Raw genomic sequence first — 56,460 nt, forward strand, 5'->3', positions numbered from 1 at the left:
CGGCGAATGATCGCGTGAATACGCGCCACAAGTTCATCGCGGTGGAATGGCTTGGTCAGATAGTCATCCGCCCCAAATCCAAATCCCTTAAGCTTACTTTCCGTGTCATCCGCACCAGACAGAATCAGAATAGGTGTATCCACCCGGGCAATCCGCAGCTGCCGCAGAACCTCATGTCCGTTCATGTCCGGCAACCCAAGATCCAGAAGCACCAGATCGTAGTCATATAGTTTCGCCAGATCGATACCCTCTTCGCCCAGGTCCGTGGCATAAACGTTCAGGTTCGCATGGGTCAGCATCATCTCAATGCTTTTTGAGGTGGTTGGATCATCCTCGACCAGAAGCACACGCATAAATAAAGTCCTCGTATCAGGGCATCGTTGGAATTAACCGTGAACAATAAAGGTTAACCCCGGGTTACTGACTCGAGAAAAATTTAGCACTTACCACCTATGGTTGTCGATACTTTTGGATTGCTGTCGCTTTAAGTGCGTCAATTCCGTATTGTGAGACCGCCGAAACCCACTCACTAAATTCCTCTTCGCTCAGCCCATAACGGCGCAACGCATCATCCTGGCTGATTAATCCATACGCCACGCCGCGCACCACGGCCGCTTTGCGTGATGCGACCCATCGTCGTGTGTTTTCGGGCGGTAAATCCGCCTGCGTCATGACTTGTCCATTCGACAAAGTCACACAGCGCGGTCTTTCGACTTTCTTAAGATACATGGCCTTTTTCCTCGTCTATGGCGCCATGCTCGGACAAACCACTTAACGAGACCTGAAACCGCCTCTTGAGAGTAGTTACGATTTTCTTATATATCTTCTCGACTTCTTCTGGAGATTCCCATGGCCCTTGATGCCGATACCCCGCTCAACTCTCTTGGCTTTGCCAAACCCCCGTCTCAAACGCGTGTTGTGGTCGCCATGTCGGGCGGCGTGGACAGCTCTGTCGTAGCGGCCAAACTGGCGGATGAAGGTTATGATGTGGTTGGCGTCACCCTGCAGCTTTATGACCACGGCGCGGCTCTGGCCAAAAAGGGCGCCTGCTGTGCAGGGATCGATATTCATGACGCCCGCCGCGTGGCCGAAGAAAAGGGCTTTCCGCACTATGTGCTGGATTATGAAAATATCTTTCAGGACGCCGTGATTGACGAATTCGCAGACAGCTATCTGGCCGGGGCCACACCGGTGCCCTGCATCCGCTGCAACGAGCGTGTGAAATTCAAGGACTTGCTGGAAACCGCCCGCGATCTCGACGCGGATTGCATGGCCACCGGCCACTATATTCAACGCAAGACCGGGGCCAATGGGCCCGAACTGCACAGCGCGGCGGATGCCACGCGCGATCAATCTTACTTCCTGTTTTCCACCACCCCGGAACAGCTTGACTACCTGCGCTTTCCGCTTGGCCATCTGCCGTCCAAAGACGCCACCCGCGCGCTGGCCGCCGAATACGGTTTGGCCGTGGCAGACAAGCCCGACAGTCAGGACATCTGCTTTGTGCCCAACGGTGATTATGCCAGCGTGATTGAAAAGCTGCGCCCCGGTTCGGCAGAACCCGGTGACATCGTGCATGCGGACGGGCGCGTTCTGGGCACACATCAGGGCGTCATTCACTATACCATCGGGCAACGGCGCGGTCTTGGTATCGGTGGTCTGGCAGACCCACTTTATGTGGTCAAACTGGACGTAGATACTAAACAGGTTGTTGTCGGACCCAAAGAGCTGCTGTCCACCCGTGTCATTCCGGTGCGCGAAATTAACTGGCTGGGCGATGAGCCGCTGCAGTCACGCGATGAATGGCACCTGATGGTCAAAGTCCGCTCAACCCGCCCGCCGCGCGACGCGATTTTGCGCCCCACAGGTCCCGACACAGCCGAAGTTGAACTGCTTACCCCCGAAGAAGGTGTTTCGCCGGGGCAGGCTTGCGTGTTTTATGATCCGGACAGCACCCGCATTTTCGGCGGCGGCTGGATTTGGCGCGGCGCTTAATCACGCTGATTTCCGTGCAGCTTCGTGCTAAGCTGATCCCCGCTTAGACCCGAGGATCAGACCATGAAGAACATGTGCCAAAGCTGCGGTATGCCGCTCAGCCAGGACCCCGCGGGTGGCGGCACCGAGGCTGATGGATCAAAATCCACGACATATTGCTCATATTGCTATGATAACGGCGCGTTTCTAATGCCGGAAATTTCGGCGCAAGGCATGCAGGTCTTTTGCAAAAACAAGCTGATCGAAATGGGCCAGCCGCGCAATTTGGCGTGGCTCTATACCCGAGGCATTCCCCGTCTGAAACGCTGGCGCAGCTAAACCATGTCTGTGGCGGTGTTGAGCAAAACATAAGTCCCCACGCCAATCATCACCCAGGGCGCCAGGCGTTCCAGCCATCCGACCAACCGTGCGTTTTCACCCGCACCACGCGCCATGAAGCTACCGCTGACCAGCAAAATTACCCCGGCTCCTAACGCGCCGGCCATACCACCCAACCGATAGACCGGGGCAGCGTCCGCCAGCAACGGTGTTATCACCGAAAGACTGTCTGCCGAAACGCTCAGAAACGTCAGCAATATAGCAACCAAAGTCGACGCCTCACGCCGCGATCCGCTTTCGTCGCCCCCGCGCCTGATCAATTCGCGCAGACCCAGAAAAACCGGCACAACCCCAAGCCACCCGGCCTGCGTGGGAAAGCCAAGCTCCATGCCTTCCGCCAGAACCAGCGCCACCACAAGCACCACAAACTGCGCCCCGGCAAAGCCCAGCATCACCCGACGTCCGGGCAACCGCACCAACATTGCGACCATCAATGCAAGATTGTCCAGATTAGTCAGCACCAACGCCAAAGACACTGACAGCGCAAAAAGCACCACACTCATTCAGCGCGCTCCAGCCTGTCCAGCCCGTCCAGTACGGCCCGCGCGGCACGCAGCCCCGGTGCTTCGCCACCCCGTCCCAACCGGTCCATGGTCACGTTCATCGCTTCGGACTGAGCGCCCGGATTGCCAATCACATCCAGTAAAACCGGGGCAATCCGGTCAGCCCGGCAATCCGCACCAATCAGCTCGGGCACATCTCTTGTTTCGCTGACCAGATTAACCAGCGTTACAGTGTCGACTTTCAACATCATCGCAATGATCTGACGGCTCAACCAGTTCATGTCGTAGGCTATGACCATCGGTGTGCCCGCTGCCGCCAGCTCCAGCGAAACTGTACCAGACGCAGCCAACGCGGTATGTGCAGCCCGGAATGCGGCGCGCTTTTCGCGCTGTGCTTCTTGTTCGCCACGTCCGCGCGGGTCCAGCACCGTCACGTTGCCCGGCCAGTCCTTCACAAGATCCTTGACCAGCACCGCCACAGGCGCTGCTGCGGGCACTACAATCCTCAGATCAGGCCGTGCATTAACCACATCCGCCACCACCTGCGCGAAAATCGGCCCCAATCGACCCACCTCGCCCCGGCGCGATCCGGGCAGCACCAGCAAGAACGGTTCATCGCCCAAATCATGCGCCTCGCGAAACTCAAGCACCTCTGCATCGCTGCCCACGGGTTCGGTCGTGACCGGGTGCCCGACAAAATCACAGCGCATCCCGGCAGCCTGCATATAGGGTGGCTCAAAGGGCAACAGCGCCAGAACCTGATCGATCATGTGCGACATTTTTTCGGCCCGCCCGGCACGCCACGCCCACACGGTGGGCGCCACGTAATGCACGGTTCGAATATCGCTTTTGTCTTTGACAATCCGCGCCACGCGCAGCGAAAAGTCCGGGCTGTCGATGGTGATCAAAACATCTGGCTGCGCCGCAACCACCGCATCGGCAGTTTCGGATATACGGCGTTTCAGGTGCAAATATTTGGGCAGCACTTCGGCAATGCCCATCACGCTCAGCTCATCCATTGGAAACTGGCTGATCAGCCCCTGGGCCTGCATCGCGGGGCCACCAATGCCTTCAAACGTCACGTCCGGCACCAATTGGCGCAAACCCTGCATCAAGGCCCCGCCAAGCTTGTCTCCCGACATCTCGCCCGCGACCAGAAAGACTTTCATCAGAGCACGCGGCCCATCAGGAACAAGCCCGTATCCTTAAACGCCTGACGGGTTTCTTCTGGCTCCAGCATCAGAACCTTGCCTGCTGCAACAACGATACCCTCCAGACCCGCCGCGGCCGCCTTGTGCACGGTCGCCGGTCCAATGGCTGGCATATCAACGCGTAAATCCTGCCCCCGTTTCGGGGCCTTGACCAACACGCCACCGCCACGTCGCAATTGCGCGGGCGTCTGCGCGACAAAGTCCAGCATCGCATCTGTACCCTGCAAAGTCTCCACACCAAGGCACAGCCCCGCCGCGACAACCGCACCCTGCCCGACATCCAATGGCGACAACGCCAACAGGATATCCACGGCCCGCGCAGCATCACCTAAGACTGCGTCACTCGGGTCCGGGCCAACAACCAAGCCCTCGGGCACGGCCAGTTCCATCAGAATTTCATGCGCGCCGACAACTTTCATGCCGCGCTCTTCAAACAGCGATACATAAAATCGCAACACCGCGTCGTCGCCCTGCAGAAACGCCGCCTGCAGCGCCGGGATCAGCGTCATGGTCAACTCATCAAGATCACCTGGTTTCAGGTCCGGCCGGGACATGCCGCCAGCAAAGACAACCTGATCCACGCCTTGTTCTTTCAGATCCTCAAACAACACGCCAAGCCGCGCCAGACTGTGGTCTCGCAACGGCGCAACCATCTCATGCGGCATGCCTTCAAAGACAATGCGCAGAGCGTCCGGGCGCGCCCGTGACAGATTGACCGGCAGTGCGCCTGCCCCGGCAACAATAGCAAGTTTGTTCATCTCAGGACCCCGGTGTCAGAAAGGACCGATCCGAATGCCCGGTCACAAAATCTACAATTTCGCGCACGTAATCGCTTTCGGTTTCGTCACCCAACCGCTTTGCGCGTTCTTGAAATGCGCCTTCGCCTTGGGCCAGCATCTGAAAGGCCGCCCGCAAGGCAGTGATGTCTGCCCGTGCAACGCCGCGTCGCTTGAGACCAACAAGGTTCAGCCCGTCCAGCTCGCCGCGTGGCCCCTGCACCAACCCAAAGGGTATCACGTCGTTTGTCACCATAGAAACCGCGCCGATAATCGCGCCCCGACCAATCCGCACCCATTGGTGAATGCCGCACAAACCGCCAATGATCACGTCATCTTCGATCACACAATGCCCGGCCACAGCCGCCGAATTCACCACAATCACCCGATTGCCAATCTGCGCGTCATGGGCAATGTGACACCCGGCCATAAACAGCCCGTCATCCCCAATCCGCGTCACGCCGCCACCACCTTCGGTGCCGCAATTCATCGTTACATGTTCGCGGATCCGGTTACGCTCGCCGATGATCAGCCGCGTGTCTTCTCCGTTGAACTTCAAATCCTGTGGCACCTCGCCAATCACCGAAAACGAGAACACTACACTGTCCCCGCCAATCTCAGTCTGGCCGGTCACCACAACGTGTGATTTCAACTCAACCCGATCTCCAAGAACCACGTCAGCCCCGACAACACAAAACGGGCCAATCAGACAGCCATCACCGATGACCGCGCCGTCTTCGACCACAGCCGAAGCATGCACTTGCGCAGATTGAGAAATTGCCATTTCGGATTACTCCTTTGGAAGGTCCATCATCGCTGTGAATTCAACTTCACACGCCAGCTCACCTTCAACTGTTGCAACGCCTTCGAATTTCCAAACCTTCGCACCCGGCTTGCCGCGCAAGGTCGCCACTTTCATTTCCAACACATCACCCGGCACGACCATCCGGCGGAATTTGCATTTGTCGAGCCCCATGAAATAGACCAGCAATTCCTTGTCGGCCAAATCCATCGCAACGCCAACCAATACCGCAGATGTCTGCGCCATCGCCTCAACAATTGTCACGCCCGGCATGATCGGTTGGCCCGGAAAATGCCCCTGAAAATGAGGCTCGTTCATGGTCACATTCTTGATGCCTTTGGCAGACTTGAACCCGTCAATTTCGACAACTTTGTCCACCAGCAAAAACGGATAGCGATGTGGAATGATCCGCTGGATCAAACCGATATCAGCACTCTTCAACTCTTCAGACATGGTGTTCTCCCGCGTTAGTGGAATTATTTTCCTTGAAAGTCCCTAGCAATCCCGGCCCTGATGGGCAAGCGCGCTACTCTGGGTCGGCGTTCAGGCTACTGCCATCGCCAATTGCCGCATTCAGCCGGGCAATAGCGGTCTCAGTGATATTAACGGAATTGCTGGACATCAGAATGACCCGCTGTTCCAGAATGATTGAAGCGCGCGCTTCACGCATCAAATCTTCCAAAACGGGCCTGGCCGCCAGAACAAAAGCCGCCTCTTCGCGTTCGCGGAACTGTGCAATCTCGGACGCTTTATTATCCTGAAATCGACGGATTTCTTCGACACGCGCATCAAACGCATCGGCGACCGCTCGGAAATCTTCCGGTGTCATTTCCTTGCGCTTTTCGGTCAGCACCCGCTCTTCTTCAACCAGTTTGGCCTCCATTTGGCGGTTTTCTGCCCGCAAAATGGATTGCTCAGCTTCAATGTCGCGCGTGACCCGCTCACCGAATTGCGACTCGGCAAACAAACGCTCGCTGTCCAGTGTCAGGATTGAAGAAACCGGCACGCCCATGTCCTGCGCTGTTGCCGGCGCAATGACACTTAGGGTCGTCAGCACCGAAAACAAAAGGACAATCAGGCCACGCATGGCAAATCAGAACTGCGCGCTGATGGTGAAATCAAACGTCTGCTCTCTGTCGAATTCTTCTTTTTGCAGAGCCTTGGTAAAGTTGAACCGCAACGGGCCAATGGCCGTATCCCAGAACAAAGCAAACCCAACAACATGGCGCAATGAGAATTCATCATAAAACACCGTGCCAACACCCGACGTGTTGTCCAAACCCCAAAGCGAGCCGACATCGTAGAACAGGCCGCCGGAAATACCCAATTCATCCGGCAAACCCAGAGGGAATTCAGCTTCAAACCGAGCCACGGCATAATAATTGCCGCCAAGCGCGTCATCAAAAGATGTGCCGCCGGATGTGCCCCTTTCCCGTGGACCAATACCAAAAGGTTCAAACCCTCGAATGCTGCGCGCCGTCACAATAAAGCGATCGTCTACGCGGCTGTCATTGTCGGGAGAATAAAGATGACCACCTTCCAGAACGGCACGTAATGTAATCTCTTCGTGGAAGACCTTGGTCTCGGCCAGCGCCTTGGCTGTGGTCTTGATAAATGTGTAGTCTCCACCCACGCCGCCAAAATCCTGACCGAACTCAAGCAACACGCCCCGGTTTGGATCAAGCCCTCGGTTCCGTGTGTCATACGTATAAGTATATCCAACCGAACTTTTCCAAATATCGCCGCGCGCAGCTTCTGTATCAACAATCGAACCGGGTGCTGTTGTGCCGGTGTCCAGAACCATATCGGTGTTCTGCAAAGTATATCGCAGGTTCATGCGGCCAAATTCGCTGACCGGAAAGGCCAGGCTGGGCTGAAACTCGCCAACAACGTTGCTGAACCGGGCTTCGTCTGGTTCGTATTCCTGATACTTCAACGAGACACCAGCAGCCAGATCACGACCCAAAAACGCAGGTTCTACAAATGAGAACGAATAGTCCGTGACTGACGATGCGGTCGAGGCTGAGAACGAAAGAGACTGTCCACGGCCCAGAAAGTTGCGTTCGCTGAACCGAACCACAAGACCAATACCGTCGTTGGTCGCGTAAGACGCACCAAACGAAAGCGACCCGGTAGGTTGCTCGACAACGTCAACGTCGACCACAACCTGATCAGGTGAACTGCCTTCGCGGGCATTCACTTCGGCGGTTTCAAAGAAACCAAGTGCCCGAATCCGTTCTGCACTTTCGCGAATTTCACGCGGGTTGAACGGGTCGCCTTCCACAATACGGAACTGGTTGCGAATAACCCGGTCAACCGTGGTTGTGTTTCCTTCCACATCGATCCGTTCAATAAAGATGCGTGGTCCCTTCACCAGCGCAAATTCGACATCCAGCGTGAGCGCGGCGTCGTTGCGTGTGATACGCGGATCAACGCGCACGAAATCCAGCCCATCTTTCAGAGCAAGCCGCTCAAGCCGCGCAATCGCGTTTTCGACCTGCAATGGCGAATACATGATGCCGGGCTTCAATTTGATTGCCTTAAGGTAATCATCGGGGTCGGCGCCAGTCACTTCGCTGACAACAGTGATGTTGCCAAATTTGAAACGCTGACCTTCCTGAACGTTAAACGTTACGAAATAACCGTCGCGGTCGCGCGACAGCTCGGCATTCACACTGGTGACACGGAAATCGACAAACCCGCGTGACAAGTAAAAGTCGCGCAACACCTGTTTATCAAACTCGATACGGTCGTTTACAAACGTATCTTGCTGGAAAAACGCGCGCAATATCCCGGCTTGTTTTGTGCCCAGAACACGGCGCAAACGACGGTCGGAAAATTCCTGGTTGCCAACAAATCCAATGCGTTCAATCTCAACAACGCCGCCTTCGAAAATTTCAAAAACCAGGTCCGCACGGTTATCATTGCGCCGAATGATGCGCGGCGTAACACGCGCCGCCAATCGGCCTTGTTCTGCGTAAGCCTGCGTAATTCGCGCTGCATCGCGCTCTGCCACGCTCAGGTTTAGCACCCGGCGCGACTGAGACTCGACCAAAGCCTCCAAAGCCGCGTCTTTCAAACGTGCATTGCCTTCAAAACTGATGACGTTGATTGTGGGATATTCTTTGACTTTGATCACCAGACGATTGCCGCTGGGAACCATCTCGACAGCCTCAAAAAGACCGGAGTCCAATACCCGCTGATAAGCCGCATTCAACTGCCCTGCGCTGATGGCCTTTCCCGTGGTGATCCCGGCATAATTGACCACCGCAGCAGATTCGATCCGCTGGTTGCCCTCAACCGATACTGATCCAAACTGGTATTGCTGTGCCGAAACACTTCCCGGCAACATCAACAAAACCGCTGAAATCAATAATAAAAAAGCAAATGCAGCTTGTTTAAAACGCGTATCGCCGCCGTCTTTGGCTTTCGCCAAAGCTCTACTCTGTTTGGTCATTCCCAAACTCCGCAAGACATCCCAGTTGGACAGTGACTACCGGGAATGCCGCCCGTTGTCAAAAGACCAATGGGCGCAGAAGCTTAAATGTCGTGACGAATAGTTATCCACAGGGCTTGGTAGACACACAATGACCCGCCACATCATCTGGTGGCGGGCCATGCGAGATCATATTTCCAAGGAGGGCTTAGAACTGGCCCAAAATTGCACTGAAGGTGACCCCCACATAGGCACCGAACATCAATCCACCCATGATCGCTAGCGGGAACATAAAGCGATCCCAGTTTACGTCGATCAAAAGTCCTAGTGCGCGATATCCGTCTTCAATTGTGTGCATGGTCTCAGCTCTGGTTCTGTCTGTGTATCCCTCAAAGCTAAACAGGGAATTAGGCAGAAATGCGGCACCGGCAAGGCACTTATGGGCAGAACAGGTCGTTGGTCAGCCCAAAAGTCATCAATCCCAGCACTATCACCAGCCCAATTGTCATCAGAATTCGCAGCGCGCCATCACTTGGTGGGCGCTTGGTCACGGCCTCATACGCGTAGAACACCAGATGCCCGCCATCCAGCATGGGAATTGGAAACAGGTTCAGCATACCAATCGCCGTCGACAGCACCGCAATAAACCAGATAAAGCTCTCAAGCCCCTGACTTGCCATCGCGCCTGATGTCTGTGCAATGCCCACCGGGCCCGACAGGTTACAGCTGCTGATCGCCCCCGTAACCATGTGATACAGGCCGGAAATCGATCCTTTGATGATACGACCGGTTTGCTGAACGCCGCCCCACACCGCAACACCCGGGCTCAGCGAAACGGTCGCTGGTTCAAACGCCAAACCACCACCAATGCCAATACGCCAATAGGTTTTAAACCCGCCCCCGTCCTGCGGCTCGTCGACCCGGCGCGGTGTCAGGGAAAACTCCTGCTCTTCTCCGGCCCGGTTCACTGTCAGCAACAATGTGCGTCCTTCGCCATTCTCCACGGCGTCTTTCAACTGCGAAAAGGCGACAATCGGTTTGCCATCAATCGCGGTGAACACGTCGCCCAGCTCAAGCCCGGCGTTGATCGCTGCCGATCTTGGCGCCAGATGCAGCACGATAGGTGGATAAAGGTAGGGCCCGTCAACTTCGATCACATCGCCGCCCCGGTCCACTTCATAGGCCAGAGGGTTTTCCTTGACCATATCGTCCCAGAATGTCTCGTATGCGGCGTTATCCTGCAATGATGGCAATGGCTTGCCATCAATCGCCAGCACCTGATCACCCTGTTTCAGGGTGTATTCCACATTGGGCAAATCCCGCAAATCGCCAACAATCAGCTCTTCGCCCAGACGCCCATTTGTCATCATCACGCCGGCAAAGATTGCTATCGACAGGACAAAGTTAAATACCGGCCCCGCCGCAACCGTTGCCGTGCGCGCCCACAAAGGTGCTCCGTGCATCGTACTGCGCAGCTCATCGTCTGACATGGTCTGCATGGCGGCGCCGTCTTTGCCGCTGGCGGCATTGGAATCGCCCTTGAACCGCACATAACCTCCCATCGGGATCGCCGCGACCTGCCATTTTGTGCCGCGCTTGTCATGGCGCGACCACAACACAGGCCCAAACCCTAACGAGAACACTTCGGCATGGATGCCAGACCAGCGCCCGACGATGTAATGCCCATATTCATGGATCGACACAATGATCGACAGCGCGACCACAAACGCCAGCACCACAACAACTGTGTTTCCAAATGCCGGGATAAGGGCAAAAATGTCCAAAGCGCGATCCTACCTGTTTTGTTCTGCTATGACGTTGTCAGCCGTCTTTCGGGCCAAATGGTCAGTTTCCTGCACGGTATCAAGGGTCATTTGGGCATTCTTAAGACATTGTGATGCAACAAGGCGCTCTAACACCTCTTCAACCGCGTCCGCCATTTGCAAGAACCCGATCCGCCCGTCCAAAAACGCGTCCAGCGCGCGCTCCTTGGCGGCGTTAAACACAGCCCCGGCCATACCGCCCGCCTCAAGCACCTCATGCGCCAGCCGCAGTGCCGGATAGCGTACAGGATCAGGGTCGCGAAAGGTCAGCTGGCCGATTTTCGCCAGATCAAGCCGCTCCACCGGCAAGGAATGCCGATGCGGCCAATGCAGCGCATAGCCAATGGCGTGGCGCATATCGGGTGGTCCCACATGCGCCATCAGTGCGCCATCGCGAAACCCAACCAGCGCATGCACCATCGATTCCGGATGAACCAGCACCTCGATCATGTCATGATCACACCCAAAGAACTCTTTGGTCTCAATGACCTCCAATGCCTTATTGAACATCGAGGCCGAGTCGATTGTGATCCGCTGACCCATGTTCCAGTTCGGGTGGCTCGACGCCTGTGCGGGCGTGGCCTTGGCCATGTCGTCAAGGCTCCAATCCCGGAACGCGCCACCGCTGGCAGTGATGATAATGCGCTCAACGGCGCTCATGTCTTCACCGACAAGACCCTGAAATACCGCCGAATGTTCGCTGTCGACCGGCAGGATATGCCCGCCATGCGCGCGCGCCGTTTCCATGATCAACGCACCCGCCGTGACCAGCGATTCCTTGTTGGCCAACGCCAACGTCGCGCCCTGCTCTAACGCTTTCAAACCCGGCGCCAGACCGGCAGCCCCGACAATCGCGCTCATCACCCAATCGGTCGGACGTGTCGCCGCCTCTAACAGTGCTTCAGACCCAGCTGCGGCCTCAACCCCTGATCCCGCCAGCGCGTCACGCAGATCTGGCAGGCGCTTTTCATCCGCCGTCACGGCTATCTCTGCCCGTAAACGAACTGCATCCTGCGCCAACCGGGCGATATTCTGCCCACCGGTCAATGCCACAACGTCGTAACTCTCGGGATCGCGGGCTATCAGGTCGATGGTGTTTTGGCCAATCGATCCGGTTGCTCCAAAAATGGAAACCCGTCTCATACCGCTGGCAATCCCAACGCGGCGCCCATCAAAAGAACAAACAAAGCCGCGCCCAACATGCCGTCAAAGCGATCCAACAGGCCACCATGCCCCGGGATCAGATTGGAACTGTCCTTGATCCCGGCCCAGCGTTTCAACGCGCTTTCCGCGGCGTCCCCCATTTGCGAGGCAAAGGCGGCAAAAACGCTCAGCACCACCAAAGGCGGTCCGCCAAATATGAACCCGACCCCGGCCGCAGCAACCCAGCCCGCGATCGTCCCGGACCATGTTTTCTTGGGGCTGACCTTGGGCCAGAACTTGGGGCCACCAATCAGACGGCCGGCGAAATACCCGGCCACATCCGTAACAACCACCAGGGACACCAGCCAGATGATCCAGTAAGCGCCACGCACATCACGAATGACGACCAAGCCATAACAGGACAAGATCAACGCAGCCGCGTAAACCCCGTAAACCAAACGCGTTTTCTTGAGCTGCGTCGCACCAACAACCGCCACAGCCAGCAAAATCGGAATGATCGTCTGACCCGGAAGGACATCCGTCACCATCAACACAACACCCGCCAGAATTCCCATAGGCAACGCAAAGCGACTTTCGCCACGGTTCATCAATCGTGTGAATTCCCACATCATGCCGCCGCAGATCAAGGCCACCAGTGCATGAAACCAAATCCCGCCGACCCAGATCGCAGCGCCGCCAATGGCCAACATGACAGCTGCAGACCCTAACCTAGCGGGCAAATCACCCCATTTGCCGGGCGTCTTTTCCTGGCCACCGCTCACGCGCTTAATGCACCAAATCTGCGGTCACGGGCGGAATAGGCATCCACCAGCTTGCGGAATTCTTCTTTGGAGAAATCCGGCCATAACGTATCAATAAACTCATATTCGGCATAGGCCGACTGCCACAAAAGAAAGTTCGAAATCCGGGCTTCTCCGCTGGTGCGCACCACCAGATCCGGATCAGGCAACACGCAAGTGTCCAGATATTTGGGCAAAGTTTCTTCGTTCACGTCGTCCGGGTCCAAATGCCCGGCTTTCACATCCTGCGCCAAACGCTGTGTCGCGCGCGCTACTTCATCGCGCCCGCCATAGTTCAGCGCGATGGTCAAATGCACTTCGTCGTTGCCGGCTGTCATTTCTTCCAGCTCATCCATCAGCGCGCGCAGCTTGTCGTCCAGCTTAACGCGATCCCCGATGAACCGCACCCGCACGCCCTCGGCTTTCAAACCACGGGCCTCTTTGCGGATATACTGACGAAACAGGCTCATCAACCCGGCCACTTCGGCCTGTGTCCGTTTCCAGTTTTCTGTCGAGAACCCAAATATGGTCAGATACTGCACGCCCAGCGGTTTGCAGGCACGCACGATTTCTTTCACACGCTTGGCACCCGCATGGTGCCCAAACAACCGAGGCCGCCCCCGGGCCTGCGCCCAACGGCCATTGCCATCCATGATGATGGCCACATGCCGCGGGCCGCGCGGTGAGATGTCCTCGGGCATGTCTTCAGACCTGCATAATTTCGGATTGTTTGTTCTCAAGCGCCGCGTCCACCTGTTTGATGAAATCGTCGGTCATCTCCTGAACTTCGGCTTCCCAGAGCTTCTGGTCGTCTTCCGACATCCCGCCCGCTTTGGCTTTCTTGATCTGGTCCATGCCGTCGCGACGCACGTTGCGCACCGCAACCCGCGCATGTTCGGCATATTGCGCCGCCACACGGGCCAGCTCGGTCCGGCGTTCCTCGTTCAGCTCAGGGATCGGCAGCATCACAATGGTTCCGTTGGTCTGGGGATTGATACCCAACCCGGAATTCATGATCGCCTTTTCCACGGCGCCAACCAGCGACTTGTCCCAGACATTCACCGTCACCATGCGCGGATCAGGTACATTGACCGTTCCCACCTGGTTGATCGGCGTTTTCTGGCCGTATGCGTCCACCATAACCGGCTCAAGCATATTGCCTGAGGCCCGTCCTGTACGCAGTGAGGAAAATTCAGCTTTCAACGCCCCCATTGCGCCGTCCATGCGGCGTGTCAGGTCGTCTGTATCAATTTCAAAGTCATCTTCGGACATGGGATCAGCTCTGTTCTATTATTATTTGACGGTGCCCGGCACCGATACCATCCTGTTACCCGTTTCGCACAGAATTGGCCCGGGATCAAACACAGTTGGGCCTTTTACGCCGGGCAGCAATTTCTCAGCAACCCCAACCCAACTGTTCCGGTCATCGTCAGCTCACTTTGGTATAGGTGCCGCGTCCGGCCAAAATGCCCCGGAACCCGCCCGGTTCATCCAGCGAAAACACAATGATCGGCAGATTGTTGTCACGCGCCAGGGCAATTGCGCTGGCATCCATCACACCCAGCCGCTTGGTCAGGACATCGTCATAGCTGACATTGTCATACCGTACCGCATCGTCAAACTTGACCGGATCTTTATCATACACGCCGTCCACTTTCGTGCCTTTGAAAATCGCCTCACAGGCCATTTCATTGGCGCGCAGCGTCGCGGCAGTATCGGTTGTAAAATATGGATTTCCGGTGCCTGCCGCAAAAATACATACCCGTTTCTTTTCAAGGTGGCGTACAGCACGGCGGCGGATATAGGGCTCACATACCTGATCCATCGGAATGGCCGAGATCACCCGCGTATACACACCGATCTGTTCCAGCGCGGATTGCATCGCCAGCGCGTTCATCACCGTCGCCAGCATGCCCATGTAATCTGCCGTGGTGCGTTCCATTCCCTGAGCTGACCCTTGCAGGCCACGGAAAATGTTACCGCCTCCGATCACCATGCAAATCTCGACGCCAAGGTCGTGCACCGTTTTCACTTCTTCAGCGACCCGTTGAACGGTGGGCGGATTCAGGCCAAAGCCCTGATCTCCCATCAGCGCCTCCCCCGAAATCTTGAGCATCACACGTTTAAAGGTGGTCTCTTTCGGGGCTTCGGCTTCGCTCATGTTGCACTCCATTTGCGCATCGAATTATGATCGCGCGCAAAATGTCGGAAAACGCGGTCAGGTTCAATGCGAGAGTTCTCTTTAATTAATGAAATCGCGTTTCTTTACGCAGCGCCCCGATACCCGGCATGATATTGAAGCTGGACGATATCCCAACTGACAAGCCGGTTCTGATCGCAGGCCCAACCGCCAGCGGCAAAAGCGCACTGGCGCTTGAGATCGCAGAAAACAGCGGCGGCGTGATCGTAAATGCCGATGCGATACAGGTTTACGCCAACTGGCGTGTCCTGACAGCGCGCCCGTCACCCAGCGACGAATCGCGCGCGCCCCATGCGCTTTACGGCCATGTGCCCCATGATGCGGCCTATTCCGTTGGGCATTGGTTGCGCGATGTGGCCCCTCTTTTGACCGGGACAGAGCGACCAATAATTGTCGGCGGCACCGGCCTGTATTTCTCGGCGCTGACACAAGGATTGGCCGAAATACCCCCGACACCAGACGCAATCCGTGAAGAGGCCAACGCGCGGGTGGCAACCGAAGGGTTCGAATCATTGCTGCACGAGCTGGACCCCGACACCACAGCACGAATTGATTGTCTGAACCCGATGCGCGTTCAACGAGCATGGGAGGTTATGCGCGCAACCGGGCGCCCTCTGGCACAGTGGCAGGACAATACGCCACCGCCTTTGCTATCGCCGTCACAGACAACGCCTATTCTGTTTGATGTGGACAAGGATTGGCTGAACGCGCGTATCGAGCGCCGGTTTGATCTGATGCTGGAACAGGATGCCCTTGAAGAAGCTCGTGCAAACCTGCCCGATTGGGACCCCGGCCATCTGTCTGCCAAAGCCATCGGCGCGCCCGAACTGATTGCTCATCTTCAGGGCGAACTGACATTGGAACAGGCCCGTACTCAGGCCACAATTGCGACACGCCAGTTCGCCAAACGTCAGCGCACATGGTTCCGTTCCAAGATGAAGACATGGTTCAAACACCAGCCGGAATCCGCCTGATCTGATCTGTCGAGCTTGTGTAAATTCGACATTTCTGGCACTTTGACTGCCGGAATGGACCGAAAAAATTTACATATCCCGTCATTTATGACGCGTCAGGGCGTGCAACCAAAGCATACAAGCCCTACGGATAGAACGGTGCGCCACCCTGCCCCGGACGCCCCTCTGTCGCAAATCAAAGTTCTGACTCTGGCACAACTCACCAAGGGCGAGCCCTGGTTGCTGGAACAATTACATGTGCGCAATCACCATATCCTGCTGTGGACCACGCGCGGTCAGGGCCGTGTTTTGTTGCACGGGTTGCGACGCGGATTTGGCGCTCATAATGCAGTTTTTATACCGGCCGGAAAATTGCTCGCATTTGAACTGGGTCTTCAGGTTCAGGGTCAGGCGATCCTGATCCCGGATGACGGGCGCGTCACCCTGCCCGACCGCACGCAGCATTTGCGGCTGACCGATGGTCTCGCGCAGGCTGAACTGACCGGCATCTTTGACGCCATGCGCCGAGAATTGCACGAAGACCGCCCGTTTCTGGCCGAAGCTATGAATGCACAGGCGCACCTCATGTCTATCTCGTTGCGCCGACAGGTTCAGACCGCTGGCCCATTGCCCCCGGCCAAGGCTGCCGAACGCATCGTACGCCGTCTCTGCGATCTTCTGGCGCGCGATTTCCGCTCGGGGCAGTCTATGGCCGCCTATGCGGAACAGCTGGACATCACCCCGACGCACCTGACCCGCGTCTGTCGTCAAAGCGCCGGACTGACAGCCGCGGACATGCTGTCGCAAATGATCCAGCACGAAGCGCATTCAATGTTGATCCACACAGATAAGCCCATAAACGAGATTGCCACGGATCTCGGATTTGGCAGCGCCGCCTATTTTACCCGGTTCAGCCAACAGCATTTCGGTCACGCCCCAAGCCAGGTTCGAAAGCGTGCCCAAGGGGCGCGTCCCCTGACCTAATCGCTCCATGCGTCGCCAAAACAGACAAATTCGACATCCCGCATGTCGTTTTTGGACCAATAAATGACGATTGCCACCGTTGACGTGGCGCAAAATCTGTTGCCGAATGAACGTTACAATATTGCCGGACAAATAAAAACAAATGACCGGCGCAAAAGACGACGCTTGTTCAGCGCACACATTGGGACACTCTTGGGAGGGACGTGTTGCCAAACGCCAATCTGACCAGGGCCTTCGGGCCTTTGCAATCAGGCACGCACCCCACCGGCTGCGGCCCGGTAGCTGTTGCAAAATTCGCTGAACACCTCTGAAGCCAGCCGCGCCCTTACCGGGCGATCACGGCGACGCCAACCGACCTTCGATGTGACCACGACCGGTCGGATTGCGGATCGGACCACCAACAGGGAACCACATGGGAAGTTTCATATTAAGGCGGTTTGGATTGATGATAGTCACGGCGCTCTGCCTGACATATATCGTCTTTTTCCTGACCAATCTTTATCCGAACCTTGAAAAACTCGCCAAAACCCAAGGCAACTTCCGCATGTCGGAAGAGGCTGTCGCCAGCTATCTTGGCGATCGCGGGTATCTGCAGGCGACACCTTTGAAATATATGCAATGGCTTGGCGTTCTGCCCGGCTATGTGAAAATCAAAGACGACGGCACCAGACTGGGCAAATGCTTGCGCCCCGGCGTGGTCGCCGAAGACACGCCAACCTATTGCGGCATTCTTCAGGGCGACTGGGGCTTTTCGACTGTGTCCAAGGAACCGGTTGCCAACGTGCTCGGCTCTCGGCTGGCCAATACCGGCAAACTGATGTTCTGGGTCATGGTGGTGATGGTGCCCTCGGCGCTGATCATCGGGGTTCTGGCCGGTATGAACGAAGGCTCCCGAACGGATCGCTCTCTTTCCACCGTCTCGATCCTGTCAACAGCCACACCGGAATACGTGTCAGGCGTCATTTTCATTGCCCTCCTGGCTTCGACCCGACACGGAATTGGCCCGTGGTTGCATGAAATGGGCCTGATCGAAGGCAAAGCGCTGTTCAAAGGCACCGCCAAATCCGCAATGGACAGCGCCAACCTGCAAAACTTCACACTACCTGTGATCACCATCGCGCTTTATGGCATGGGCTATATCGCCCGTATGACCCGCGCCTCGATGGCCGAGGTCATGACAGCGCAATATATCCGCACGGCACGGCTCAAAGGCGTCAGCTTTCACAATATCGTTCTGAAACACGCGCTCAGAAATGCGCTGATCGCGCCGTTTACGGTGATCATGCTGCAATTCCCATGGCTGCTGAATGGTGTGGTGATTGTCGAAACGCTGTTTTCATACTCCGGCTTCGGATGGCAGCTCGTCACAGCTGCCAGCAACAATGACATCGAAATGCTTCTGGCGGTTTCGGTTGTCTCGGTCTTCGTGGTTCTGTTCACGCAGCTGATCTCAGATATCGGCTACGTCTACCTGAACCCGCGCATCCGAATTTCATAAGAAAGGATCTGAGACATGGAACCACTTACATGGACAGGCTCTTTCGGCACCATCATTGATCCGGTGTTTACGCTTGTTGCTTATTTCTTTGTCGCTGCGGTTGTTGTTCAGATCGTTGCCTCATTCGTGCTGGCCCCGGCCAGTGAAACCTTCAACCCCGACGGCACAATCACGCGCGACATGGGCCCCAATGCCCTGATTTCCATGGCGGTGAAATACAGCCTTCTGGCGCTGGTTGCACTTTGCGCTGTCTATTTTCTGGCAGGTATGTTCACCCCCCTTGGCACGGTGGGCATCATTGGCGCGCTGGCAGCGCAATTTTCCCCGGTTTGGATCGCGCTGGTTGTGACCTTCCTTTTGTCGATTACCTACAAACGCAAGCTGGGCCTTTACGGCAAGCTGTTTGACAGCACGGTCGGCATGATTGGTTTTGCACTGCTGATGTTCTGGTTTTACACGGCTGTGTTTGTCGGGCTGTTTGACATGATCGCGGTGCATGATCCGCTGTCGCAATTGTCAGGCATGAAAAACAAACTGCCCGGCACGCCTCTGCGCAGCCCCGAAGACGGTCAGTATCTCTATTACATTCTGGGCGGCGATAATCTTGCCCGGGATGTGTTCAGCCGCATGGTGCACGGGTCGGTCATTGTGATTGTGATCGCGCCCTTTGCCACGTTGTTTGCCTTTATGGTTGGCATCACGCTGGGTCTGCCTGCCGGGTATTTCGGCGGTCGGCTTGACGCTTTGTTGTCGTTCCTTGCCAACCTCGTGCTCGCCTTTCCGGTGATCTTGTTGTTTTACCTACTGGTCACACCGGAAATCGTGGCCACCGGCATCCCGAACTATATGGCGATGGTGCTGTTTGCGTTCCCGATCATCTTTGTCGGCGTGCTGTTAAATTCGCGGTTTTACACCCGGCCAAAACTGCGCACTCCGTTATTGTCTGCGGTGCTTCTGGCGATGTTCTGGTTCTACATGTCAGCCATTTCCGCACCCGGATCCCCGATCAGCGTCCTGCCCGAGGTCATGGACCTGTTTGACATCAACTCAGGCGTCCTTGTCGTGTTTGTGTCGGTGGTCTTTGTAAACTCACCCACAGTGTTCCGCATCGTGCGTGGCCTCGCGCTTGATATCCAGACCCGCGACTATGTCGCCGCGGCCCAAACCCGCGGAGAAGGTCCATGGTACATCATGCTCTGGGAAATCCTGCCCAACGCACGCGGCCCGCTGATCGTCGATTTTTGCCTGCGCATTGGCTACACGACAATCCTTTTGGGTACACTCGGGTTCTTTGGACTGGGCCTGCCACCGGAAAGCCCGGATTGGGGCACAACGATCAATGACGGGCGCAAGCTGTTGTCGATCTATCCCCATCCCGCGCTGGTCCCGGCCTTGTCGCTGCTCAGCCTCGTTCTGGGCCTCAACCTTCTGGCTGATGGCCTGCGCGAAGAAAGCCTGCGCGACTAACTGATTTGATCTGGGGCGGCCCCTGTGCCGCCCCGCCCCACTCACAACACCGGAGACAGGACAAGGTTAACGACGCCAGATCGGACAAGCCCGGACAACAGGACCGACGCGATACCGACACATTACCGACGTTGCACCGAAACCCCTCCGCCGCCCTAAAAGGGAGAACGTTAATGTCAAAGTTGACGGAATATGACGGCCCTATTCTGGAGATCGACAAACTGTCGATTTCCTTCTTTACCCGCCTGCGCGAAATCCCGGCGGTGATGGATTTCTCGGTCAGCGTCCAACCCGGCGAAGCGGTTGGTCTTGTCGGAGAATCCGGTTGTGGCAAGTCCACCGTGGCGCTGGGCGTCATGCAGGATCTGGGCAAGAACGGCAAAATTGTCGGCGGCACCATCAAATTCAAAGGTCGCGACCTCGCCCAGATATCCGAGTCTGAATTACGCGACATACGTGGCAACGAAATTGCCATGATTTATCAAGAGCCTATGGCCTCGCTGAACCCTGCGATGAAGATCGGCAAACAATTGATGGAAGTGCCGATGATCCACGAAGATGTGGACGAAAAAGAGGCCTATGCACGTGCCCTAGAGGTGGTCACAGATGTGCGCCTGCCCGATCCGGAACGCATGCTGAATTCATTCCCGCACCAGCTTTCAGGCGGACAACAACAGCGCATCGTGATTGCCATGGCGCTGATGTCCAAACCGGCGTTGCTGATCCTTGATGAACCCACAACTGCGCTGGACGTCACGGTCGAAGCCGCAGTGGTAGAACTGGTCAAGGATTTGGGAAAAAAGTATGGAACATCAATGCTTTTCATCTCCCACAACCTTGGTCTGGTTCTGGAAACCTGCGACCGTTTATGCGTGATGTATTCCGGCGAAGCGGTCGAACGTGGCAGCATCGAAGACGTGTTCGACAACATGCAACACCCCTACACTCAGGCGCTGTTCCGCTCTATTCCGCTGCCCGGCGCGGACAAAAATGCACGGCCTCTGGTGGCCATTCCCGGCAACTTCCCCCTGCCCCACGAACGCCCGCCCGGATGTAATTTTGGGCCGCGCTGTGATTATTTCGAAGAAGGCCGCTGTGACGCACAAACCATCGAAATGGTGGATGTTCAGGGCGTTGAGCGCCATTCAACCCGCTGTCTGAAATCCGAGGAAATCGACTGGAACGCGCCCATAACCGTTGGTGAACAAAAAGAAAAAGCCGAAGTGGGCGAAGTTGTCTTGTCGATGGACAACCTCAAGAAATACTACGAGGTCGCCGCCAACGCGTTGTTTGGCGGAGGCGAAAAGAAGGTGGTCAAGGCCAACGAAACGCTGTCCTTTGAGGCCCGCGAATCCGAAACATTGGCCATTGTGGGCGAGTCCGGCTGTGGCAAATCCACCTTTGCCAAAGTGTTGATGGGTCTGGAAACCGCGACCGATGGTCAGATTTTGCTGGATGGCAAGAACATCGAACAAACCCCTATTCAGGGCCGCAGCACCCAAACTGTGGCGGATGTTCAGATGGTGTTCCAGAACCCGTTTGATACATTGAACCCATCGATGACAGTTGGGCGTCAGATCATGCGCGCACTGGAAATCTTTGGTATCGGAGACACCGAGGCTGACCGGCGCAAACGTATGTTGGAACTGCTCGATCTGGTCAAACTGCCCCGCGCCTTTGCCGACCGCATGCCGCGCCAATTGTCAGGTGGTCAAAAGCAACGTGTCGGCATTGCCCGTGCCTTTTCCGGTGGTGCGCGCATCGTTGTTGCGGACGAACCTGTGTCCGCGCTTGACGTTTCTGTGCAGGCGGCGGTAACGGATCTCCTGATGGAGATTCAGCGAGAGGAAAAGACGACCCTGCTCTTCATCAGCCACGACCTGTCGATTGTGCGGTATCTCAGTGACCGGGTGATGGTGATGTATCTGGGGCATGTGGTCGAAATGGGCTCAACCGATCAGGTATTCGCCCCGCCCTATCACCCCTATACCGAAGCGTTGCTGTCCGCCGTGCCCATCGCAGACACGTCCATCGAAAAAGAGCACATCGTGCTTGATGGCGATATCCCGTCAGCGATGAACCCGCCGCCGGGCTGCCCTTTTCAGACGCGCTGCCGTTGGAAAACCGAAGTTCCCGGCGAGTTGTGTGATAAAGAAGTTCCGCCTGTCCGTCACCTTGAGGGCGACCATCAGGTCAAATGCCATCTGGACGATGACGTCCTGGCCCGCATGACTCCGGTCATCAAAATCGCGGCGGAGTAAGCAACGCAAAAGAAAATCAAGAACAAAGACGCTTGCACGACCGGCGAGGGTCTTTTGATGATGTGACCTGCAATGCCCATGAAATTGTCTCGCATTGCAAAGCTTGGCGAATTTTTTTCGTGCCAGGTTAAAGGGGGCGCCTGAAAGAAACTGTCATAAGGCCGCTCCAACACATTCGCCCATGATCGTGCGACGGAAAATGCTTTTCGAGCCGTAATACTCTTGAATCCAGTTTGATCCTGCGGCCCGAAACTTCGCAAAATATCGCCATCATATATTGCCGAACCGTCAATCAGACCCCAACGAACGGAGCAAGAATATTGACCCATATAGCCACACTCACCATGGCCGCTTGTGTGGTGATCACCACCGGTTCAGCTGCTTTGGCTCATGACGATCACTGCAATGCCATCAAGAGTTCAGTGGCGGACGCGGGCTTTGACGGTCACGTGCGAGTCACCTGTAACAACAGTCACGCAATCATTCGCTCCGATACTTACCCCGACCATGAAAAGATGACGGGCATTGTCGGAACAAACGAACAGGTCCCTGTTCCCGCCGACTACGCCGCGCCTATTCTTTTGTCTCCGACCCTCGGTACATCGCCGCTAACCCGCGACGCGGCATTGGGTGTCGCCGTCAATGGCGTGCCAATCTATGACTACACAGCGGGTGGCGAAATGAGTCAGGCTGACCTTGCGCACCATCAGAAACGACACGATACGGTTCAGACCCAACAGCTTGATGTCTGCGGTGGTCATGCAGGGCGCGGCGATGACTATCACTATCACGCAAAACCGACGTGCATGATCGATCAGATGGCAAATGCCGGAGACGACGCAATCATCGGCTGGGCATTTGACGGCTTTCCGATTTATGGTGACAACAACCCGGATGGGTCCAAGATTTCCAAGGGCGATCTTGACGTCTGCAATGGGCAAACTGACGACACGTTTGGCTATCGCTACCACACTTCGGCAGATGCGCCCTATATCGTTCAATGCCTGATGGGCGCGGTAGCCAATTTTGACCGATTGCCCCGCGTGCCTCCTCTTGCCACGGCAAGCAAGCGCGGTTCCAAACCGGGGAGACCACCACAAGGTGGGGTCAAAAATCTTGTCTTTACGGAGAATGAAGATGGCAGCCGAAGCATGGACTACACTTATAATGGCAAGGATCACTACATTCGCTACACACCTTCCGGCAAGGCAGGTTGTTATAACTTTACGACAAATACAGTCACGAACGGAAGCGAGATAAAGACAGGTGAATACTGTCGGAGATGACGCCACAGGACAAGCTTGATCGGTAATTCACACGCGATCAATGAGCGATCTATTTACTTTGCGAGACCTTCGTTCGAACCAGAGGAATGCCTTCATTCCAGACGTACAACGCATTGATCGCGCCCAAATTGGACGCGATCAACAAGATTTCAAGTACATTTGTAGATCCCCGGACAGCGCGCGTCGCTGGACGGGACCACTTACACCTGACTAGGCAACCAAAGAACAATCCATGGGAATGTCACCAGCAAAGCAATTGTGATGGCATCCGCGATAAAGAACGGTGTGACGCCTTTGAACACGTCCTGCACGCTCAGATCATCACGTACCCCGGCCACAACAAAACAGTTCAGCCCAATCGGCGGCGTGATCAGACAGAACTCGGCCATCTTCACCACCAGAATACCAAACCAGATCGCACACATCGGACCGCTCATGCCAAAGGTGCTTTCTGCCGCGGACACCGCTTCACCACCGTTCAGCGCCATCACCGCAGGATACACCACAGGCAATGTCAGCAACAGCATTCCAATCGCGTCCATGAACATGCCCAGCACCGCGTAAGCCAGCAGAATGCAGACAAGGATTACCATAGGCGACATCGTCAGCGATGTGATCCAATCCGAAAAGGCGCTTGGCAAATTGGCAAACCCCAGAAACCGCACATAAATCAGAACACCCCAGATGATGGTGAAAATCATCACGCTCAGCTTAGCCGTTTCCAGCAACGCGTCCTTGAGTTCGCTCCACCGCATGCCCTGAAACACCGCCATCACGAACACGACAAATGCTCCGATAGCGCCGCCTTCAGTGGGTGTACCCCATGCGTCGCCGCCAAATGGGTTATAGACGAAAAAGATGATGGTCACGACAACAAACACAATCGGTAGCGCCGGTGGCAGGGCCGCAAACCGCTCTTTCCACGTAAACCCGGTCACGGGCGGGCCAAACCCTTTGATTGTCACGGCCATGCCGATGATCAACAAACCGTAAATCACCGCCGAAAACGCTCCGGGAATAAAGCCGGCCAACAACAGCTTGCCGACATCCTGTTCCACGATGATCGCATAGATAACAAGGATCGCCGACGGGGGGATCAATGACGCCAATGTGCCACCTGCGGCCACAACACCCGCAGCGAAACGTTTATCATATCCGATCTTGAGCATTTCCGGGATGGCGATACGGGCAAACACGGCAGAGGTCGCCACCGATGCACCTGACACAGCCGCAAAACCGGCCGTGGCAAATACTGTCGACACGGCCAGCCCGCCCGGCACCCATGCCAACCAACGTTTAGCCGCCTCAAACAAGGCTTTGGTCAGACCTGCGTAATAGGCCAGATAGCCAATCAGGATAAAGGTTGGGATCAATGACAAGGCCTGACTGGAAATCTTGGAATGCGGCACCTGCCCGGCGGTTTTAACGGCCACGGTCAGGGCTTGACCAAACCGGCCCGGATCATATCCAAACTTGGCCCAGAATATCCAGATCAGCCCAATCATGCCCGCCATACCAGCAGCAAAGGCCACGCGCATTCCCAACACAACAAGAACAAGCATGCCAGCCGAGACGACCAGTCCAATTTCAATCGGTTCCATCTGTCTTGTCCTTAATTATCGCTGCCCGAGACATGCTCGGCTTCCATCGCGGCCTGCGTGGCAGCGTCCGCCACCAAAGGCACCGCAATCGGTGTTTCGTCATTGCGCAGAAACGCGCGGGCATAGGCCCACAGCTGAAGCGCCAGTCGCACGCACAACACGCCAAACGCCACAGGCGCCAGCAATTTGGCGGGCCAAAGCGGCAACGCAATGTCCATCGAGCTGTCACGGCTCCACATCGGGGCGCTGAAATCAAAACTGCGTTCGAAATGCGCCCAGCTTCCCCACACCAACAGGATCATCAATCCGAAGATTGCCAATGTGGTAATGAATTCAACCAGGTACAGCGGTCGTCCTTTTAAGGCGCCGACCAACATATCCATGCGGATATGTCCGCCATCGCGCTGGGCATAAGCGATCCCCATGAACGCGATCAACGGCATTGCCTGTTCGATCCAGTCCACATATCCCGGCAACGGCGCATTCAGAACATTGCGCCCACCAACAGAAGCGACCGCCATAATCATGAGCGAAAACACTGCCAACCCACTGACCAATGCCAGCCAGCCTTCTAAGACGTAAAGACGTTTATCAAGTTTGCTAAGAGTGCTGTCATCCGACAGCACGAGCGACGAGCCTGCCATGCGAGCCTCCGTCAGATTTTTCAGAAAAGAAAGAGTGGCGCCGCAATTTGAGCGGCGCCAGGTTTCGACATTACATCGATTCAGCGATCATGCCGGTCACAAGGTCATACAGCTCTTGTGCGGGCAAACCACGTTTGTTGTTGTCTTCAATCCAGGCGGCGGCAGCGGGTGCTGCGGCGGCCTCTTTAAAGGCAGCAATTTCAGAATCGGCAAAGGTCACTTGTTCAATACCGCGTTCATCCAGTGCAGGACCCCACGCAGACATAGTCTTGGTGTTGTAGTTGTCGACGTAATAATCCAGCGATTCCTGCACTGATCCCAACAACGCTTCGCGGTGGTCATCAGACAGATAGTCCAGCGCGTCTGTGTTGACCACAACCGGGCAGTTCACTGTGCCGGGGTTCAGGTTGGTCGTCCACCACGTGCCGTTTTCGATTGTGCCAAAAGACATATGCGCATGCGGCGCAAAGGCAACAGCCTTGACGATCCCACTGTCCATCGCCTGTCGCACCTCAGAGGCTGACATCGACGTCGGTACGGCACCCACGGTTTCCATCGCTTTACCAATCCCGCCGGTGGCACGCACGCTCAGCCCTTCGAAATCATCCAGCGTGGCGGGCGCATCGCCGCCGCCTACAAGGTTATACTGTGGTAATGGCGACGGCATCAGCAATGTCGCGTTCCAACGCGCCATGTCTTTGATTGTTGCAGGGTGCTGATAGACAGCCATCGACAGTTCGATTTCCTGCTCCAGAGAGCTCACACCAAGAAACGGCAATTCCAAAACGGTGATCGATGGGTTTTTGTCGCGGTGATACCCGGCACAAAACTGCGCCATTTCAAATGCACCAATTGAAATCCCGTCAAGGTTTTCACGGTTCTTTGACAGACCACCATAGCTGATGTTCAGCGTGAAATCGCCATTGGTTTTTTCGCTCACCAACTCGGCCAACTTTTCGACATGCTCCGTAAACGCGCGGCGCTTGCCCCAAACGGAAACATTCCACTCTGTGGCCATGGCCTCGGTCGCGAATGCAAGTGTAAGGGCTGCAATGGCCGTCCGACTCATTAGGTTACGCATAATAATCCTCCCGAATGCGTATTATGTAGATGCCCGCCACCATGGTGAGAGAAACGCGACCTGACTATGAAGGAAATTGCGTGGATCAGTGTTAGCGGTCTGCGGAAATCCGCAGAGACGTTTGGCGCTATAAAAGCGCTTGCTTATCCAGCCCCAATTTAACGATTTTTTCGTTCAACGTACGCCGCCCGATCCCCAACGCTTCTGCAGCCGCCTCCATACGCCCGTCATGTGCCTTTACCGCCTTACCGATCAATTCCCGCTCAAACGCAGCAACCGCCTCGCGCAGCGTGTCCGGTACGTCATCAGGATGCGGGTCGGAACGAATGGCAATGGCCATATTGCCTGTTCCCCGGCGCGCCTGCAGTACCCGGCGTTCACATACATTGCGCAATTCGCGCACGTTGCCCGGCCAGTCATGCGCCATCAGCGCCAGCAGATCGTCATGGCTTATCTCCGGGACGCTCGTATTATGAACGCGCGCATATTCGCCTAGAAAATGCGACGTCAGCAGGGTCAGATCATCCCGACGCTGACGCAATGGCGGCAGAGACAGAACAAACGTGTTGATACGAAACAGAAAATCCTGTCGCATTGTGCCTTCCTGCACCGCTTGACCGACGTCGATATTGGTGGCGGACACAATTCTCAGACGAACCGAAACCGGAGCAAACCCTCCAACAGGCAACACCTGCCCGTCCTCGATCACTCGCAATAATTTGGCCTGTACATCCGGCGCGCATGATCCGACCTCATCAAGAAACAATGTGCCACCTGACGCACGCACAAGACGACCGTCGCTTTGCCCCTGCACACCAAACATCTCTGCTTCAAACGTATCACTGGACAGAGCCGCGCAGTTTAACGCCAGAAACGGGCGGTCCGAACGCGCGCTTAAATCGTGCAACGCGCGCGCCACGAGTTCTTTGCCGGTACCCGTTTCACCTTCGATCAGGATTGGGGTATCGGTCGACGCAAGGTCCAGGATTTCGTGACGCAGTTCTGAAACCGCATCCGTTTTCCCCAGCAACACGCGATCAAGCCCGGACAGCTGAAACAACCGTTTCTTAAGCAGATCGTTACTCTCCCGCATTCTCGATTTTTCTGCCGCATGAGTAAGAATGGTTAGCAAACGTCTGGGATCATAGGGTTTTTCAACGAAACTATATGCCCCGCCCTGAATGGCCTGTACCGCCATGGGGATATCGCCATGTGCCGAAATCAACACCAACGGCGGCGCCTGCATCGGTTTGAGCCGCGCCAGCAAATCCAAACCCGACATGCCCGGCATGCGCACATCCGACAGCACAACATCCGGCGACATCTCTGCCAGTTTTTCCAACGCCACTTCTGCGCGCGCCACAGCCAGGGCCGCCCAGCCTGCCGCTTCCAGCAGCACCACAAGAGACTGGCGCATGCTTTTGTCATCATCAACAATCAGAATGGAATACGGGTTTTCAGAGGTCATCCGTCATCGTCTTTCTCTGCGCCGCCCGCAGGCATGCTGACTCGGAACACGGCACCTCCCTTATCGGAATTGCGGGCTGTCATACAGCCTTCGTGATCCTTGATAATGTTGGCCGATATCGCAAGGCCAAGCCCCATTCCCTGCCCGCTTTCCCGTGTTGTCACAAATGGCTCCTGAAGTTCGGACAAGGTCGCGGGGCCCAACCCGTGGCCGCTATCTTCAATCTCAAACCAAACTTGTGCCTTGGCATGCCCCATCCTGATCCACAGACATGGTTCGTCGCTATCCTCCAGCGCATCCACCGCATTGCGCACAAGGTTGGTCATGACCTGTTCGATCCGCAATCTGCTCCCCCGGATCAGGACAGGCGTGTCAGGGGCTTCAACCGTGACCTGAACACCTGTGTCTTCAATATTTGAACTCAACAAACCCAAAGCGACCCGCATAGCGTCACGCAAGTCCACTTTTTCAAACGGCTCGTTGCCCGAGGTCGCGAAAAACTTCAGCTGTCGGGTAATCCCTTCCATCCTGTCCACTAGCGCGCCCACCGGTTCCGTTACAGCCGCCGCCCCCTGACCGCTCATTTCAGCTGCAGCGAGATGGTTGCGCATTGCGGCGATCGGCTGTCCCAACTCATGTGTGACCGACGCCGACAATTGACCCAACGCTGCCAGCCGACTGGCGCGCTCCAGTTCGCTTTGCGCCCGTTTCAGTCGGCGTTCTGCGGTTTTGCGTTCGGAAATTTCCACCGCCAACTGAGTATTCGAGACACGCAACTGCGCCTCTTCCTGCTCGGCCCGCTTCAGCGCCCGACCGATACGTTGTGCCCGCTGCACCTGAAACAGGATCAGCAAAGACCCCGCCGCCAAGACCACAACTGCAGTTGCCAACCAACTGCGCGCGACAACCCTGTCGTCGCTGGCAAAATAATGCAGTTCCCAATCATGCGGCAAATCCGACGTCGCAAGATGCAACCGTTCGTCCCCGCCAATCTGCGCCCGCGCGCCTGAACGCAATGACCAGTCCAACAGGGGCAGATCCTGACTGCCAAATTGACGCGACGCCCGGATCTCTTTCTTTTTATCGTCTGAAAGCGGTCGCAACACGCGGTATTGCCAGTCCGGATTCGTCGCCAACATGACCACACCATCCTGATTGGCCAAAATCACCTGTTCGCCGCCAACACGCCAGCTTTCTTCCAGATCGGAGAGGCTTGTCTTGATTACAATCACGCCAAGCGTTTCTTGGCCCGGCCCCTGCACGGCATCGGCAATGAAATATCCCGGTTGACCAGTGGTGGACCCAATCGCATAAAATCGGCCCTGTTCACCTGTCAAAGCCTGTTTGAAATAGGGACGAAACGCATAATTGTGGCCAACAAAGCTTGAAGGCTTCGCGTAATTAGAGGCAGCAATGGTGACCCCGTCCAACGACACCAGGTAGATCGCATCCAGCCCGGCCTGATCGGCAAATTCTTCCAGTCTCGCATTCAGTGGTCCGGTCCCGGCGCCCGCCGCCGCATCGATCACAAATGGATCACGCGCCAATATATGTGTCAGATGTGCAAAACGCCCCATCTCGGCCACGACAGCGTTGCGATAAACCGTAAGACGACCTTCCGACTTGCTTAATTCTTCGGTCGCAAAATAGCCGAACGAGACACGATAGATCAGCACTCCGATCAGTATCGTTGCGGCAATGGACAATATGAGAGGTTTGCGCAGCATGAGCCCTTTTGGCGAAAAGCACCGTTTGACGCAAAACTACTCAATAGACCGGGGGGTGTGAATGCCTGAATCATTGTCATACGTTCTGGCGCGCCACATTTCACAAAGCTTGCCAAGGGCGTGGGGGATTCCTATGGTCCCCGTATGTCCCGTTTTGCCCCCCTCCCCGATCCGCCCTACTACGCCGTCATTTTCACAGCTCAACGCACCGAAGGTGATTTCGGATATGGGGCCATGGCCGACCAGATGGGTGAAATGGCCGCCCAGCAACCAGGTTATCTGGGTGACGAATCCACACGCGACGATCAGGGTTTCGGCATCACCGTCAGCTACTGGCGTGACGAGGAAAGTTTGGTGAACTGGAAAGACGTCGCCAATCACCTACTGGCTCAGAAACTCGGCAAGACCCGCTGGTATTCGTATTATACCGTGCGGATCGCCAAGGTTGAGCGCGCCTATAGCGGCCCGGATGATCGTTAAGGCCTAGTCTTCCAACAGATGCTCGTACCGCGCATCTGTCAGCGTCTTCATAAATGCCACCAGCGCGTCAATCCGGTTATCTTCAAGTGCCGGTCCTTCGGTCAGTTCTGAAACCGAAAGAGTTTTGAAAACTTCGGGCAAACGCCACGTCTTACCGGTTTCCGGGTTGATCTGGCGTGCTTTGGATTTTGAATTGTACTTGTTGTAAAATAGGATAACTGTCCGCAAATCTTGAAACACACCATTGTGCATGTACGGGCCCGTGACCGCGACATTCCTCAGGGTTGGTACTTTGAAACGGCCTTCCTCTGCCGGGTGATCCACGCCCGGGTTTTGCAACAATCCCTGATCCACAGCGCCATCCCCAACACCGTTTACCGATCGGGCCAGGGTGTTCACCGGAACACCGATATTGTGGTATTCATAGTTGGAAAACGTTTCCTGCGGATCAACCGGCGACGTTTTAAGCTGATGACACAGATTGCAGTTGGTAAATTGCGGTGAAAAGAACAGCACGCGGCCAAGCTCTTCTTGTTTGGTTAGCATGACTTCGCCACGCAGATACCGGTCGTATTTTGAATCAAACGGTGCAAACAGCGCTGTGCGTTCGAACGCGGCAATGGCTTGCGTCATTCCATCATAGGCCGCATCTGCATTCTGCATCACATGCGCACCGAACATCGCCTCAAACGACTGAATATAAAATGGATTTTCCTGCAATCGTGCCAGCACACTGGCCTTGTCCGGCATCCCCATTTCAATTGGATTCAATGGTGGCCCGCCGGCCTGATCTTCCAGCGTCGCGGCGCGCCCGTCCCAGAACATGCCGCCTACGTATTTACCTGCATCGTTACGGTAAAAAGATGGCGTAAAGGCCGCATAACTTGCCGTCGGCGCGCTGCGATCCCCCAGCGATGCGCCATCATCCCCCAAAGAGACTGCGCGCCCGGCATCGGTTTCGCGCGGATCGGCAAACCCGTATTCAGGATCATGACAGGTTGCACAGGCTTGTGTGCGATTGGCTGACAAGTTCACATCAAAAAACAACGCCTCGCCCAGCTCTGCCAGCGCGGGCTGGTCCGGATCTGCCACGCAGGTTCCCGCCGCAATTATCATACCGGCGCAAGCGGCAAAAAAACGTGTCATGTAGTCTCTCCAAACGTCATTTACGCGCACAGACATAACCGCGCCTTGTGCGTGCTGAATTGACCCACATCAAATTCTGATAGTTTTAGTCGGAATTACAAGCCCAAAATGACTTTGACGTAATTCTGAGTTTCCTTATAGGGCGGAACACCCCCATATTTTGCCACAGCCTGAGGCCCGGCATTATAAGCCGCAAGCGCCAGACGCCATGACCCAAACTTGCGATATTGTTGGCTCAGATACCGCGCGCCACCTTCAAGGTTTTGCTTTGGGTCCAACGGATCAACCCTCAGAACCCGCGCTGTTTCCGGCATCAACTGCGCCAATCCCAATGCACCCTTGTGCGATTTCGCGTTGGCATTCCAACCCGATTCCTGTTGCACCAGTTTCAGAAACAAATCTGCCGGCACCCCATGCAGCAACGCCGCCTGACGCGCCATAGCCAGATACGGGCCTTTGTATTTGCCTTTGTAGCTGCCATCGCCCCACTTGGACGGCGTATAAATCGGTGTCGGCTTCAATCGTACTGAATTTTTATACTGTTGCGACGCCCGTCCATCCAAAACCTTGGTCTGGTTCTTGAACAATCTGGATTGATTCTTGCTGGAAAGCGTGCTTTGCGCCAGCGCTGGAGAAACTGCCAGCATGGTCACTATAACCGCACCAATTACTGTCCGAGACATCACTGTATTGCCTGCCCTACCCACGTTTTGCGGCGTATATACCATTTTTTGGCGATAAAGCCAGAATATCCGCACGCTTTGGCTTTTGACGGCTGATTTTTGCCGCGCCTGACATCTCAAACTGTGGGTTTTTCCCAAGAATCGGCTTCCCATTCGTCGGGTGCAATGGTGTATGGTGGCCAGAAATAATGACCAACAGAATCCCAGGGAGACAAGGCGCATGGCCGGATCGGTGAACAAGGTAATTATCGTGGGCAATCTGGGGCGCGACCCAGAGGTCCGCACCTTCCAGAATGGTGGCAAAGTGTGCAACCTGCGCATCGCGACCTCTGAAACCTGGAAAGATCGCAATACTGGTGAACGGCGCGAACGCACCGAATGGCATTCGGTGGCAATCTTTTCCGAAGGTCTCGTCCGGGTTGCCGAACAATATCTGCGCAAAGGTTCCAAGGTCTATCTGGAAGGCAAACTGCAGACCCGCAAATGGCAGGACCAGTCTGGTCAGGACAAATATTCAACCGAAGTGGTGCTTCAAGGGTTTGATGCAACACTTGTCATGCTCGACGGTCGCAGCGGTGGCGGTGACGGCGGCGGATATGGCGGCGGTGGCGGCAGCAGCCAGGGTGGCTATGACCAGGGCGGCGGCTATGATCAGGGTGGCGGCAGCTTTGGTGGCGGCGGAAATCAAGGCAACCAGGGCGGATCGGCCCCATCGCGCGATCTTGACGACGAAATCCCGTTCTAAGCCTCAGACACAGATAAAATGACCGAGTTTCCCGATTTCAAACACGCGCTTGAGACACGCCTTGTGTCTTATTGCGCAATCGACAGCCAAAGCGACGAGCTGTCACCATCTCAGCCCAGCACATCGATCCAACTCGATATGCAGCGCCATCTCGTGGCCGAGCTGGAACGGATCGGGGCCTCGGACATCCAACTGACACCGTATGGCGCGGTTTTGGCGACGGTTCCGGCAACGGACAGTGCCGCCCCCGCCATCGGGTTCTGTGCCCATGTCGACACTGCCCCTCAGTTCAACGCCACGAGTGTAAAACCGCGCGTGATTTCAAACTGGGATGGGGGCGACATAACCTATCCAGACAATGCTGATCTGGTATTGGGCACACAGCAATCGTCTTATCTGGCCAACAAGGTTGGGCATGACATCATCACGGCGTCTGGTCTGACGTTGCTGGGTGCGGATGACAAATCCGGCGTGGCCATCATTATGACCATGGCGGAACATTTGCTGACAACGCCCGGATTGAACCACGGCAAAATACGCCTTGCGTTTACCCCGGACGAGGAAATCGGACGCGGTGTGGACCCCAAATTGCCCGCCGCTTTTGATGTGGACTTTGCGTTCACTTTGGACGGCGGCAAAGTGGGTGAAATCGAATACGAAAGCTTTTCAGCTGATGGTGCTGTTGTCACCGTGACCGGCGTATCCGCGCACCCGGGATATGCCAAAAACAAGCTGGTTAACGCACTGCATGTGGCCGCCCACATCGTCGCCGCACTTGATGAAGACGGCCAGACACCCGAAACCACAGATGGTCGTGACGGTTTCATTCACTGTTACGGGGTCGAAGGCGGGTCAACTTCGGCAACTTTGCGCTTCATTTTGCGTGATTTCGAACTGGATGGACTTGAGGCGCGCAATCAGCGCCTGCGCGAGGCTTGCGATGATGCAGTCAAGGCCTTTCCCGGGGCTCAGACCAATTGTCAGATCACCAAACAATACCGCAACATGCGGTATTGGCTCGAGAATGACATGACTCCGATCGATCTTGCCCGCGAAGCCTGCCGTGATGAGGGTATCGAGCCAAAGTCGGTGCCTATTCGTGGTGGAACAGATGGCTCTCGCCTGACAGAACTTGGCGTGCCCTGCCCCAACCTGTTTACCGGGATGCAGGAGATTCACGGGCCCCTCGAATGGATCAGTGTTCAGGACATGGCCTGTGCCACGCGGGTATGCCTGCGCCTGATCACGCGCGCCGCTGCCTGAAACTCACAAGGCAAAACTGCCGGAGGCATCGAGCCCCCGGCAGTTTTCTGTCACAGGTCCGCCAAAGCGGACCGCGCCAGACGCCTCTCGATGGGGGAACTGGCGCACGCCGTTTTCAGCTATTGTCGCCAAAACCATAGGTTTCCGTGACGAAATCGATGTCTTTGTCGCCCCGGCCAGACAGGTTGATCAAAATCGATTTACCCGGATTGGACTTTGCTTCGCGCATCGCAAACGCCACCGCATGCGCGCTTTCTAACGCGGGAATAATGCCCTCGTGACGCGACAGAGCATAAAACGCATCAAGCGCTTCCTTGTCATCTGCCGCCACATAATTGGCCTTGCCCGAGCGATACAAATGCGCGTGCTCAGGGCCAACCCCGGGATAATCCAACCCGGATGCGACCGTGTGCACCGGTGCCGGTTCGCCGTCCGCATCCTTCAAAAGCATCGTGCGGAACCCGTGGATGTCACCGTCTTCGCCAAATGTAATTGTCGCCGCGTGATCGCCAAGTTTAGACGAAGTTCCCATCGGCTCCACGCCATAAAGCGCAACATCTTCGTCATCGATAAAGCCAGCAAACAACCCCATCGCGTTTGAACCGCCACCAACACAAGCAGCCACAATATCTGGCAGGTTTCCGGTCATTTCCAGAAACTGCTCGCGCGCCTCTATGCCGACGACATGCTGAAAATCCCGCACCATCCTCGGAAATGGATGCGGCCCAACAACCGACCCAATGGCAAACAAAGCCGTGTCAGCCTGTGGGACATAAGACTGAAACGCCGAATCCACCGCTTCCTTAAGCGAGCGCCCACCAAAACCCACCGGCACCACCTCGGCCCCCAAAAGCTTCATGCGGGTAACATTGGGCGCTTCCTTGGCGATGTCGATCTCGCCCATGTGGATTTCGCATTCCATGCCGAAATACGCCGCAGCCGTGGCCAGCGCCACCCCGTGCTGACCGGCACCAGTTTCGGCCATCAGCTTGGTTTTGCCCATATGTTTGGCCAGCAACGCCTCGGCCATACAGTGGTTCAGCTTATGCGCCCCGGTATGGTTCAGATCTTCGCGCTTGGCATAAATCTGCGCCCCACCCGACATGTCGCTCAGGTTCTTCAGGTAGGAAACCGGCGTCGGGCGCCCCTGAAAATGTTTACGGATATAGCGCAGATCGCGGATATACTCGGCCGAATGTGCAATCTTATCATAAGCTTCAGCAATGGCGTTGAAGTGCGGTTCCAGCACCGGTGGCAACATTGCGCCACCATATTCTCCGAAGAACCCGTCACGGGTTGGGGTGGATTTCAAATATGACGTCATGCTGTCTCTCCCAAATTAGCAGAGAGTACAGTTGCCGTTTTTCCAATGCCTGTTCAGAGGACGATTTGACGCGGTACTTAACAGGCTAAACATATGTCCCGCCCGCATGTTTTTAACAGCGCGCCAGTTCTTCCCGCAGCAACGACAAAACTGTCTCGCGGGGGACATCTGCTGTCACAAACGACTCGCCAATGCCGCGCGCCAGAATAAACCGAAGCTGACCATCCAGCACCTTTTTGTCCTGCCCCATCAGATCAAGCAAAGCTTCTGCGTCCGGCAATTCTCCGGGGATGTCTTTCAAATCCACCTTCATGCCCATCTCTGCCAGATGCTGACGCACCCGGCTTGGATCTTCCTGTGAACACAGGCCCAGCTGATGGCTCAGCTCAAAAGCCAGCGCACATCCGATCGCGACGCCTTCACCATGCAACAACCGGTCACCAAACCCTGTCGCCGCCTCCAGCGCATGGCAAAATGTATGCCCAAGATTAAGCAACGCGCGGTCGCCCTGCTCGGTCTCATCGCGCATCACAATTTCGGCCTTCATCTCGCAAGATCGCCGCACAGCCGCAATCCGGGCGCTCATGTCGCCCGCCGCCATCTTCGGCCCTTGTGTCTCAAGCCATTCAAAGAACGCCGCGTCGCCCAACAGCCCGTATTTCACAACTTCGCCATATCCGGCCAGAAAATCGCGCGGGGTCAATGTGCCCAATACTTCTGTATCCGCCAAGACCAGCACAGGCTGATGAAAGGCGCCAATCAGGTTTTTACCCTGTGGTGCGTTGATCCCGGTTTTGCCCCCGACAGAGCTGTCAACTTGTGCCAGCAAAGATGTCGGGATTTGCACAAACCCGACGCCTCGCCGCAAAACAGCCGCGGCAAATCCGGTCAGGTCGCCAATCACGCCACCGCCCAATGCAACCACCAGATCGCGACGTTCGACCTTTTGCTCCAGCAACCATTCAACAGTACGCTCAAAATGCGGCCAGCTCTTGGTGGATTCCCCTGCGGGCAGCACAATCGCTTCGCACGTGATATCCGCAGCAGCCAACCCATCCCGCAACGCGTCCAGATGCAATGCCGCGACATTTTCGTCGGTCACAACACAAACATGGCGACGGTTCAGAAACGGGCCAATCATTGCGCCCGCCTGCGCCAGCAAACCGGGACCAATATGGATATCATAAGCCCGGTCGCCCAGGCCCACATGCACGGTTTCCATCATAGCGTCAGCTCTCCTCAAGCACATCCGGGCGCGTTTTCAGCACCTCGACCACGCGATCTGCGGTCTGTTCGATCGAGTATTCCGCCTGTGTCTTAACCGGTAGATCCGCCAGGCTATAAAGCGGCACGCGTTTCTCAAAAATCTCTTCCAATGTCCGACGCGGGTTTGACGTCTGCAGCAAAGGCCGGGTATCTTTATGTCTGACCCGGTTCCACAACAGGTCAATATCCGCGTCCAGCCATACGGCGACACCCATTTGCGATACCATCTGACGATTACGCTCTGCCAGATAAGCGCCACCGCCGGTGGACAGAATGCAGCGTTCATTTTCAAGCAGGCGTTCGATAATTTGACTTTCCTTCTCGCGAAAAAACGGTTCCCCGTCACGCTCAAAGATTTCGGCAATGCTCATATTGGCGGCTTTGACAATTTCGGCATCGGAATCCAGAAACGGAACGCCAAGCCGGGCGGCCAGTGCACGGCCAACCGCAGTTTTGCCTGCCCCCATCATGCCCACCAGCACAACCGTCTTTTTCAGTTCAACGACCATTTCCCGCCCATTCACCGACCCAGATCGGCCAAGCATTGCTCAAATTTTGTATTTCGGCATTGAATGACGTGATCTTGCAAAAAAGGCCAGTTATAAGTTGGAAAAAACGAGCAGGAAAAATTGGGGAATTCTATGGGCAAACTGATCCGTGCCATTCTATTACTGATCGTTCTGGCAGTGATTGCTCTTGTGGTCTACGCTTATGCGGGTCCAATGTTTGGTGCGGACTTCTCCGCGCCACAATCCGAAATGCGCATCCCTGTGGAATTGCATGGCCAATAAAACGCTTTCTTTATGGGCACTTGCCCTATCAACATCGTGTTCTGCGCTTTCGGCTCAGGACGCGCCGCTTTCAGCAATTGAATGGCTGGATACGACACCAACCGTGACGCTGGAAATCGGGTTACCCGCAACAGAACCCGCGGTCAGCCAAGGTGTAGCCACGCCGGCCATTGATGTCAGCACACTGGATCAGGAGGGGCGCGACTCGGTTGGATTACTGCCGTCCTCAGTCACAGGCCTGCCTGCAACGCTCTGGTCCAACTCAAATGCAGCACATCTGTCCGATTTGGTCACAGACCAACGCCCAGACGTGCTCCCGGCGATGCAAGCGTTGCTTTATACGTTGCTACTGGCCGAATCTAACGCACCAATGGACGCTGGCACTGCAAATGAATTGTTGAATGCTCGGGTCGACAAGCTGGTGGAAATGGGTGCGCTGGAACAGGCCGCCGCCCTTTTGGAACGCGCCGGGCCGGATACGCCACAACTGTTTTCGCGCTGGTTTGACGTCACCTTGCTGATGGGACAGGAAGACGCCGCCTGCGAACGACTTGGCAGCGCACCGCACCTTGCGCCGGGATACGGCGCGCGTATCTTTTGCATCGCACGCGCAGGCGACTGGCGCGCGGCTGCCCTGACATTGGATACGGCCAAGGCACTCAGCCTGATCAGCGAAGAAATGGACGCACTTTTGCTGCGTTTTCTCGATCCTGAACTGTTTGAGGGCGAACCGCTGCTTGTAGCTGCAAGCGATCCTACACCTTTAAAGTTCCGTCTCTATGAAGCGATTGGCGAAAGTCAGACCACAAGCGCCCTGCCGCGCAGTTACGCCCATGCAGATTTGCGTGAAACGGCGGGGTGGAAGGCGCAACTGGATGCCGCTGAACGCCTGGCGCGTACGTCTGCATTGCATGAAAACCGTCTGCTCGGCATCTATACCGAACGTCGCCCTGCGGCCTCTGGTATGATCTGGGATCGGGTGAGCGCACTTCAGGCATTTGACCATGCCGTCACAGAACGCGATGCGATGGCAGTCGCAGAAACCTTGCCATCCGCTTGGGCGGCCATGCAACAAGTCCATCTGGAAGTACCATTTGCCCGGCTGTTTGGCGCCAGCCTGCTGACACTGCCACTGCAAGGCGTCACCGCGCGGTTGGCCCGGGATATAGCTTTGTTGTCAGGTGATTATGAACGCGCCGCCCATGCGGGACCGCGCGACTTTCTCGCCGGATTGGCGCTGGGCATGCCGCCCCGATTGCCACAGGACCGCACCCACCGCGCCATTGCTGATGCATGGCACGGCGCTGGCGTACCTCAGGAATTGTCGGCCATGCTGGCCCGCGGGCAATTGGGCGAAGCTATTTTGCGCGCCATGTCCCTAATGGATGACGGCGCGGCGGGTGATCTGGGTGCACTGACCGAGGCGCTCGCCACATTTCGCGCCGTCGGATTGGAAGACACCGCCCGGCGCGCAGCGCTTCAGGTTGCTTTGCTGGACACGCGCGGATGACCAAAATGGACAATCTGCACTGGATTTCCACATTTCTCGATGCACAGGCGGCAGAACTGGGTGCAGCGCAAAACACCCAATTAGCCTATGCGCGGGATTTACGCATATTCTCTGATTGGGTCGATCGCCAAAAGCTGGATTTCGCAGCCATCCAACGGACCGATATCGAAAATTTCCTTGTCGCTTGTGATGCCGAAGGGCTGTCACCGGCCACCCGCGCACGGCGGCTTTCTGCCATTAAACAGCTTTATCGCTTTGCTTTTGAAGAAAGCTGGCGCAGCGACAATCCTGCCATTCAGATCAAAGGTCCCGGACGCAGCAAACGCCTGCCCAAGACATTAGAAGTGATCGAGGTCGATCGTCTTCTCAACGCGGCCCGCACCACCGGACGCACTCAGGCGGATCGATTGCGCAATACCTGTCTGATGGAATTGCTTTATGCCACCGGCATGCGGGTGACAGAACTGGTCAGCCTGCCGGTATCCGCGGCGCGCGGCGATCCGCGCATGTTATTGGTAATGGGCAAAGGCTCTAAGGAACGCATGGTGCCACTGTCGCCTCCGGCACGAACAGCGCTTGCAGTCTGGTTGAAAACTCGCGATGCGGCCGAAGACGAAGCCCGCACCAAAGGAAAACCAGCATCCCGGTTCCTGTTCCCCTCGCGCGGCAAGGCAGGTCATCTGACCCGGCATCGGTTTTATCTGCTGATCAAAGAACTTGCTGTGTCAAGCGGCGTGGCACCCGACAAGGTTACGCCTCACACTTTGCGCCACGCCTTTGCGACCCATCTTTTGGCCAATGGCGCCGATCTGCGCGCCATCCAAATGCTATTGGGCCATGCGGATGTGGCCACCACGGAAATCTACACGCATGTTCTGGATGAACGTCTGCGCGAACTGGTACTGGAAAATCACCCGCTGGCCCGCGACAGAGAAGCCAAACGCAGCGACGGCGGCAACACATCCTCTGACGGCCAGTAACCGCTCAGCAACGCCTGATCATATCCCCGGATCAACCCCGCCTTTTGCATTTCTGCATAGGCTTTTAGTGCATCATAACTCAAAACGTGAAATTTCACGCCGGACTCTGACAAAATTGCAAAGCGTGTGCCTTGCGATCCGTCATGCGGCGGCATTCCGATCACGCCGGCGTTCACCCATGTCACGCCGGCCACCTGACGGACAAACGGAATGCCGCAATGCCCTGCGACAACCATATCTACCGGGCCAACCCGCGCTGTGATGGCGGCGATTTCTTCGACAAACTCAGACTCGGGCGACACGTCCCACAAAAATCGCGCTATATCCGTTGCGCCCCCATGCACCACCGCCACAGTCCGACCCGCGTGCCGAAACACCACCATCGTAGGCAATGTCGCCATCCATTGTCGGTCTTGCGCGCCGACTTGCCGGTCCACATGCGCAAACCAACCCACCGACAGCAGGTCACAAGTCGTACCCTCTTCGAAACCACAACCGCAATCCATCGCACCCGCCGCCAATTGCGTTTCGCAATTGCCTGCCACTGTCAAAATACCTGCCTCACGGATCGTGGCGACAGTCTCGCGGGGTTGCCCGCAATAGGCTGTCACGTCGCCTGTGCAAATCATCCGCTGCGCTGGAATTCCGCGTTTAGCGGCCTCTGTCAGCACCGCTTCGGTCGCTTGAAGATTGGAATATGGCCCACCAAACAACAACACATCGCCGTGCAACACACCCAAATCCAACATGGCTTACCCCTTGATTGCCGCAGCATCGCGCCCCATAACCCAATCAGATAAAAGGACATGTTGCGCGATGGAAGTCACAACTGAGGCATTAGACGGCACTTTCTGGGTCACCGCAGGCACGATCGTCGCCTTGTTGGTCTTGTCTGCTTTCTTTTCCGGAAGCGAAACCGCGCTGACCGCTGCATCGCGCGGCAAACTGCGCGCGCAGGCTGACAAAGGAAATCGGGGCGCACAACGCGCGCTGGACATCACCGAAGACAATGAACGTCTGATCGGGTCCGTGCTGTTGGGCAACAATCTGGTCAATATCCTTGCCACCTCGCTCGCCACCGCATTGTTTACACAAGCGTTCGGGGAAAGCGGTGTGGCGCTGGCAACTTTGGTCATGACCCTACTGGTGCTGATCTTTGCCGAGGTGCTGCCAAAAACTTATGCCATCACCGCCCCGGAAGACGCGGCTTCGCTAGTGTCCGCCCCGATACGCATCATTGTTCAGGTGTTTGCCCCTATCGTATCTGCCGTGCGTCTTCTGGTGCGCGGCGTGCTTGGCATCTTTGGCGTCCAGACCGACCCCGACAGCCAGATATTGGCAATGCGAGAAGAGATCGCCGGAGCCATCCAACTGGGCCATTCCGAAGGTATTGTCGAAAAGGAAGACCGCGACCGTATTCTTGGCGCGCTGGACCTTGGCGACCGCACTGTCGAAGAAATCATGCTGCATCGCTCGGGCATTGAAATGATTGATGCCGATTCCGATCCTGCCGACGTGCTGGCCCAATGTCTGGAAAGCAACCACACTCGCCTGCCCGTCTTTAAGGACGAGCCGGAAAATATCATGGGCGTCGTGCACGCCAAAGACCTGCTGCGTTCCATGCACCGCCAATTGACCGCCGACGAAGGCAATCTGGCCGACCTCGCCAATTTTGATATTACCAAAGTGGCCAAGAAACCCTATTTCGTGCCTGAAACCACATCGCTCGACGATCAGATGCGCCAGTTCCTGCGCCGCCGGTCTCATTTTGCGCTGGTGGTGGACGAATACGGCTCTTTGCAGGGGCTTATCACGCTCGAAGATATCCTCGAAGAGATCGTTGGTGAAATTACCGATGAGTTTGACCCTGATGCGGACCACCCAATTCGTAAATCCGAAGACGGGCAATTTCTGATCGACGGCGCCATGACCATTCGTGACCTGAACCGCGCGACAGACTGGAACCTGCCCGACGAAGAAGCCAACACCATTGCCGGGCTGGTCATTCACGAAGCCCAGATGATCCCAAGCACGGGTCAGGTATTTTCGTTCCACGGTTTCCGATTTGAAGTTATCGGTCGCAAAGACAACCGGATCACCAACCTCAAAATTCGCCCGCTCTAGTTATTTAGATCAGGCTGAGCACGATCAGACGCTCTGAGACATGTAGTTGACAATGCAATTGGCCGTTGCCGTGCTGCAAGCCATTGGAATATCGTACACAATCGCCAACCGCGTCAGCGCTTTGACATCCACGTCATGTGGCATTGGTGACATTGGGTCGATGAAAAAGAACAACGCATCCAGCTTATCTTCGCTGATCAGCGCGCCAATCTGCTGATCCCCACCCAGCGGACCGCTTTTAAAGGCGTTCACGGTCAGACCGGGATGATGTTCTTTGAGCAACCCACCGGTGGTGCCGGTTGCGAAAATATTGGCCGCTTCAAAAAACGCAACATGGCGGCCAACCCAGCTGACAAGTGTCTCTTTGCACGCATCATGGGCGACCAACGCGATTTGCAACGTTTTTTCAGGCGTTTCGGACATGAGAGTATTCCTTTTTCGCGATCAGACGATCCGCTGCGATTTCCGGCACTGTATTAATCATGCGCCACAAATTCTCAACCCATTGCTGTACGTAACAAGGCGTCTCTGACCTCAGACGTATATTGGATGTACAAATCACAACGGTCTAAATTATTCCCCAAAAGGCGTCCAAAGTCGCCTGAGTTGCTCCGGACAATGCCATACCCCACCAATACGACAGGTTAGCGCTAACGAGGACGGTTTACTTTTGGGCAACCCCTGCTATAGCTCAGCGCAACTTTTCTGCCATTCCGAGGACCTCCCCCATGAGCACAATCATTGATATCCACGCACGCGAAATTCTCGACAGCCGCGGCAACCCAACCGTCGAAGTTGACGTCGTTCTGGAAGACGGCACCCTTGGACGTGCGGCCGTACCTTCAGGCGCCTCGACCGGTGCACATGAGGCCGTAGAAAAACGTGATGGCGACAAAGGCCGGTACTTGGGCAAAGGTGTTCTGGAAGCGGTTGCAGCAGTAAACGGTGAAATCGCCGAAGCGCTGGTGGGCATGGATGTGACTGAACAGGTTGCCATCGACACAGCCATGATCGAACTCGACGGCACCCCAAACAAGGCCCGTCTGGGCGCCAACGCCATTCTGGGCGTTTCACTTGCCGCAGCCAAAGCCGCTGCTGATTTCACCGCACAACCGCTGTTCCGCTACGTTGGCGGCACGTCGGCCCGTGTTCTGCCCGTGCCAATGATGAACATCATCAATGGCGGCGAACATGCCGATAACCCAATCGACATTCAGGAATTCATGATCATGCCAGTTTCTGCGGACAACATCCGCGAAGCCGTACGCATGGGCGCCGAAGTGTTCCACACCCTGAAAAAAGAACTCTCCGCCGCAGGCCACAACACCGGCATCGGCGACGAAGGTGGCTTTGCCCCGAACCTCGCCAGCACCCGCGTTGCTCTGGACTTCATCCAGACAGCCGTTGAAAAAGCCGGGTACAAACTGGGCGAAGACATCTACCTCGCACTCGATTGCGCCTCGTCCGAGTATTACAAAGACGGCAAATACGAGATGAAGGGTGAAGGCGCTTCGCTTTCATCCGAGGAAAACGCACAATATCTGGCGGATCTCTGCGCTGATTACCCGATTATTTCTATCGAAGACGGCATGGACGAAGACGATTGGGAAGGCTGGAAAATGCTGACCGACAAAATCGGCGACAAGGTTCAGCTGGTCGGTGACGATCTGTTTGTAACCAACCCAACCCGTCTGGCTGATGGCATCGCCCAAGGCGTCGCCAACTCGATGCTGGTCAAAGTGAACCAAATCGGCTCGCTCACAGAAACGCTCAAGGCTGTCGATATGGCCCACCGCGCGCGCTATACCAACGTGATGAGCCACCGTTCAGGTGAAACCGAAGACGCCACAATTGCGGACCTTGCAGTGGCCACCAATTGCGGCCAGATCAAAACCGGCTCGCTGTCACGATCGGACCGTTTGGCCAAATACAACCAACTGATCCGTATCGAAGAGCTGCTGGGTGAAACGGCTGAATATGCCGGCCGTTCGATCCTGAAAGCCTAAATTACATGCGGCGGGGCGCAGGCTTCGCCGCAAACCACTTCAAATGGCGACGTGACGCACGCGCCGGACCTGTTGCAACAGACCCTAAACCATTCAACTCGCGCGATCTTTTCTTATTTCGGCGTATTCCTCAGATTCATAAAATGCGCGCGCCTGTGCAATCGTGTCAAATGCCGCAACCAGCGCTTCACCTGTATCGCTGCGATCAGCGCCTTCCCGGTGAACTCTAAGGTTCTCCATGATCTCTCCGTTAAAACCTGACAGCACTTCCTGGGAAGCTTCGCGGAAAACTAAGAATTCGCGGCTGTCCGCTTGTCTGGGGCGTGCCACAAAATACGCAATCGTCATATCAAACCCTTCAAAAATAATGCCGCCATGTTACACCATGTAAGAAAAGTTATCACTCAACCGACGCGGGCTTTGGCCCATTGCCAAGCCGCGAACCATTTCCCAACTGAAAACAGCGCCATGACAGCTCAAGACATCATCAAGAAACTGAACCTGCAACCACACCCCGAAGGCGGCCACTACCGTCAGACGTGGATCGAATCAGCAACATGTGATGCGCGCCCGGCCGGAACAGCGATCTATTTCTTACTGGCCCGGGGCGAACGCTCGCACTGGCACAAGGTCGACGCCACAGAAATCTGGCATTTCTACGCGGGCGCGCCGTTAAAGCTGTCGGTGGCAGAAACCGACGCCGGACCGGCCTTTGATAAGGTACTGGGCCCCGATCTCGCCTCTGACCATTTCCCACAGGTGATTATCCCGAAACACCACTGGCAATCGGCTGAATCCACAGGCGATTGGACGCTGGCAGGTTGTACTGTTTCCCCTGCGTTTCAATTCGAAGGGTTCACACTTGCCGATCCCGGCTTCAATATTCCGCCCCACAGCTGAAACAAAACACCGTAATATCTGCTCCGCGTCACCCGCACACGCGCGTTGCCTGATCGCCCGCCCAAAAAAAAGGTTTCTCTGCGATTGGCCCCGCGCCCCAATCGCTTTGCCCTTGTGGCAAAGCACCCAATGCGTGGGCGCTTGCGCCCACTCCGCTGGATTACGACGCATCCTCTGGTTGGCTGACCGTTCCGCCTCCCACACATGCCTGAACGCCCGTTGTCGACGGGCACGACGTTGCCATACCGCGCGCAACGCGCACGGCCAGATAGGCAAACGCCTGCGCTTCCAACATATCGCCATCCAACCCAACCGCTTCTACCGGCTCCACCGGGCACTCCAGCGAAACGGTCAACATCTGCATCAAGACCGGATTGTGCCGACCACCGCCCGTGACCAGAATACGCTCAGGAGCGACCGGACAATGCCCCAACCCCTGCGCCACTGACGCGGCACACATCGCAGTCAAAGTCGCCGCTGCATCTTCGTCACCAAGCTCTCGCACCAGCTCGATCATTTCCGAAAAATCATTTCTATCAAGCGACTTAGGAGGTATCCTCCCAAAATACGCCTCCGCCAAAAACAGCTCCAACGCCCCCGTCGCAACACGACCCTGCGCGGCTATCAAGCCATCTTTGTCAAATGCCACACCACGACGCTGGCGCAACAGATCGTTTAACGGCGCATTTGCGGGACCAGTATCAAAGGCTAGCAATGCGCCCTCTTCTTCCGGCGAAGTTTTTGACGGATCAACCCATGTCAGATTGCCAACGCCGCCAAGATTCAAAAACGCCACCGGCTCTGTCGCCCCCATCCACTTGGCGCAAGCAAAATGAAAAAACGGTGCCAACGGCGCACCTTCTCCCCCCAATGCCACGTCTGCCGAACGGAAATCCCACACCACCGGCACCCCCAGTGCCTCGGCAAGCGCCTGACCATCGCCCACCTGGCAGGTCCCGCGCCCATGCGGTTCATGCGCCAGTGTCTGGCCGTGAAACCCAACCAGTTCAACCGATTCAAATCCTCTCAAAGCATCCCGATGCGCCGTCTCAACGATATGCGCTGCGGCTTTAGCGGGCGCACCATTCCAATGTCCCAAACCCGCGGTCAAAACGGCCTGTTCCTCTTGCGAATACGCCCGGTACACCGATGGGCCAAACCCAAAAATCTCCTTGCCGTCGGTCTCAATCACAGCTGCGTCGACACCGTCCAGCGACGTCCCTGACATGGCACCCAATGCCCGAACAACTGTTCCTGCCTGTCTGGCCTTCAACATGGCCTTTTCCTTCTGCCCATCCGCGCCTATACACGGCTGCGCAAATACTACGGGACACAGACCATGACCTACCAGCCCAAATCGGATTTCCTCGCAGTCATGCTGGAACGCGGCTTTGTTGCCGATTGTACGGATTACGAAGGGCTCGACACGGCCCTGACCAAAGGCGTGGTGCCCGGCTATATCGGTTTTGACGCGACGGCGAAATCACTGCATGTCGGCAGCCTGATCCAGATCATGATGCTGCGCTGGCTACAGAAAACCGGCCACAAACCTCTGACCCTGATGGGCGGTGGTACTACAAAAGTGGGCGATCCGTCATTTCGCGCCGATGAACGTCCGCTTCTGACCACGGACCAGATCGACGCCAATATCGCCGGCATCAAACAGGTATTCGCAAAATATCTCAGCTATGGCGACGCCCCCACGGACGCGTTGATGCTGAACAATGCCGAATGGCTGGACGATCTGAACTACCTCGAATTCCTGCGCGACATCGGCCGCCACTTCTCGGTCAATCGCATGCTCAGCTTCGAATCAGTAAAATCCCGGCTGGATCGCGAACAATCGCTGTCTTTCCTCGAATTCAATTACATGATTCTTCAGGCCTATGACTTTCTGGAGCTGAACCGCCGCTATGGCTGTATGATTCAGTTTGGCGGCTCGGATCAGTGGGGCAATATCGTGAACGGTATTGATCTGACACGGCGCACTGACGACACACAGATCTTCGGTCTGACCTCCCCTCTGCTGACCACCAGCGATGGCAAAAAAATGGGCAAATCAGCAGACGGCGCGGTCTGGCTGAACGCAGACATGCGCGCGCCTTACGAGTTCTGGCAATTCTGGCGCAATACCACCGACGCTGATGTCGGCCGGTTCCTTAAGCTCTATACCGAGATGCCGGTTGACGAATGCAACCGACTGGGCGCTTTGGAAGGCTCGGAAATCAATGCGGCCAAGATCATCCTAGCCAATGAGGTCACAACCCTCTGCCACGGCGCCGATGCCGCTGCCGCCGCCGAGGCCACCGCGCGCGAAGTCTTCGAAAAAGGCGGCGTGGGTGACGACCTGCCTACTTATACGCTCACTCTTGATGATTTCTTTGAGGTAGAAGAAGAAGTCAAGGATATCAATATTGGGATGATAACGGCAATTCCGGACTTCAACCTCAAAAAATATAAGATTCCAGCTGTGAAACTGTTTGTGCTGGCAGGTCTCGCCAAATCCGGCAAAGAAGCCAAGCGCCTGATTGCAGAAAACGGCGCCCGGCTGGATGACGCACCGCTCAGCAATGCGGGTTTGATGATTGACGCGGAGGCATTGTCGAGCCCGATCAAACTCAGCGCCGGTAAAAAGCGTCACGCGCTGGTTCAATTGTCCGACTAAACCGGATTTCCCGCCCCCGCAGAGGGGCCGGAAAACCCGGCAGACACACGGTCTGCGGACTGCACCGCACGCGTGCGCCACACGCAGCTGCGCCATTTTCATTTTGCCAAAAATACTCTGGGGTGAGCGAAGGCTTTGCGCCGCAAAGACGTCGTGAGGGGCAAAGCCCCTACCCGCTGTCAACGCGCCGCGCACACTCCACACTAGACAGAGCCCCCCTGCGCACGTTATTTGAACAGATGTTCATTTCATGCCGCCAGAGGAGACCCCGATGAAACTTGAAACCACCTGCGCCGTGATCACCGGGGGGGCATCGGGATTGGGCGCTGCAACCGCGCGCCACTTTGCCCAACAAGGCGCCAAGGTTGCTTTGTTTGATCTCAACCAGGACGCAGGCACCGCGTTGGCCGCAGAGCTTGGCGGCACATTTCACAACACAAACGTAACCGATGAGGCCTCAGTCGCTGCTTCGATCGGTGCCGCCAAAGAAGCCATGGGCGCCATTACCGCTACTGTGAATTGCGCAGGAATTGCGCCCGCCTCGACAACGCTGGGCAAAAACGGCCCTCATCCATTGCACACATTCCAACAGACAATCGACATTAACCTTGTTGGCAGCTTCAATGTGGCCCGGTTAGCCGCCGAGGTGATGGCGGAAAACACGCCCGAAGCGGATGGCGCGCGCGGCGTGATCGTCAACACAGCCTCTGTCGCAGCCATGGACGGACAGCGCGGTCAGGCAGCATATGCGGCGTCCAAAGGGGGCATCGTTGGCTTGTCATTGCCAATGGCGCGCGATCTGGCGCGTTCGGGCATCCGTGTCATGGCCATCGCGCCAGGTATTTTCCTCACCCCGATGCTGCAGGGCTTGCCACAAGAGATTCAGGATCAACTGGCCAATGACGTGACCTGCCCCAAGCGCTTGGGCGATCCCAGCGAATACGCCCGTTTGGCTGGGTTCATCGTTGAAAACGGCTATCTTAACGGTGAAGTCATCCGGATCGATGGCGCGCTGCGGATGCAGTGATGCCCCTGCAAAACCGCGTTCAGCCGACAGGAGATATATTCGTGCATCCGGCGCGGGGGCTTTTCATGGGCAATCGCGGGGTTTTGCATGATGACGCCCGAACTCTGACGCACCGGCGCTGGCGTCACAAGGCGTGGGTATGCTGCGTCACCAAATTCAAGAACCGCCAGCGCATGCTTATGACGCCAAATCGCTATACCGAATTATTTTTCCACGACGAAGCGGTGGCGCTTGCAGCCGGTCACAGACCTTGCGGAGAATGCCGGCGCTCTGATTTCAACCGCTTTCTTGCAGCGGCCGACCACGCCGGCAAAGTCACCGAGTTTGACGAAATTTTGCATGAGGCCCGTGCTATTCCGCGTCGGTTTGAACAGAAACGTCATTTTGCGGCGGCTTCTTCTCTGCCAGATGGAACGTTCATCCTGACCGAAAATGCGCCTGCATTATTTTGGCAGGGTGCAATGTTTGAATTCTCTCCGTCAGGTTACAGCGCTGCTAAGACCAAACCCCAAGGCACCGTTCGCGTGATTACGCCCGCCCCCACACTTTGCGCATTGAAAAATGGATATCAACCGCGCGTCGCCTTGGATTAAACAAGCATCCTTAGCGAAAACCGCACCGACGCGATACCGACGTCACACCGACGCGTTGCCGATCACCCAATCCGCGCGGTTTCAGCCTTCTGCTTTTTCTTCCAGCTCCAGCCATTCTTCTTCTGCGGAAGCCAAGGCCGCCTGACGTTCTACCAAAGCTTCTGTGGCCTTCTGAAACTTCACTGGCTGCTTGGTGAACAACTCGGGATCCGCCATCAAACCTTCCAACTTGGCAATCTCTGCACCAAGCCGGTCCATGATGTCTGGCAACGCCTCAAGCCGGTGTTTTTCCGTAAAGCTCAACCCACTCTTCGGGGCTTTCTCTTGCTTTTGCTTTTCTGCCTTAACTTTTGTTTTTATATCAATCTTAGGACCATCATCTTGACGTTGTGCCTGATAATCAGACCATCCGCCCGCATAGACTACGGCCTGCCCATTGCCCTCCATAGCGACTGTTGTCGTCGCCACGCGGTCCAGAAAGTCCCGGTCGTGGCTGACCAACAAAACGGTTCCGTCATAGTCGTCCAACAATTCCTGCAACAGATCCAGAGTTTCGACATCAAGATCATTGGTCGGTTCGTCAAGCACCAACAGGTTGCTTTCGCGAGCCATGAGTTTAGCAAGCAACAAGCGGGCTTTTTCACCACCGGACAAGGACCGCACCGGGGCACGAACCTGACGCTCATCAAACAGAAATTCTTTAAGGTATCCAACGACATGCTTTGGATTTCCGCGCACCATAACCTGATCCGCTTTGCCCGAAACGCGCATGTCCGGATCGCCGGTCAGGCTGTCCCAAAGATTCATGTCCGGGTCTAGTTTTTCGCGCCCCTGATCAAATATCGCAGGCATCAGATTGGTCCCCAATGTGACGCTTCCAACATCGGGTGCCACTTCGCCCATCAACATTTTGATCACGGTTGTTTTGCCCACGCCGTTGGGTCCGACAAACGCCACACGATCACCGCGTTGTACGGTGATCGACATATTCTGAACAATCGGATTGCCGCCAAAAGATTTTTCCAAACCTTTGGCATAAATCACTTTTTTACCTGACTTTGGCCCAGAAGACAGGTCCATTGCCGCTGCTCCCTGACGCCGGATCATCGATGCGCGCTCGCCGCGCAATCCCTGCAGGGCCCGCACACGGCCCATATTACGTTTGCGACGTGCGCTGATGCCTTCCACCGCCCATCTGGCCTCAGATTTTATTTTGCGATCCAGCTTGTGACGCGAAACATCTTCCTCATCCCAAACTTTGTCTCTCCAGGCCTCAAACGCTTCGAAACCTTTTTCCTGTCGACGCACTATTCCCCTGTCTATCCAAAGGGTTGCCTGTGTCAGTTCACGCAGAAAGGCCCGGTCGTGACTGATCAGAACAAAGGCCGCACGGGTGGCTTTCAACTCTTCTTCAAGCCAGCGGATCGCCTCAATATCCAGATGGTTTGTCGGCTCGTCCAACAACATCAGGTCCGGGGCTTCGGCCATCAAACGTGCCAGCGCGGCTCGTCTTCGCTCCCCGCCAGAGGCCGTTTCTACCGGCCGGGCGGGATCAAATTTAAGCCCCTCACCAGCCCGTTCAACTTTATAGAGCTCACCCGGTTCCAACCCGGCCGAGGCAAACTCTCCAAGTGTCGAAAACCCAGCCATATCAGGGTCTTGATCCATGTAGCCAACGCTGTTTCCCGGCGGAATGACAATGTTACCACGGTCAGCTTCGACCATTCCCGCCATGACCTTCATCAGCGTAGATTTGCCTGACCCGTTACGCCCAACCAAGGCCACCCGGTCGCCGGGTTGAACAACCAGGCTCAGCTGGTCAAAAACAGGATCTCCGCCAAACGTCAGCGAGACGTCACTCATTTGTAAAAGGGGTATACGTGCCATAACCCGGGGCTAAACCGCTCGGGCCGTCCGGTCAACCGACGTTTATGCTCATGCAGATCTGTTCACATATTCAGGCCGCAATTGCGCGTAGCAAACGTTTACGCGCTGCTGGAATCGCGCTAATTTCCAGGCCCGTAAAGACATGCAGTGTATTCAGATCCCGATCCACAACTGCATGATCGCTTACCCAGCCGCCCATAATCAGGTAAGTTCGCAGCAATGGCGGCATCCTCAGCCGTGCCCGTCTTAGGTTAGGCGTTTGGTTTAACCGCGTTGCAAACCGAAAGACATCCGGCGCTTTTACCTTGGGCAACCAGTGATTCGGCGCAATGTATTGGTCACGTAGCATGGCAAAGGAATCAAGGTATTCATCTGCATCCGTGCCATCAAACGAGGAGCAGCCAATCAACATTTCAACTTTGTTTTCATCCACATAGGCTGTCATCGCTCCCCAAGCCACCCTGAGGATATCAGGGTCTTGGTGGTTGGGATGAATACAAAACCGTCCCATCTCCACAATTGGGCCTTCGAAATCCCGCAGTGCGCACAACTCGTAAAACTGTGCAGAATAGCTTTGCTGAATCTGATCGCCACCGTTCAGCAGCAACAACCGAAAACAGCACACTAATTCATTGGTATTTGTTTCTTCGACCAATATATGCGTGCAAATTTCGTCAAACGGATCGACGTCGGCATCGTCACCCTGCCCTCCAAGAAAAGCAAAGTGACGCAGCCGTTGTGCGGCGGACACATCCGCAGCGTCACGGGCAACGCGTGCCGTATATCGCCCTTTGGAAAATCCCAACATGGTCAAACTCGCTTTGTCACACGTTCTACATATAGAGCAGATCGCGTGACAAATGAATGATCGGCATTTTGGGTTCCCTTACAACGGTCCACCACCAAATGTCGAAGGATCAAAGCGTCCGATATTGCCGGCCAGTTGTTGCAGGAACCCGATATCGTTCAAACCGTTGTCTGTAATGCGTCGCACCAGCGGGATAGCCTTACCGTCTTCCAGCGCGTAATGCTGAACGTTTCTGGCAACACCGTTGTTGTCGAAGTTAATCGCAACAATCTGACGCTCAACCACTTTGGGCTCGCGGGGCCCGTAATGACGCACCTTGCTGCGAACATAATAAAAATCGCCGTCCTTGAGAACGCCGCCAGCAGACGGTGTGCCTATCGCCTCGGTTACAGTGTCACGTGTGTCCACGCCCACTGTAATAGCCGCCAGATCTTCGGAAGCCGGAACATACCCGTGGTTCCGATAGCGTGTGGTACAAGCCGTAGCCACCAATAACACTGCTCCGAATACCGCCCATTTCAACGCTTTGCTGCGTAATGACATGCCTGCCCTCTTGCCTTGGCCTTTTTCGCCTTCTATCCCGCTTACAGAAGGAACGCCTTCGGTTCAAGAATGGAAGCCACGGCAAATGTCTCAGAAATTTAATTCTCCCGCCGCTTTTCGCGTCGCCGATCTGCCGCAAAATCGGGAAACTGCCTTTGAATTGCGCCCCGACAGGTCGGAACTGGAAATGCTGGCCCGCGACCTAGATCTGTTAGGAGTGCGCAAAGTATCGCTTATTGGAACGTTGACAGCCAGCGGTAAGACCGATTGGGCGCTGCGTGCGCGGCTTGGCGCCACTGTGGTCCAACCCTGTATCGTATCGCTTGAGCCAGTCACGACCCGGATTGAGGCGGACATAGAACGACATTTCCTGGCCCTGATGCCGGAATTGGAAGACGACGAAGAAATCGAAATGCCCGAAGACGAAAATGCAGAGTTGCTAGGCAATGAAATAGACGTAAGTGCCACTTTGTCAGAAGCTCTGGCACTGAATTTGCCGCTCTATCCGCGCGCGCCTGATGCAGAATTGAACAAAACGGGCTTTACAGAGCCGGGAAAGCAGGCCATGACCGACGAAGATGCACGTCCTTTTGCTGGCCTTGCGTCCCTTCGGGACATGCTTGGTGAAAAAGACAAAAAATAGGTCTTGCGTCGCGCGGAATTCGCAGTATTTTCGCGCGCTCATCGGAATTTAGAGTTGGACTCGGCCACACGATACGCGTAATGGCTCGGAACACTCAGGAAAACGGGCTTGATGCGATGTATGAGGCCCCTGTAAATCGAAGGTTGCGACAATGGCTGTCCAGCAGAATAAAGTATCAAAATCGCGCCGCAACAACCGCCGTGCTCACGACGCCCTGGTTGCCGCAAACCCAAATGAATGCCCTAATTGTGGCGAACTCAAGCGTCCGCACCACGTGTGTGCGTCTTGCGGCCACTATGCCGACCGCGAAATCGTCGCTATGGTCGATGACGTCGATCTGGACGAAGACGCGGCATAACCTTTTAGGATTTGCGCCCGCATGTCTGGTTTGACTCAAACAGCAAACCCCGGTGCCGGGCGCACTATCGTCTCTGTTGACGCCATGGGTGGTGATCGCGGGCCGGCAGCTGTAGTTGCCGGCATTTCGCTGTCCGCCAAAAAAAATCCGGATATCGGGTTTATTTTGCATGGCGACAAACCAGAGTTGGAAAAGCTGGTCATCCGCAAAAAATATCTCGCGGGACGTGTGGAAATTCGCCACGCCGCAGATGTTGTTTCAATGGAAGACAAGCCCAGCCAGGTGATGCGCAACGGCAAAAACACGTCGATGTGGTCGGCTGTTGATTCTGTCAGAAACGGCGAAGCAGATGTCTGTGTATCCTGTGGCAACACCGGCGCGCTGATGATGTTGTCGGTTGTGCGCCTGCGGAAATTGCCGGGCATCAATCGCCCTGCCATTGCGGTCATGTGGCCGTCGACCAATCCCCAAGGCTTTAACATCATGCTTGACGCGGGCGCAGACATTCGCGCAGACGAGCATGATTTACTGCAATATGCGCTTATGGGTGCCTCGTACGCCCGCAATGGCATGGAATTGCCGCGCCCTCGTGTCGGCCTGCTGAATGTGGGTACTGAAGAGCACAAAGGTCGCCCGGAATTAAAAGAGGCATATGAGCTGATAGCTCAGAATGCGGATGCCGCAAATTTTGAATTTGTCGGTTTTGTCGAAGGGCGTGATCTGCCCGGTAATATTGCGGACGTGATTGTGACAGACGGGTTCACTGGCAACGTTGCGCTAAAAACGGGCGAAGGCATTGCCAGCCTGATCGGGCAGCTTTTGAGAGACGCGTTCAAATTCTCGCCTCTGTCTCGTCTGGCGGCCCTCCTCGCTTATACGTCGCTCAACCGCCTCAACAAACGTATCGATCCACGTCGTGTGAATGGCGGGGTGTTTCTGGGGCTCAATGGCACTGTCGTTAAGTCTCATGGCAGCTCAGACGCGACTGGCGTATCAGCCGCCGTCAAACTGGCGTTTAAACTGGGGCAATCAGGCTTTTCGCAAAAGCTGGCGGCGCGGGTTGCATCCGCCGTCTCTCTGCCGCAAGATACGTCCAAGTCCAGCATTTCAGACAACTAGCAAGGCATTGATATGACGACACGCGCCGTAGTGATTGGCGTAGGCCACTACTTGCCGGAACGGGTCGTTCCAAATGCCGAATTCGAAAAGTCTCTGGACACATCGGACGAGTGGATTCGATCGCGTTCCGGTATTGAACGGCGCCATTTTGCCGCCGAAGGCGAAACGACCTCTGATCTGGCCGCAAACGCGGCGCGGGCGGCTTTGGAAAATGCGGGACTGCTTGTCGATGACGTTGACGCCATAGTTGTGGCAACATCAACGCCCGACCTGACTTTCCCGTCCGTTGCGACCATGGTTCAGAACAAAATCGGTATGACCAAGGGCTTTGGCTTTGATGTTCAGGCGGTCTGTGCAGGCTTCATATTTGCCCTTACAAATGCAAACGCGCTGATTGTATCCGGTCAGGCCAACCGTGTTCTGGTGATCGGAGCTGAAACTTTCAGCCGTATCATGGACTGGACGGATCGCTCGACATGTGTGCTGTTTGGCGATGGTGCTGGAGCGCTGTTACTGGAAGCTCAGGACAGCGACGGCGACGTCTCAGACCGCGGCGTGTTGTCCAGCGATCTCAATTCCGACGGCCGCTATCGCGATATGCTGTTTGTCGATGGTGGTGTGTCCACCACTGGCGATTCCGGCAAATTGCGAATGCAGGGCAATGCGTTGTTCCGCCAGGCCGTCGAAAAGCTGGCGTCAACAGCCCATACTGCATTGTCCAAAATTGGGTTGAACGACGACGCCGTGGACTGGATTGTGCCACATCAGGCCAATATCCGCATCATTCAGGGCACCGCCAGAAAAATGGGCGTGCCGATGGACAGGGTCATTGTGACCGTGCAGGATCACGGCAATACGTCTGCCGCGTCGATCCCCCTGGCTATGTCCGTGGGCGTGACTAATGGCAAGATCAAGCGTGGAGACTTGCTGGTTGCAGAGGCCATTGGCGGCGGTTTGGCCTGGGGTGCGGTGGTCTTGCGGTGGTGACAATCGCATTCTGCACGTCGAACCAGTCGACTTAATTGCGGAAAAACGCGTATTTTCAAGCTGTTGTTATTGACTCATAAAATCCATTACCCCTATGTTTTATGAAATGATTGACTGGGGGGCACCGAAATGGACGGAAAGACACTGACGCGCATGGATCTAAGCGAAGCTGTATTTCGCGAAGTTGGGCTATCACGCAACGATTCTGCACAGCTGGTTGAAAGCGTTTTGGCGCATATGTCTGACGCGCTGGTTCAAGGCGAGCAGGTCAAGATATCTTCGTTTGGCACGTTCAGCGTCCGTGACAAGGCGGCCCGCGTTGGGCGCAATCCCAAGACTGGCGAAGAGGTTCCGATCAACCCGCGCCGGGTTCTGACCTTCCGTCCTTCGCATCTCATGAAAGATCGCGTTGCGGCAGGCAACAAAAGCTAAAGCAGGGCTGCAGATATGGGCAAATCCCGGGACGCGTTTCGCACAATCAGCGAAGTCGCTGAGTGGCTTGATACGCAAGCCCACGTACTGAGATTCTGGGAAAGCAAGTTTACGCAAGTCAAACCCGTTAAGCGCGCGGGTGG

General features: G+C 55.8%; 59 protein-coding genes (2 of these 59 running past the window's edge). 26 read left to right on the forward strand and 33 right to left on the reverse strand.

Annotated features, from left to right (window positions below; translation table 11 throughout):
- Positions 1–353: the start of a response regulator transcription factor gene (locus tag ABJI08_RS03315; RefSeq protein WP_348400397.1), read on the reverse strand. 367 nt of this gene lie to the left of the window's left edge; 353 of the gene's 720 nt are visible here — the first part of the coding sequence; it begins with the start codon at positions 351–353; its stop codon lies beyond the left edge, outside the window.
- Between the two features lie 97 nt (positions 354–450).
- Positions 451–729: a DUF1153 domain-containing protein gene (locus tag ABJI08_RS03320; RefSeq protein ID WP_348400398.1), complete on the reverse strand. Its 279-nt coding sequence runs from the start codon at positions 727–729 to the stop codon at positions 451–453.
- A 120-nt stretch (positions 730–849) separates the two neighbouring features.
- On the opposite strand from ABJI08_RS03320, the gene mnmA reads away from it, so the two are divergent.
- Positions 850–1,995 carry a tRNA 2-thiouridine(34) synthase MnmA gene (gene mnmA, locus ABJI08_RS03325; protein WP_348400399.1) on the forward strand — a complete coding sequence of 382 codons (1,146 nt, stop codon included), beginning with the start codon at positions 850–852 and terminating at the stop codon, positions 1,993–1,995.
- Positions 1,996–2,058: 63 nt separating this feature from the next.
- A complete protein-coding gene (locus ABJI08_RS03330) occupies positions 2,059–2,313 on the forward strand; it encodes a zinc ribbon domain-containing protein (RefSeq protein ID WP_348400400.1) in 255 nt (84 codons plus the stop codon).
- On the opposite strand, the gene ABJI08_RS03335 is transcribed toward ABJI08_RS03330, so the two are convergent.
- From ABJI08_RS03335 to pyrH, 14 genes are all read right to left on the reverse strand, one after another.
- Positions 2,310–2,876 (reverse strand): hypothetical protein, encoded by a 567-nt coding sequence (locus ABJI08_RS03335; RefSeq protein WP_348400401.1) that lies wholly within the window; start codon positions 2,874–2,876, stop codon positions 2,310–2,312. The genes ABJI08_RS03330 and ABJI08_RS03335 overlap by 4 nt on opposite strands.
- The gene (gene lpxB, locus ABJI08_RS03340; RefSeq protein WP_348400402.1) at positions 2,873–4,045 is read right to left on the reverse strand and encodes a lipid-A-disaccharide synthase; all 1,173 of its coding nucleotides are present in this window, start codon (positions 4,043–4,045) and stop codon (positions 2,873–2,875) included. The genes ABJI08_RS03335 and lpxB overlap by 4 nt, the downstream gene beginning before the upstream one ends.
- Entirely contained in the window at positions 4,045–4,845 is an 801-nt protein-coding gene (gene lpxI, locus ABJI08_RS03345; protein WP_348400403.1) for a UDP-2,3-diacylglucosamine diphosphatase LpxI, read from the reverse strand. Before lpxI ends, lpxB begins: the two co-directional genes overlap by 1 nt.
- 1 nt (position 4,846) lies before the next feature.
- The gene (lpxA, locus tag ABJI08_RS03350; protein ID WP_348400404.1) at positions 4,847–5,647 is read right to left on the reverse strand and encodes an acyl-ACP--UDP-N-acetylglucosamine O-acyltransferase; all 801 of its coding nucleotides are present in this window, start codon (positions 5,645–5,647) and stop codon (positions 4,847–4,849) included.
- A 6-nt stretch (positions 5,648–5,653) separates the two neighbouring features.
- A complete protein-coding gene (fabZ, locus tag ABJI08_RS03355) occupies positions 5,654–6,118 on the reverse strand; it encodes a 3-hydroxyacyl-ACP dehydratase FabZ (RefSeq protein WP_348400405.1) in 465 nt (154 codons plus the stop codon).
- A 73-nt stretch (positions 6,119–6,191) separates the two neighbouring features.
- The gene (locus ABJI08_RS03360) at positions 6,192–6,752 is read right to left on the reverse strand and encodes an OmpH family outer membrane protein (protein ID WP_348400406.1); all 561 of its coding nucleotides are present in this window, start codon (positions 6,750–6,752) and stop codon (positions 6,192–6,194) included.
- Between the two features lie 6 nt (positions 6,753–6,758).
- Complete coding sequence (gene bamA, locus ABJI08_RS03365; RefSeq protein WP_348400407.1) at positions 6,759–9,122, reverse strand: outer membrane protein assembly factor BamA; 2,364 nt, start codon at positions 9,120–9,122, stop codon at positions 6,759–6,761.
- A gap of 187 nt (positions 9,123–9,309) precedes the next feature.
- Entirely contained in the window at positions 9,310–9,459 is a 150-nt protein-coding gene (locus ABJI08_RS03370) for a hypothetical protein (protein WP_348400408.1), read from the reverse strand.
- A 79-nt stretch (positions 9,460–9,538) separates the two neighbouring features.
- A complete protein-coding gene (gene rseP / locus ABJI08_RS03375; protein WP_348400409.1) occupies positions 9,539–10,885 on the reverse strand; it encodes an RIP metalloprotease RseP in 1,347 nt (448 codons plus the stop codon).
- A 9-nt stretch (positions 10,886–10,894) separates the two neighbouring features.
- On the reverse strand, positions 10,895–12,067 hold the full coding sequence (gene dxr, locus ABJI08_RS03380) for a 1-deoxy-D-xylulose-5-phosphate reductoisomerase (protein ID WP_348400410.1): 1,173 nt from the start codon (positions 12,065–12,067) through the stop codon (positions 10,895–10,897).
- Positions 12,064–12,849, reverse strand: coding sequence for a phosphatidate cytidylyltransferase (locus ABJI08_RS03385; protein ID WP_348400411.1), 786 nt, complete (start codon positions 12,847–12,849; stop codon positions 12,064–12,066). Before ABJI08_RS03385 ends, dxr begins: the two co-directional genes overlap by 4 nt.
- Positions 12,846–13,568, reverse strand: coding sequence for an isoprenyl transferase (locus ABJI08_RS03390; protein WP_348400412.1), 723 nt, complete (start codon positions 13,566–13,568; stop codon positions 12,846–12,848). Before ABJI08_RS03390 ends, ABJI08_RS03385 begins: the two co-directional genes overlap by 4 nt.
- 4 nt (positions 13,569–13,572) lie before the next feature.
- Positions 13,573–14,139 carry a ribosome recycling factor gene (frr, locus tag ABJI08_RS03395; protein WP_348400413.1) on the reverse strand — a complete coding sequence of 189 codons (567 nt, stop codon included), beginning with the start codon at positions 14,137–14,139 and terminating at the stop codon, positions 13,573–13,575.
- Between the two features lie 157 nt (positions 14,140–14,296).
- Positions 14,297–15,028 carry a UMP kinase gene (gene pyrH / locus ABJI08_RS03400; protein ID WP_348400414.1) on the reverse strand — a complete coding sequence of 244 codons (732 nt, stop codon included), beginning with the start codon at positions 15,026–15,028 and terminating at the stop codon, positions 14,297–14,299.
- A gap of 128 nt (positions 15,029–15,156) precedes the next feature.
- Between pyrH and miaA the strand changes: the two genes are divergently transcribed.
- The 6 genes from miaA (at position 15,157) to ABJI08_RS03430 (ending at position 23,516) form a co-directional block, all read left to right on the forward strand.
- Complete coding sequence (gene miaA, locus ABJI08_RS03405) at positions 15,157–16,041, forward strand: tRNA (adenosine(37)-N6)-dimethylallyltransferase MiaA (RefSeq protein WP_348400415.1); 885 nt, start codon at positions 15,157–15,159, stop codon at positions 16,039–16,041.
- A 138-nt stretch (positions 16,042–16,179) separates the two neighbouring features.
- A complete protein-coding gene (locus tag ABJI08_RS03410; RefSeq protein ID WP_348400416.1) occupies positions 16,180–17,004 on the forward strand; it encodes an AraC family transcriptional regulator in 825 nt (274 codons plus the stop codon).
- A gap of 412 nt (positions 17,005–17,416) precedes the next feature.
- Positions 17,417–18,502, forward strand: coding sequence for an ABC transporter permease (locus tag ABJI08_RS03415; protein ID WP_348400417.1), 1,086 nt, complete (start codon positions 17,417–17,419; stop codon positions 18,500–18,502).
- Between the two features lie 15 nt (positions 18,503–18,517).
- Complete coding sequence (locus ABJI08_RS03420) at positions 18,518–19,969, forward strand: ABC transporter permease (RefSeq protein ID WP_348400418.1); 1,452 nt, start codon at positions 18,518–18,520, stop codon at positions 19,967–19,969.
- 173 nt (positions 19,970–20,142) lie between these two features.
- Positions 20,143–22,230, forward strand: coding sequence for an ABC transporter ATP-binding protein (locus tag ABJI08_RS03425; protein ID WP_348400419.1), 2,088 nt, complete (start codon positions 20,143–20,145; stop codon positions 22,228–22,230).
- A 320-nt stretch (positions 22,231–22,550) separates the two neighbouring features.
- Positions 22,551–23,516, forward strand: coding sequence for a YHYH protein (locus tag ABJI08_RS03430; protein ID WP_348400420.1), 966 nt, complete (start codon positions 22,551–22,553; stop codon positions 23,514–23,516).
- Between the two features lie 200 nt (positions 23,517–23,716).
- Here the strand turns inward: ABJI08_RS03430 and ABJI08_RS03435 are convergent, their stop codons facing one another.
- The 5 genes from ABJI08_RS03435 to ABJI08_RS03455 all read right to left on the reverse strand — a co-directional run bounded on the left by ABJI08_RS03435 (position 23,717) and on the right by ABJI08_RS03455 (position 30,037).
- Entirely contained in the window at positions 23,717–25,117 is a 1,401-nt protein-coding gene (locus ABJI08_RS03435) for a TRAP transporter large permease (protein WP_348400421.1), read from the reverse strand.
- 11 nt (positions 25,118–25,128) lie between these two features.
- Positions 25,129–25,761, reverse strand: a complete 633-nt coding sequence (locus tag ABJI08_RS03440; RefSeq protein ID WP_348400422.1) for a TRAP transporter small permease — start codon at positions 25,759–25,761, stop codon at positions 25,129–25,131.
- 70 nt (positions 25,762–25,831) lie between these two features.
- Entirely contained in the window at positions 25,832–26,842 is a 1,011-nt protein-coding gene (locus ABJI08_RS03445) for a C4-dicarboxylate ABC transporter substrate-binding protein (RefSeq protein WP_348400423.1), read from the reverse strand.
- Positions 26,843–26,969: 127 nt separating this feature from the next.
- On the reverse strand, positions 26,970–28,310 hold the full coding sequence (locus tag ABJI08_RS03450) for a sigma-54 dependent transcriptional regulator (RefSeq protein ID WP_348400424.1): 1,341 nt from the start codon (positions 28,308–28,310) through the stop codon (positions 26,970–26,972).
- Positions 28,307–30,037: an ATP-binding protein gene (locus ABJI08_RS03455; RefSeq protein WP_348400425.1), complete on the reverse strand. Its 1,731-nt coding sequence runs from the start codon at positions 30,035–30,037 to the stop codon at positions 28,307–28,309. Before ABJI08_RS03455 ends, ABJI08_RS03450 begins: the two co-directional genes overlap by 4 nt.
- A 144-nt stretch (positions 30,038–30,181) precedes the next feature.
- Between ABJI08_RS03455 and ABJI08_RS03460 the strand changes: the two genes are divergently transcribed.
- Positions 30,182–30,517, forward strand: coding sequence for an antibiotic biosynthesis monooxygenase (locus tag ABJI08_RS03460; protein WP_348400426.1), 336 nt, complete (start codon positions 30,182–30,184; stop codon positions 30,515–30,517).
- A 3-nt stretch (positions 30,518–30,520) separates the two neighbouring features.
- Here ABJI08_RS03460 and ABJI08_RS03465 read toward each other — a convergent pair whose 3' ends face one another.
- Together ABJI08_RS03465 and ABJI08_RS03470 are read right to left on the reverse strand one after the other, a co-directional pair.
- The gene (locus tag ABJI08_RS03465) at positions 30,521–31,633 is read right to left on the reverse strand and encodes a cytochrome c peroxidase (protein WP_348400534.1); all 1,113 of its coding nucleotides are present in this window, start codon (positions 31,631–31,633) and stop codon (positions 30,521–30,523) included.
- Between the two features lie 125 nt (positions 31,634–31,758).
- Positions 31,759–32,346, reverse strand: coding sequence for a lytic transglycosylase domain-containing protein (locus ABJI08_RS03470; protein WP_348400427.1), 588 nt, complete (start codon positions 32,344–32,346; stop codon positions 31,759–31,761).
- A gap of 220 nt (positions 32,347–32,566) precedes the next feature.
- Between ABJI08_RS03470 and ssb the strand changes: the two genes are divergently transcribed.
- On the forward strand, positions 32,567–33,091 hold the full coding sequence (gene ssb, locus ABJI08_RS03475) for a single-stranded DNA-binding protein (protein ID WP_348400428.1): 525 nt from the start codon (positions 32,567–32,569) through the stop codon (positions 33,089–33,091).
- A gap of 18 nt (positions 33,092–33,109) precedes the next feature.
- Complete coding sequence (gene pepT / locus ABJI08_RS03480) at positions 33,110–34,354, forward strand: peptidase T (RefSeq protein WP_348400429.1); 1,245 nt, start codon at positions 33,110–33,112, stop codon at positions 34,352–34,354.
- A gap of 115 nt (positions 34,355–34,469) precedes the next feature.
- On the opposite strand, the gene trpB is transcribed toward pepT, so the two are convergent.
- From trpB to ABJI08_RS03495, 3 genes are all read right to left on the reverse strand, one after another.
- A complete protein-coding gene (trpB, locus tag ABJI08_RS03485; RefSeq protein ID WP_348400430.1) occupies positions 34,470–35,678 on the reverse strand; it encodes a tryptophan synthase subunit beta in 1,209 nt (402 codons plus the stop codon).
- Between the two features lie 112 nt (positions 35,679–35,790).
- Positions 35,791–36,903 (reverse strand): 3-dehydroquinate synthase, encoded by a 1,113-nt coding sequence (gene aroB, locus ABJI08_RS03490; protein WP_348400431.1) that lies wholly within the window; start codon positions 36,901–36,903, stop codon positions 35,791–35,793.
- 4 nt (positions 36,904–36,907) lie between these two features.
- The gene (locus ABJI08_RS03495; protein WP_348400432.1) at positions 36,908–37,453 is read right to left on the reverse strand and encodes a shikimate kinase; all 546 of its coding nucleotides are present in this window, start codon (positions 37,451–37,453) and stop codon (positions 36,908–36,910) included.
- Between the two features lie 132 nt (positions 37,454–37,585).
- Between ABJI08_RS03495 and ABJI08_RS03500 the strand changes: the two genes are divergently transcribed.
- Genes ABJI08_RS03500 through ABJI08_RS03510 form a run of 3 tightly spaced genes read left to right on the forward strand, consistent with a single transcriptional unit; the run spans position 37,586 to position 40,225 of the window.
- Positions 37,586–37,735 (forward strand): hypothetical protein, encoded by a 150-nt coding sequence (locus tag ABJI08_RS03500; protein WP_348400433.1) that lies wholly within the window; start codon positions 37,586–37,588, stop codon positions 37,733–37,735.
- Positions 37,725–39,245, forward strand: coding sequence for a hypothetical protein (locus ABJI08_RS03505; protein ID WP_348400434.1), 1,521 nt, complete (start codon positions 37,725–37,727; stop codon positions 39,243–39,245). Before ABJI08_RS03500 ends, ABJI08_RS03505 begins: the two co-directional genes overlap by 11 nt.
- Positions 39,242–40,225, forward strand: coding sequence for a site-specific tyrosine recombinase XerD (locus ABJI08_RS03510; RefSeq protein WP_348400435.1), 984 nt, complete (start codon positions 39,242–39,244; stop codon positions 40,223–40,225). Before ABJI08_RS03505 ends, ABJI08_RS03510 begins: the two co-directional genes overlap by 4 nt.
- Here the strand turns inward: ABJI08_RS03510 and ABJI08_RS03515 are convergent.
- Positions 40,156–40,974 (reverse strand): metallophosphoesterase family protein, encoded by an 819-nt coding sequence (locus tag ABJI08_RS03515; protein ID WP_348400436.1) that lies wholly within the window; start codon positions 40,972–40,974, stop codon positions 40,156–40,158. The genes ABJI08_RS03510 and ABJI08_RS03515 overlap by 70 nt on opposite strands.
- A 67-nt stretch (positions 40,975–41,041) precedes the next feature.
- Between ABJI08_RS03515 and ABJI08_RS03520 the strand changes: the two genes are divergently transcribed.
- Positions 41,042–42,349, forward strand: a complete 1,308-nt coding sequence (locus ABJI08_RS03520) for an HlyC/CorC family transporter (protein WP_348400437.1) — start codon at positions 41,042–41,044, stop codon at positions 42,347–42,349.
- Positions 42,350–42,373: 24 nt separating this feature from the next.
- Here the strand turns inward: ABJI08_RS03520 and ABJI08_RS03525 are convergent, their stop codons facing one another.
- A complete protein-coding gene (locus tag ABJI08_RS03525; protein ID WP_348400438.1) occupies positions 42,374–42,772 on the reverse strand; it encodes a methylglyoxal synthase in 399 nt (132 codons plus the stop codon).
- Positions 42,773–43,077: 305 nt separating this feature from the next.
- On the opposite strand from ABJI08_RS03525, the gene eno reads away from it, so the two are divergent.
- The gene (gene eno, locus ABJI08_RS03530; RefSeq protein WP_348400439.1) at positions 43,078–44,355 is read left to right on the forward strand and encodes a phosphopyruvate hydratase; all 1,278 of its coding nucleotides are present in this window, start codon (positions 43,078–43,080) and stop codon (positions 44,353–44,355) included.
- A gap of 93 nt (positions 44,356–44,448) precedes the next feature.
- On the opposite strand, the gene ABJI08_RS03535 is transcribed toward eno, so the two are convergent.
- A complete protein-coding gene (locus ABJI08_RS03535) occupies positions 44,449–44,703 on the reverse strand; it encodes a DUF1330 domain-containing protein (protein ID WP_348400440.1) in 255 nt (84 codons plus the stop codon).
- 120 nt (positions 44,704–44,823) lie between these two features.
- On the opposite strand from ABJI08_RS03535, the gene ABJI08_RS03540 reads away from it, so the two are divergent.
- Complete coding sequence (locus ABJI08_RS03540; RefSeq protein ID WP_348400441.1) at positions 44,824–45,255, forward strand: cupin domain-containing protein; 432 nt, start codon at positions 44,824–44,826, stop codon at positions 45,253–45,255.
- Positions 45,256–45,415: 160 nt separating this feature from the next.
- On the opposite strand, the gene ABJI08_RS03545 is transcribed toward ABJI08_RS03540, so the two are convergent.
- Positions 45,416–46,531, reverse strand: a complete 1,116-nt coding sequence (locus ABJI08_RS03545) for an anhydro-N-acetylmuramic acid kinase (RefSeq protein WP_348400442.1) — start codon at positions 46,529–46,531, stop codon at positions 45,416–45,418.
- Between the two features lie 63 nt (positions 46,532–46,594).
- Here ABJI08_RS03545 and tyrS point away from each other — a divergent pair, with 63 nt between their 5' ends.
- The 3 genes from tyrS (at position 46,595) to ABJI08_RS03560 (ending at position 49,540) form a co-directional block, all read left to right on the forward strand.
- Positions 46,595–47,920 (forward strand): tyrosine--tRNA ligase, encoded by a 1,326-nt coding sequence (tyrS, locus tag ABJI08_RS03550; protein WP_348400443.1) that lies wholly within the window; start codon positions 46,595–46,597, stop codon positions 47,918–47,920.
- A 271-nt stretch (positions 47,921–48,191) separates the two neighbouring features.
- The gene (locus ABJI08_RS03555; protein WP_348400444.1) at positions 48,192–48,947 is read left to right on the forward strand and encodes an SDR family NAD(P)-dependent oxidoreductase; all 756 of its coding nucleotides are present in this window, start codon (positions 48,192–48,194) and stop codon (positions 48,945–48,947) included.
- Complete coding sequence (locus tag ABJI08_RS03560) at positions 48,947–49,540, forward strand: hypothetical protein (RefSeq protein WP_348400445.1); 594 nt, start codon at positions 48,947–48,949, stop codon at positions 49,538–49,540. Before ABJI08_RS03555 ends, ABJI08_RS03560 begins: the two co-directional genes overlap by 1 nt.
- Positions 49,541–49,621: 81 nt before the next feature.
- Here the strand turns inward: ABJI08_RS03560 and ABJI08_RS03565 are convergent, their stop codons facing one another.
- The 3 genes from ABJI08_RS03565 to bamE form a co-directional block, all read right to left on the reverse strand.
- Positions 49,622–51,427: an ABC-F family ATP-binding cassette domain-containing protein gene (locus ABJI08_RS03565; protein ID WP_348400446.1), complete on the reverse strand. Its 1,806-nt coding sequence runs from the start codon at positions 51,425–51,427 to the stop codon at positions 49,622–49,624.
- A 70-nt stretch (positions 51,428–51,497) separates the two neighbouring features.
- The gene (locus ABJI08_RS03570; RefSeq protein WP_348400447.1) at positions 51,498–52,235 is read right to left on the reverse strand and encodes a GNAT family N-acyltransferase; all 738 of its coding nucleotides are present in this window, start codon (positions 52,233–52,235) and stop codon (positions 51,498–51,500) included.
- Positions 52,236–52,313: 78 nt separating this feature from the next.
- Positions 52,314–52,778 (reverse strand): outer membrane protein assembly factor BamE, encoded by a 465-nt coding sequence (gene bamE / locus ABJI08_RS03575; RefSeq protein WP_348400448.1) that lies wholly within the window; start codon positions 52,776–52,778, stop codon positions 52,314–52,316.
- An 85-nt stretch (positions 52,779–52,863) separates the two neighbouring features.
- Here bamE and ABJI08_RS03580 point away from each other — a divergent pair, with 85 nt between their 5' ends.
- From ABJI08_RS03580 to ABJI08_RS03605, 6 genes are all read left to right on the forward strand, one after another.
- Positions 52,864–53,421, forward strand: a complete 558-nt coding sequence (locus ABJI08_RS03580) for a DUF177 domain-containing protein (protein ID WP_348400449.1) — start codon at positions 52,864–52,866, stop codon at positions 53,419–53,421.
- A 151-nt stretch (positions 53,422–53,572) separates the two neighbouring features.
- Positions 53,573–53,779 carry a 50S ribosomal protein L32 gene (gene rpmF / locus ABJI08_RS03585; RefSeq protein WP_348400450.1) on the forward strand — a complete coding sequence of 69 codons (207 nt, stop codon included), beginning with the start codon at positions 53,573–53,575 and terminating at the stop codon, positions 53,777–53,779.
- Positions 53,780–53,800: 21 nt separating this feature from the next.
- Positions 53,801–54,898, forward strand: a complete 1,098-nt coding sequence (plsX, locus tag ABJI08_RS03590; protein ID WP_348400451.1) for a phosphate acyltransferase PlsX — start codon at positions 53,801–53,803, stop codon at positions 54,896–54,898.
- Positions 54,899–54,910: 12 nt separating this feature from the next.
- Positions 54,911–55,885 (forward strand): beta-ketoacyl-ACP synthase III, encoded by a 975-nt coding sequence (locus ABJI08_RS03595; RefSeq protein ID WP_348400452.1) that lies wholly within the window; start codon positions 54,911–54,913, stop codon positions 55,883–55,885.
- Positions 55,886–56,014: 129 nt separating this feature from the next.
- Entirely contained in the window at positions 56,015–56,317 is a 303-nt protein-coding gene (gene ihfA / locus ABJI08_RS03600; protein WP_348400453.1) for an integration host factor subunit alpha, read from the forward strand.
- A gap of 15 nt (positions 56,318–56,332) precedes the next feature.
- Positions 56,333–56,460, forward strand: the beginning of a protein-coding gene (locus ABJI08_RS03605; RefSeq protein WP_348400454.1) for a MerR family transcriptional regulator. The gene runs 907 nt beyond the window's last position; the window shows 128 of its 1,035 coding nt (coding positions 1–128); it begins with the start codon at positions 56,333–56,335; its stop codon lies beyond the right edge, outside the window.

It is taken from the genome of Shimia sp. (genome assembly GCF_039969785.1).
In the GTDB taxonomy this organism is placed as follows: domain Bacteria; phylum Pseudomonadota; class Alphaproteobacteria; order Rhodobacterales; family Rhodobacteraceae; genus Shimia.

Excerpts from the sequence above, each read along its gene's own strand:
- ABJI08_RS03320 (WP_348400398.1), bottom strand. The coding sequence starts at position 729 with ATGTATCTTAAGAAAGTCGAAAGACCGCGCTGTGTGACTTTGTCGAAT.
- mnmA (WP_348400399.1), top strand. The coding sequence starts at position 850 with ATGGCCCTTGATGCCGATACCCCGCTCAACTCTCTTGGCTTTGCCAAA.
- ABJI08_RS03330 (WP_348400400.1), top strand. The coding sequence starts at position 2,059 with ATGAAGAACATGTGCCAAAGCTGCGGTATGCCGCTCAGCCAGGACCCC.
- ABJI08_RS03335 (WP_348400401.1), bottom strand. The coding sequence starts at position 2,876 with ATGAGTGTGGTGCTTTTTGCGCTGTCAGTGTCTTTGGCGTTGGTGCTG.
- lpxB (WP_348400402.1), bottom strand. The coding sequence starts at position 4,045 with ATGAAAGTCTTTCTGGTCGCGGGCGAGATGTCGGGAGACAAGCTTGGC.
- lpxI (WP_348400403.1), bottom strand. The coding sequence starts at position 4,845 with ATGAACAAACTTGCTATTGTTGCCGGGGCAGGCGCACTGCCGGTCAAT.
- lpxA (WP_348400404.1), bottom strand. The coding sequence starts at position 5,647 with ATGGCAATTTCTCAATCTGCGCAAGTGCATGCTTCGGCTGTGGTCGAA.
- fabZ (WP_348400405.1), bottom strand. The coding sequence starts at position 6,118 with ATGTCTGAAGAGTTGAAGAGTGCTGATATCGGTTTGATCCAGCGGATC.
- ABJI08_RS03360 (WP_348400406.1), bottom strand. The coding sequence starts at position 6,752 with ATGCGTGGCCTGATTGTCCTTTTGTTTTCGGTGCTGACGACCCTAAGT.
- bamA (WP_348400407.1), bottom strand. The coding sequence starts at position 9,122 with ATGACCAAACAGAGTAGAGCTTTGGCGAAAGCCAAAGACGGCGGCGAT.
- ABJI08_RS03370 (WP_348400408.1), bottom strand. The coding sequence starts at position 9,459 with ATGCACACAATTGAAGACGGATATCGCGCACTAGGACTTTTGATCGAC.
- dxr (WP_348400410.1), bottom strand. The coding sequence starts at position 12,067 with ATGAGACGGGTTTCCATTTTTGGAGCAACCGGATCGATTGGCCAAAAC.
- ABJI08_RS03390 (WP_348400412.1), bottom strand. The coding sequence starts at position 13,568 with ATGCCCGAGGACATCTCACCGCGCGGCCCGCGGCATGTGGCCATCATC.
- frr (WP_348400413.1), bottom strand. The coding sequence starts at position 14,139 with ATGTCCGAAGATGACTTTGAAATTGATACAGACGACCTGACACGCCGC.
- pyrH (WP_348400414.1), bottom strand. The coding sequence starts at position 15,028 with ATGAGCGAAGCCGAAGCCCCGAAAGAGACCACCTTTAAACGTGTGATG.
- miaA (WP_348400415.1), top strand. The coding sequence starts at position 15,157 with ATGATATTGAAGCTGGACGATATCCCAACTGACAAGCCGGTTCTGATC.
- ABJI08_RS03415 (WP_348400417.1), top strand. The coding sequence starts at position 17,417 with ATGGGAAGTTTCATATTAAGGCGGTTTGGATTGATGATAGTCACGGCG.
- ABJI08_RS03420 (WP_348400418.1), top strand. The coding sequence starts at position 18,518 with ATGGAACCACTTACATGGACAGGCTCTTTCGGCACCATCATTGATCCG.
- ABJI08_RS03425 (WP_348400419.1), top strand. The coding sequence starts at position 20,143 with ATGTCAAAGTTGACGGAATATGACGGCCCTATTCTGGAGATCGACAAA.
- ABJI08_RS03435 (WP_348400421.1), bottom strand. The coding sequence starts at position 25,117 with ATGGAACCGATTGAAATTGGACTGGTCGTCTCGGCTGGCATGCTTGTT.
- ABJI08_RS03440 (WP_348400422.1), bottom strand. The coding sequence starts at position 25,761 with ATGGCAGGCTCGTCGCTCGTGCTGTCGGATGACAGCACTCTTAGCAAA.
- ABJI08_RS03445 (WP_348400423.1), bottom strand. The coding sequence starts at position 26,842 with ATGCGTAACCTAATGAGTCGGACGGCCATTGCAGCCCTTACACTTGCA.
- ABJI08_RS03450 (WP_348400424.1), bottom strand. The coding sequence starts at position 28,310 with ATGACCTCTGAAAACCCGTATTCCATTCTGATTGTTGATGATGACAAA.
- ABJI08_RS03455 (WP_348400425.1), bottom strand. The coding sequence starts at position 30,037 with ATGCTGCGCAAACCTCTCATATTGTCCATTGCCGCAACGATACTGATC.
- ABJI08_RS03460 (WP_348400426.1), top strand. The coding sequence starts at position 30,182 with ATGTCCCGTTTTGCCCCCCTCCCCGATCCGCCCTACTACGCCGTCATT.
- ABJI08_RS03465 (WP_348400534.1), bottom strand. The coding sequence starts at position 31,633 with ATGATAATTGCGGCGGGAACCTGCGTGGCAGATCCGGACCAGCCCGCG.
- ABJI08_RS03470 (WP_348400427.1), bottom strand. The coding sequence starts at position 32,346 with ATGTCTCGGACAGTAATTGGTGCGGTTATAGTGACCATGCTGGCAGTT.
- ssb (WP_348400428.1), top strand. The coding sequence starts at position 32,567 with ATGGCCGGATCGGTGAACAAGGTAATTATCGTGGGCAATCTGGGGCGC.
- pepT (WP_348400429.1), top strand. The coding sequence starts at position 33,110 with ATGACCGAGTTTCCCGATTTCAAACACGCGCTTGAGACACGCCTTGTG.
- trpB (WP_348400430.1), bottom strand. The coding sequence starts at position 35,678 with ATGACGTCATATTTGAAATCCACCCCAACCCGTGACGGGTTCTTCGGA.
- aroB (WP_348400431.1), bottom strand. The coding sequence starts at position 36,903 with ATGATGGAAACCGTGCATGTGGGCCTGGGCGACCGGGCTTATGATATC.
- ABJI08_RS03495 (WP_348400432.1), bottom strand. The coding sequence starts at position 37,453 with ATGGTCGTTGAACTGAAAAAGACGGTTGTGCTGGTGGGCATGATGGGG.
- ABJI08_RS03500 (WP_348400433.1), top strand. The coding sequence starts at position 37,586 with ATGGGCAAACTGATCCGTGCCATTCTATTACTGATCGTTCTGGCAGTG.
- ABJI08_RS03505 (WP_348400434.1), top strand. The coding sequence starts at position 37,725 with ATGGCCAATAAAACGCTTTCTTTATGGGCACTTGCCCTATCAACATCG.
- ABJI08_RS03510 (WP_348400435.1), top strand. The coding sequence starts at position 39,242 with ATGACCAAAATGGACAATCTGCACTGGATTTCCACATTTCTCGATGCA.
- ABJI08_RS03515 (WP_348400436.1), bottom strand. The coding sequence starts at position 40,974 with ATGTTGGATTTGGGTGTGTTGCACGGCGATGTGTTGTTGTTTGGTGGG.
- ABJI08_RS03520 (WP_348400437.1), top strand. The coding sequence starts at position 41,042 with ATGGAAGTCACAACTGAGGCATTAGACGGCACTTTCTGGGTCACCGCA.
- ABJI08_RS03525 (WP_348400438.1), bottom strand. The coding sequence starts at position 42,772 with ATGTCCGAAACGCCTGAAAAAACGTTGCAAATCGCGTTGGTCGCCCAT.
- eno (WP_348400439.1), top strand. The coding sequence starts at position 43,078 with ATGAGCACAATCATTGATATCCACGCACGCGAAATTCTCGACAGCCGC.
- ABJI08_RS03535 (WP_348400440.1), bottom strand. The coding sequence starts at position 44,703 with ATGACGATTGCGTATTTTGTGGCACGCCCCAGACAAGCGGACAGCCGC.
- ABJI08_RS03540 (WP_348400441.1), top strand. The coding sequence starts at position 44,824 with ATGACAGCTCAAGACATCATCAAGAAACTGAACCTGCAACCACACCCC.
- ABJI08_RS03545 (WP_348400442.1), bottom strand. The coding sequence starts at position 46,531 with ATGTTGAAGGCCAGACAGGCAGGAACAGTTGTTCGGGCATTGGGTGCC.
- tyrS (WP_348400443.1), top strand. The coding sequence starts at position 46,595 with ATGACCTACCAGCCCAAATCGGATTTCCTCGCAGTCATGCTGGAACGC.
- ABJI08_RS03555 (WP_348400444.1), top strand. The coding sequence starts at position 48,192 with ATGAAACTTGAAACCACCTGCGCCGTGATCACCGGGGGGGCATCGGGA.
- ABJI08_RS03560 (WP_348400445.1), top strand. The coding sequence starts at position 48,947 with ATGCCCCTGCAAAACCGCGTTCAGCCGACAGGAGATATATTCGTGCAT.
- ABJI08_RS03565 (WP_348400446.1), bottom strand. The coding sequence starts at position 51,427 with ATGGCACGTATACCCCTTTTACAAATGAGTGACGTCTCGCTGACGTTT.
- ABJI08_RS03570 (WP_348400447.1), bottom strand. The coding sequence starts at position 52,235 with ATGTTGGGATTTTCCAAAGGGCGATATACGGCACGCGTTGCCCGTGAC.
- bamE (WP_348400448.1), bottom strand. The coding sequence starts at position 52,778 with ATGTCATTACGCAGCAAAGCGTTGAAATGGGCGGTATTCGGAGCAGTG.
- ABJI08_RS03580 (WP_348400449.1), top strand. The coding sequence starts at position 52,864 with ATGTCTCAGAAATTTAATTCTCCCGCCGCTTTTCGCGTCGCCGATCTG.
- rpmF (WP_348400450.1), top strand. The coding sequence starts at position 53,573 with ATGGCTGTCCAGCAGAATAAAGTATCAAAATCGCGCCGCAACAACCGC.
- plsX (WP_348400451.1), top strand. The coding sequence starts at position 53,801 with ATGTCTGGTTTGACTCAAACAGCAAACCCCGGTGCCGGGCGCACTATC.
- ABJI08_RS03595 (WP_348400452.1), top strand. The coding sequence starts at position 54,911 with ATGACGACACGCGCCGTAGTGATTGGCGTAGGCCACTACTTGCCGGAA.
- ihfA (WP_348400453.1), top strand. The coding sequence starts at position 56,015 with ATGGACGGAAAGACACTGACGCGCATGGATCTAAGCGAAGCTGTATTT.